The 57671-nt window shown below is 71.5% G+C and carries 42 protein-coding genes and 1 pseudogene (2 of these 43 cut by a window edge); 27 read left to right on the top strand and 16 right to left on the bottom strand.

Annotated features, from left to right (window positions below; genetic code table 11):
* The 4 genes in view from ACZ7CH_RS11795 to ACZ7CH_RS11780 are tightly spaced (at most 16 nt apart) and all read left to right on the top strand, a layout consistent with a single transcriptional unit that may run on beyond the window.
* Positions 1–437 carry the 3' portion of an NAD(P)-binding domain-containing protein gene (locus ACZ7CH_RS11795; RefSeq protein ID WP_360388721.1) on the top strand. It extends 1108 nt beyond the left edge of the window, so 437 of the gene's 1545 nt are visible here — the last part of the coding sequence; the start codon falls outside the window, past its left edge; its stop codon occupies positions 435–437.
* Positions 434–1429: an alpha-hydroxy acid oxidase gene (locus tag ACZ7CH_RS11790; protein ID WP_360388724.1), complete on the top strand. Its 996-nt coding sequence runs from the start codon at positions 434–436 to the stop codon at positions 1427–1429. Before ACZ7CH_RS11795 ends, ACZ7CH_RS11790 begins: the two co-directional genes overlap by 4 nt.
* The gene (locus ACZ7CH_RS11785; protein ID WP_360388727.1) at positions 1423–2718 is read left to right on the top strand and encodes a cytochrome P450; all 1296 of its coding nucleotides are present in this window, start codon (positions 1423–1425) and stop codon (positions 2716–2718) included. Before ACZ7CH_RS11790 ends, ACZ7CH_RS11785 begins: the two co-directional genes overlap by 7 nt.
* Before the next feature lie 16 nt (positions 2719–2734).
* Complete coding sequence (locus ACZ7CH_RS11780; protein ID WP_458432001.1) at positions 2735–4024, top strand: cation:proton antiporter; 1290 nt, start codon at positions 2735–2737, stop codon at positions 4022–4024.
* Positions 4025–4320: 296 nt separating this feature from the next.
* On the opposite strand, the gene ACZ7CH_RS11775 is transcribed toward ACZ7CH_RS11780, so the two are convergent.
* Positions 4321–6816: an FtsX-like permease family protein gene (locus ACZ7CH_RS11775; protein ID WP_470373805.1), complete on the bottom strand. Its 2496-nt coding sequence runs from the start codon at positions 6814–6816 to the stop codon at positions 4321–4323.
* 3 nt (positions 6817–6819) lie between these two features.
* A complete protein-coding gene (locus ACZ7CH_RS11770; RefSeq protein WP_360388736.1) occupies positions 6820–7551 on the bottom strand; it encodes an ABC transporter ATP-binding protein in 732 nt (243 codons plus the stop codon).
* A gap of 235 nt (positions 7552–7786) precedes the next feature.
* Between ACZ7CH_RS11770 and ACZ7CH_RS11765 the strand changes: the two genes are divergently transcribed.
* The 12 genes and pseudogenes from ACZ7CH_RS11765 to ACZ7CH_RS11710 all read left to right on the top strand — a co-directional run bounded on the left by ACZ7CH_RS11765 (position 7787) and on the right by ACZ7CH_RS11710 (position 24041).
* Positions 7787–9178 (top strand): serine hydrolase domain-containing protein, encoded by a 1392-nt coding sequence (locus ACZ7CH_RS11765; protein WP_360388739.1) that lies wholly within the window; start codon positions 7787–7789, stop codon positions 9176–9178.
* Positions 9175–10101 carry a serine hydrolase gene (locus tag ACZ7CH_RS11760; protein ID WP_458431998.1) on the top strand — a complete coding sequence of 309 codons (927 nt, stop codon included), beginning with the start codon at positions 9175–9177 and terminating at the stop codon, positions 10099–10101. The genes ACZ7CH_RS11765 and ACZ7CH_RS11760 overlap by 4 nt, the downstream gene beginning before the upstream one ends.
* On the top strand, positions 10098–11642 hold the full coding sequence (locus ACZ7CH_RS11755) for an ABC transporter substrate-binding protein (protein ID WP_470373804.1): 1545 nt from the start codon (positions 10098–10100) through the stop codon (positions 11640–11642). The genes ACZ7CH_RS11760 and ACZ7CH_RS11755 overlap by 4 nt, the downstream gene beginning before the upstream one ends.
* Entirely contained in the window at positions 11639–12619 is a 981-nt protein-coding gene (locus ACZ7CH_RS11750; RefSeq protein WP_360388747.1) for an ABC transporter permease, read from the top strand. The genes ACZ7CH_RS11755 and ACZ7CH_RS11750 overlap by 4 nt, the downstream gene beginning before the upstream one ends.
* On the top strand, positions 12619–14496 hold the full coding sequence (locus ACZ7CH_RS11745; protein ID WP_470373803.1) for a dipeptide/oligopeptide/nickel ABC transporter permease/ATP-binding protein: 1878 nt from the start codon (positions 12619–12621) through the stop codon (positions 14494–14496). Before ACZ7CH_RS11750 ends, ACZ7CH_RS11745 begins: the two co-directional genes overlap by 1 nt.
* Positions 14493–15209, top strand: a pseudogene (locus ACZ7CH_RS11740) (ABC transporter ATP-binding protein); the annotation flags it as partial. The gene ACZ7CH_RS11745 and the pseudogene ACZ7CH_RS11740, both read left to right, overlap by 4 nt.
* A 5-nt stretch (positions 15210–15214) precedes the next feature.
* Positions 15215–16243 (top strand): dipeptidase, encoded by a 1029-nt coding sequence (locus ACZ7CH_RS11735; protein ID WP_458431994.1) that lies wholly within the window; start codon positions 15215–15217, stop codon positions 16241–16243.
* 16 nt (positions 16244–16259) lie between these two features.
* Positions 16260–19478, top strand: a complete 3219-nt coding sequence (locus tag ACZ7CH_RS11730) for a serine hydrolase (protein ID WP_470373802.1) — start codon at positions 16260–16262, stop codon at positions 19476–19478.
* 1 nt (position 19479) lies between these two features.
* On the top strand, positions 19480–20541 hold the full coding sequence (locus ACZ7CH_RS11725; RefSeq protein ID WP_360388759.1) for a M20 family metallopeptidase: 1062 nt from the start codon (positions 19480–19482) through the stop codon (positions 20539–20541).
* Complete coding sequence (locus tag ACZ7CH_RS11720; RefSeq protein ID WP_360388762.1) at positions 20538–21347, top strand: GNAT family N-acetyltransferase; 810 nt, start codon at positions 20538–20540, stop codon at positions 21345–21347. The genes ACZ7CH_RS11725 and ACZ7CH_RS11720 overlap by 4 nt, the downstream gene beginning before the upstream one ends.
* The gene (gene menC / locus ACZ7CH_RS11715) at positions 21344–22444 is read left to right on the top strand and encodes an o-succinylbenzoate synthase (protein WP_360388764.1); all 1101 of its coding nucleotides are present in this window, start codon (positions 21344–21346) and stop codon (positions 22442–22444) included. The genes ACZ7CH_RS11720 and menC overlap by 4 nt, the downstream gene beginning before the upstream one ends.
* 127 nt (positions 22445–22571) lie before the next feature.
* On the top strand, positions 22572–24041 hold the full coding sequence (locus ACZ7CH_RS11710; protein ID WP_458431989.1) for a DUF4185 domain-containing protein: 1470 nt from the start codon (positions 22572–22574) through the stop codon (positions 24039–24041).
* A gap of 88 nt (positions 24042–24129) precedes the next feature.
* Here ACZ7CH_RS11710 and ACZ7CH_RS11705 read toward each other — a convergent pair whose 3' ends face one another.
* Both ACZ7CH_RS11705 and ACZ7CH_RS11700 read right to left on the bottom strand, forming a co-directional pair.
* Entirely contained in the window at positions 24130–25806 is a 1677-nt protein-coding gene (locus tag ACZ7CH_RS11705) for a tetratricopeptide repeat protein (protein ID WP_470373801.1), read from the bottom strand.
* Positions 25807–26162: 356 nt separating this feature from the next.
* Entirely contained in the window at positions 26163–26435 is a 273-nt protein-coding gene (locus ACZ7CH_RS11700; protein WP_470373800.1) for a hypothetical protein, read from the bottom strand.
* Between the two features lie 430 nt (positions 26436–26865).
* Here ACZ7CH_RS11700 and ACZ7CH_RS11695 point away from each other — a divergent pair, with 430 nt between their 5' ends.
* Both ACZ7CH_RS11695 and ACZ7CH_RS11690 read left to right on the top strand, forming a co-directional pair.
* A complete protein-coding gene (locus ACZ7CH_RS11695; protein WP_458431985.1) occupies positions 26866–27873 on the top strand; it encodes a sensor histidine kinase in 1008 nt (335 codons plus the stop codon).
* Positions 27866–29008: a hypothetical protein gene (locus ACZ7CH_RS11690; RefSeq protein WP_470370578.1), complete on the top strand. Its 1143-nt coding sequence runs from the start codon at positions 27866–27868 to the stop codon at positions 29006–29008. Before ACZ7CH_RS11695 ends, ACZ7CH_RS11690 begins: the two co-directional genes overlap by 8 nt.
* On the opposite strand, the gene ACZ7CH_RS11685 is transcribed toward ACZ7CH_RS11690, so the two are convergent.
* Positions 28986–29639 carry a response regulator gene (locus ACZ7CH_RS11685; protein ID WP_470370577.1) on the bottom strand — a complete coding sequence of 218 codons (654 nt, stop codon included), beginning with the start codon at positions 29637–29639 and terminating at the stop codon, positions 28986–28988. The two genes, ACZ7CH_RS11690 and ACZ7CH_RS11685, sit on opposite strands and share 23 nt — an antisense overlap.
* 127 nt (positions 29640–29766) lie before the next feature.
* On the opposite strand from ACZ7CH_RS11685, the gene ACZ7CH_RS11680 reads away from it, so the two are divergent.
* Positions 29767–30054 carry a DUF732 domain-containing protein gene (locus tag ACZ7CH_RS11680; RefSeq protein ID WP_360388783.1) on the top strand — a complete coding sequence of 96 codons (288 nt, stop codon included), beginning with the start codon at positions 29767–29769 and terminating at the stop codon, positions 30052–30054.
* Positions 30055–30127: 73 nt separating this feature from the next.
* On the top strand, positions 30128–30451 hold the full coding sequence (locus ACZ7CH_RS11675; RefSeq protein ID WP_470373799.1) for a hypothetical protein: 324 nt from the start codon (positions 30128–30130) through the stop codon (positions 30449–30451).
* Positions 30452–30543: 92 nt separating this feature from the next.
* On the opposite strand, the gene ACZ7CH_RS11670 is transcribed toward ACZ7CH_RS11675, so the two are convergent.
* From ACZ7CH_RS11670 to ACZ7CH_RS11660, 3 genes are read right to left on the bottom strand one after another with little or no spacing between them, the layout of a single operon-like run.
* A complete protein-coding gene (locus ACZ7CH_RS11670) occupies positions 30544–34947 on the bottom strand; it encodes a ricin-type beta-trefoil lectin domain protein (RefSeq protein WP_470373798.1) in 4404 nt (1467 codons plus the stop codon).
* Positions 34944–35486, bottom strand: a complete 543-nt coding sequence (locus tag ACZ7CH_RS11665; RefSeq protein ID WP_360388792.1) for an SMI1/KNR4 family protein — start codon at positions 35484–35486, stop codon at positions 34944–34946. Before ACZ7CH_RS11665 ends, ACZ7CH_RS11670 begins: the two co-directional genes overlap by 4 nt.
* Positions 35464–44145, bottom strand: a complete 8682-nt coding sequence (locus ACZ7CH_RS11660) for a LamG-like jellyroll fold domain-containing protein (protein WP_470373797.1) — start codon at positions 44143–44145, stop codon at positions 35464–35466. The genes ACZ7CH_RS11665 and ACZ7CH_RS11660 overlap by 23 nt, the downstream gene beginning before the upstream one ends.
* Positions 44146–44371: 226 nt before the next feature.
* On the opposite strand from ACZ7CH_RS11660, the gene ACZ7CH_RS11655 reads away from it, so the two are divergent.
* The 5 genes from ACZ7CH_RS11655 (at position 44372) to ACZ7CH_RS11635 (ending at position 49959) form a co-directional block, all read left to right on the top strand.
* A complete protein-coding gene (locus ACZ7CH_RS11655) occupies positions 44372–47050 on the top strand; it encodes an AfsR/SARP family transcriptional regulator (protein ID WP_470373796.1) in 2679 nt (892 codons plus the stop codon).
* 285 nt (positions 47051–47335) lie between these two features.
* On the top strand, positions 47336–48217 hold the full coding sequence (locus tag ACZ7CH_RS11650; protein ID WP_470373795.1) for a phosphotransferase family protein: 882 nt from the start codon (positions 47336–47338) through the stop codon (positions 48215–48217).
* A gap of 2 nt (positions 48218–48219) precedes the next feature.
* Positions 48220–48759: an HAD family hydrolase gene (locus tag ACZ7CH_RS11645; RefSeq protein ID WP_470373794.1), complete on the top strand. Its 540-nt coding sequence runs from the start codon at positions 48220–48222 to the stop codon at positions 48757–48759.
* Positions 48747–49445 carry an NTP transferase domain-containing protein gene (locus ACZ7CH_RS11640; protein ID WP_470373793.1) on the top strand — a complete coding sequence of 233 codons (699 nt, stop codon included), beginning with the start codon at positions 48747–48749 and terminating at the stop codon, positions 49443–49445. Before ACZ7CH_RS11645 ends, ACZ7CH_RS11640 begins: the two co-directional genes overlap by 13 nt.
* Positions 49446–49449: 4 nt before the next feature.
* Positions 49450–49959 carry a DUF4916 domain-containing protein gene (locus ACZ7CH_RS11635; protein ID WP_470373792.1) on the top strand — a complete coding sequence of 170 codons (510 nt, stop codon included), beginning with the start codon at positions 49450–49452 and terminating at the stop codon, positions 49957–49959.
* Between the two features lie 15 nt (positions 49960–49974).
* Here ACZ7CH_RS11635 and ACZ7CH_RS11630 read toward each other — a convergent pair whose 3' ends face one another.
* The 8 genes from ACZ7CH_RS11630 to ACZ7CH_RS11595 are packed head-to-tail and all read right to left on the bottom strand — an operon-like array spanning position 49975 to position 56351.
* The gene (locus tag ACZ7CH_RS11630; protein ID WP_470373791.1) at positions 49975–50787 is read right to left on the bottom strand and encodes an LLM class flavin-dependent oxidoreductase; all 813 of its coding nucleotides are present in this window, start codon (positions 50785–50787) and stop codon (positions 49975–49977) included.
* Positions 50784–52130, bottom strand: a complete 1347-nt coding sequence (locus ACZ7CH_RS11625; RefSeq protein ID WP_470373790.1) for a class I adenylate-forming enzyme family protein — start codon at positions 52128–52130, stop codon at positions 50784–50786. Before ACZ7CH_RS11625 ends, ACZ7CH_RS11630 begins: the two co-directional genes overlap by 4 nt.
* Positions 52118–52636, bottom strand: coding sequence for a beta-ketoacyl synthase N-terminal-like domain-containing protein (locus tag ACZ7CH_RS11620; protein ID WP_470373789.1), 519 nt, complete (start codon positions 52634–52636; stop codon positions 52118–52120). The genes ACZ7CH_RS11625 and ACZ7CH_RS11620 overlap by 13 nt, the downstream gene beginning before the upstream one ends.
* On the bottom strand, positions 52633–53739 hold the full coding sequence (locus tag ACZ7CH_RS11615) for a beta-ketoacyl synthase N-terminal-like domain-containing protein (protein ID WP_360388819.1): 1107 nt from the start codon (positions 53737–53739) through the stop codon (positions 52633–52635). Before ACZ7CH_RS11615 ends, ACZ7CH_RS11620 begins: the two co-directional genes overlap by 4 nt.
* A complete protein-coding gene (locus ACZ7CH_RS11610) occupies positions 53736–54176 on the bottom strand; it encodes a 3-hydroxyacyl-ACP dehydratase FabZ family protein (protein ID WP_360388822.1) in 441 nt (146 codons plus the stop codon). Before ACZ7CH_RS11610 ends, ACZ7CH_RS11615 begins: the two co-directional genes overlap by 4 nt.
* On the bottom strand, positions 54118–54669 hold the full coding sequence (locus ACZ7CH_RS11605) for an acyl-CoA thioesterase (RefSeq protein ID WP_360388824.1): 552 nt from the start codon (positions 54667–54669) through the stop codon (positions 54118–54120). Before ACZ7CH_RS11605 ends, ACZ7CH_RS11610 begins: the two co-directional genes overlap by 59 nt.
* Positions 54663–56054 carry an aminotransferase class III-fold pyridoxal phosphate-dependent enzyme gene (locus ACZ7CH_RS11600; RefSeq protein ID WP_360388827.1) on the bottom strand — a complete coding sequence of 464 codons (1392 nt, stop codon included), beginning with the start codon at positions 56052–56054 and terminating at the stop codon, positions 54663–54665. Before ACZ7CH_RS11600 ends, ACZ7CH_RS11605 begins: the two co-directional genes overlap by 7 nt.
* Before the next feature lie 33 nt (positions 56055–56087).
* Entirely contained in the window at positions 56088–56351 is a 264-nt protein-coding gene (locus tag ACZ7CH_RS11595) for an acyl carrier protein (RefSeq protein WP_360388830.1), read from the bottom strand.
* 564 nt (positions 56352–56915) lie between these two features.
* Here ACZ7CH_RS11595 and ACZ7CH_RS11590 point away from each other — a divergent pair.
* Both ACZ7CH_RS11590 and ACZ7CH_RS11585 read left to right on the top strand, forming a co-directional pair.
* Positions 56916–57434, top strand: a complete 519-nt coding sequence (locus ACZ7CH_RS11590; protein ID WP_360388833.1) for a hypothetical protein — start codon at positions 56916–56918, stop codon at positions 57432–57434.
* Between the two features lies 1 nt (position 57435).
* On the top strand, positions 57436–57671 hold the start of the coding sequence (locus ACZ7CH_RS11585) for a beta/alpha barrel domain-containing protein (RefSeq protein ID WP_470373788.1). It continues 619 nt past the right edge of the window; only the first 236 of its 855 coding nucleotides appear in the window; its start codon is at positions 57436–57438; its stop codon lies off the right edge, out of view.

The raw sequence follows: 57671 nt of genomic DNA, 5'->3' as shown, positions 1-57671 counted from the left end.
GGGAGATCGCGGCCGACGGCGTGACCGACGCGATCATCGAGCGGGTCAACCGGACCTCGGCGCTGTGGCAGCTGTTCGCGTTCATGTCCGACGTCGTGCTGTTCGGCGCCGACGGCACGGTGCGCTACGTCGAGGAGGTGCCGGTCGCGCACCTGCACGAGGCGGTGGCCCGCGGCGAGTTCGGCGACGTGGAGTCGTACCTGGTGGTGACGCTGGAGTACGGCGCAGACCACGACAAGGTCAACCCGTTCGACATCTCCGCAGGCCGCACCTCGCAGGACGACACCAGCGGGCTCGACGGCCGCTACCTGCACCCGGTCGTGCGCCGATTCCGCGCCGGCGAGCTGGTCGACGAGCACCACCTCACCGAGAACCTCGAGAACGAGTGGGACAGCGAGACGGTGCACAGGGCGCCGCTGCGGGAGTACCTGCGGTGAACCCGGTGCTCGCGGAGCTGCACGACAAGGCACGCGCGGTGCTCGACCCCGTCCACTACGACTTCTTCGCGGGCGGGGTCGGGGACGAGGTCGTGCTCGCGGAGAACGAGGCCGCGTTCGCCCGGCGCGCCCTGCTGCCCAGGGTGCTGCGGGGCGGCGCGGTGCGCACCGGTTTCCCGGTGGTGGTAGCGCCGACGGCGTTCCACCGGCTCGCCCACCCCGACGGCGAGCTGGCGACGGCGCGTGCCGCCGGGGAGGCGGTGCTGGTGTCCAGCATGGCCTCGACGGTGCCGATCGCCGAGGTCGTGGCGGCGGCGAGCGGGCCGGTGTGGTTCCAGCTCTACCTCCAGCCCACCCCCGGTGTGACCGAGGCGCTGGTGGAACGGGCGGAACGGGCCGGCTGCGCCGCGCTGGTCGTCACCGTCGACTCGCCGGTGTTCGGCCGGCACCGCAGGGACATCGCGCACGGGTTCCACGACCTGCCACCGGGGCTGGCGGCGGAGAACATGCGCGACCTCGCCGGTGCCACCGGTCTGCGCGACATCGAGATGGCGGCGTTCACGTGGGAGGACGTCGACCGGCTGCGTGCGCGGACCTCGCTCCCGGTGTGGTTGAAGGGGGTTCTGCACCCGGCGGACGCGGTGCTCGCGGTGGAGCACGGGGTGGCGGGGATCTTCGTGTCCAACCACGGCGGCCGTCAGCTCGACGTCGTGCCGGCGGCGCTGGACGCGTTGCCCGCGGTGGTCGAGGCGGTCGCCGGGCGGGTGCCCGTGGTGCTCGACGGTGGAGTGCGCGGCGGCGGGGACATCGCGGTGGCGCTGGCGCTCGGAGCGTCCGCGGTCGGCATCGGCCGGCCGGTGCTGTGGGGGCTCGCCGCCGACGGCGAAGCAGGGGTGCGGCGGGTGCTCGACGTGCTGCGCGACGAGTACCTGCACGTGCTGGCGCTGTGCGGGGGCGAGCTGAGCGGCGACATGGTGGTGACCCGGTGCTGAGGTGGTTGCCGGGGCGGGTGGTCGCGTTGCGCGCCAAGGTGTTCGAGAAGGTCAACGGCGACAACGCCATCACGTTCCCGAACGACGTGGTGGGCCCCGACCGGTTCCAGGAGCTCTACGGCCACCCCGCCGTGAACGGCCGCAGCAGGGGCGCCGGGTTGTCGGACCTGTTCTGGTACTGGCTCTCCCCCGGTCCCGAGGTGCACCAGGAACACCTGGAGGACGGGCCGCGCTACGACGACGTGGCCCGCGTGACGCGGACGTTCCTCGCCGGGCCGAGCGCCGATCTCGCGGACCTCGCCACCCGCTGCACGGCGAAGGTCCTCGGCGAGGTGCTGACCGGACCGGTCACGCACGTGCGGTTGCGCGACCTGATGATGCCGGTGTGGGCCGAGTACTTCTACGAGCTGGTGTTCGGCGAACCCTGCCCTCGGTACGCGCGTGACCTGGTCGTCGAGCACGCCGACGACGTCGTGAGCGCGTTGAAGTGCACGGGGCTGCGCCACCCCGCCCGCCGGGAGCGGCTGAGCCGGTACCTGCGGGTGCGGCTCGCGGACGTCCGCCACCCGCTGCCGGAGACGTTGTCGGAGACCGAGCAGGTGCACTACCTGCAGGGCACCTACTTCAACACCGCGGTCGTGCAGATGTCCGAGGCGATGGCGCACCTCCTGCTCGCACTGGCCCAGCACCCCGAGGCGGCCCGGCGGGCGGACGACGACCGGTACTTCGGCCACGTGCTGGACGAGACGTTCCGGCTCTACCCGCTGTTCGGCATCGCCCACCGCATCACGACCGCCGACGTCGTGCTCGACGAGCACACGTCGTTCCCCGCCGGTTCGGTGCTGTGCTTCGACTACCCCGCCTACCACGCCACCGGCTACGACGACCCGCACGCGTTCGACCCGTCCCGCTGGGAGCGCACCAACGCCCGCCGCGAGCACCACATCCCGTTCGGCGTCGCCGCCAACCGGCCGTGCCCGGCGTGGCGGCTCTCCCCCATCGCGATGCGCGCGGCCGCCAGGGAGGTCCTGCGGCAGGTCACCCCGCATTCGCCGGTGGCGCACACCCGCTCGTTGCCCAGCCGCGGCCCGTGCCTGCTCGTCCGCACCGGCCCGGTGCCACGGCGGCGGCTCGCCCTGATGCGCGTGCGCGACCGCTGGGGTGACGTCTGGCGCAGCGTCGTCCAGCTCGTGCTCGGCACCGTGATGGTGGTGCACGCCCGCCGGCTGCGGCTGGCGGGGCGCTACTTCGAGACGAACGACCCGCAGGGTTGCCCGGTCCGCCACTGACCCCAGGAGATCCCCGGTGAACCAGATCCACTTCGCGTTGCAGGTCTTCGCAGCGCTCGCCGTCGTGCTGGTCGCGACCACGGTGTGCGGGCGGCTGGCCATGCTGGTCAAGCAACCCAGGGTCGTCGGCGAGATGGTCGCGGGCGTGCTGCTCGGACCGGCGCTGCTCGGTGCCGTCGCCCCCGGTCTGCAGGCCCAGCTGTTCCCGGCCGACGTGAAGAGCACGCTGTACGTGCTGAGCACGATCGGGCTGACGTTCTACATGTTCCTGGTCGGGTCCTCTTTGGACCACGGCCTGACCACGGGTGCCAACGCGCGCAGGGCGTCGGTGCTCGCGGTGTCGGGCATCGTGCCGACGTTCCTGCTCGGCGCGGGCGCGGCGATGCTGTTCTTCGACTCCCTCAGCCCGCAGGGGTCGAGCCTGTGGGTGTTCATGCTGTTCGTCGGTGGCGCGCTGTCGATCACCGCGTTCCCGATGCTGGCGCGCATCCTGCAGGAGCGCGGCATCGCGAACACCCCGATCGGCGGCCTGACCCTGGTGGCCGCGGCGATCGACGACGCGGTGGCGTGGGCGTTCCTCGCGCTGATCATCGCGGTCGGCGCGTCGGGCAGCCCCGGCGGTGCGCTGCGCACGATCATCGGCGCGGCGGTGTTCGCGGTCGTCATGCTCACGATCGGCCGCAGGTGGCTCGCGAAGCTGGGCGAGCAGACCGAGCGCACCGGCGAGCTCAGCCGCGACGCCATGGCGGTCATCCTGCTGGTCGTGCTGGTGGCCGGCTGGTTCACCGACTTCATCGGGGTGTTCTCGGTGTTCGGCGGGTTCATCACCGGGCTCGCGATGCCCAAGTCGCCGGTGTTGCGCCGGGAGCTGGAGACGAAGCTGACCGACCTGAACTCGATCCTGCTGCTGCCGGTGTTCTTCGCGTTCAGCGGTCTCAACACCCAGGTGTCCGGGTTCGGGTCGGGTGGGGCGCTGTGGTGGCAGCTCGCCGTGGTCATGCTGGCCGCTTTTGTCGGCAAGTACCTCGGCTGCGGGCTGGTCGTGCGGGCGCAGGGCTACTCGTGGCGCTACGCCTCCGCGGTGGGCGGCCTGATGAACGCGCGCGGGCTGATGATCCTGATCTTCATCAACATCGGCCTGGCCTACAACCTGGTGACGCCGGAGATGTTCGCGATCCTGGTGGCGGTCGCCATCCTGACGACCGCCGCCGCGATGCCGATCTACCGCGCCTCGCTGCCCGCGGGCATGGACCTGCAACCGGAGGTGGAGCCCGCCCCCAGGACGCCGGCGCGGCCGGCTGCCTGACCACCGCCGCCGGATCGGGCATCGCCGCGCTCTTCCGCGCCACCTCCCCGGCGACCTCCCGCGTGGCGGGGTCGTCGAGGAGGTGGCGCGCCCGTTCGGTGATCACGGCCGCGGACAGCGCGTCGCCGTTGACGAACTGGTCGGCGCCCTGCGGCAGCACCAGCTGGGGCAGGCCCGCCGCGAGCGCGCCGAGCACGGTGCTGGTGCCGCCCTGGCGAGCGGCACCAGCGGGTGGAGGTGGCCGTGGGCCGGGCGGCACGAGAAGAGGATGCGCACCCGGCCGAGGCCACTGATCATCACTCGCGCATGCCGATGGTGTCGATCGGCTTGGCGCGCAACGACAACCGGGTCGCGACCGCGATGGACGCGGTGCCCAGCAGCACCGCACCGGCGAGCACGGCCGGGAACACCCACCCCGGCCCGGCCGGCAGCGGTGTGCCGGTGGCGCCGAGCGCGAGCAACGCCAGCGGCAACGCCGCCACCAGCGTGCCGAGCACCACGGCGATCCCGACGGTGAGCAGCGCCTCCGCCCGCATCATCCGCACGACCTGCCGGCGACCGGTGCCGACCAGGCGCAGCAACGCGAACTCGCGGCGGCGCTGGGCGGTCGACATCACCAGGGTGTTGGACACCGAGATGGCGACGTAGCCGAGGATCACGCCGACGGCGACCAGGTTGAGCAGGAACTGCGCCCGCTGGTCGCTGCGGTCCGGTCCGTCGAGCGCACCGGTGAGCGCGAGGCCGGGGTAGCGGCCGACCAGGTCGGTCAGCTGTGCGGCGTCGTCGGTGCGCACCAGCAGAGCGCTGTCCATGCCCGCGTTGGTGTGCGCGCGAGCGTCGGCGGCGGACATGACGTGGTCGCCGAACGCGAGGTCGTGCTTGAACGTCGCCACGACCTTGAGCCGCGCGGGCTGGCCGTCGGCGTACCAGAACTCGGCGGTGTCACCGATCTTCTTGTCGTTCCAGTACGCGTAGGAGTCGCTCAGCGCGACCGTGCCGGTGGTGAGGTCCCCGATGGTCCCGCTCGTGACACCGAGGTCGACGGCGGCGTCGGAGTCGATGCCGTGGGCGGGACCGCGGTTGACCTCCGTGCTGTCACCGGTCCTGCGCGCGGTGATGACCTCGGTGCGCACGAGCGGCGTCACCCCGGTCACGCCGGGCAGGTCCCGGACGGCACCGGCGAGCTCCGCGGGCACCCCGGCGACGCCGGTGACGACGTGGTCGGCGGTGATGGAGCTGGTCGTCTCCTGCTGCACCGCGGCGGTGAACGTCGTCTGGCTGTAGAAGTTCACGACGGCGAACCCGATCGCGAGCATCAGCGGCGTGACGGCGGCGGCCATGCGGCGGGAGTTCTTGAGCGCGTTGGCGGCGGCCAGGTGCCCGCTGACCCGGGAGAGCCGGCCGAGCCCCGGTGCAACGAGCCGCACCAGCCCGCCCACGACGCGCGGCCCGACCAGGGACAGACCGATGATGATCACCAGGGCGGCCATCACCGACATCGCGGCGCCGAGCTGGCCGCGGACGAACAGCGGCACCGCGGTGGCGCCGACGCCGACGGCCAGGGTGACCCAGCCGACGACCAGCCGCACCCGGCCGAGGTCGCGCTTCTGCAGGGAGGCCTCGCCGAGCGCCTCGACCGGGTTGATCGAGGACGGCCGTCGCGCCGCGCTCCAGGCGGCGACGCGGGCCGCGCCCAGTCCGATCAGGAGTGCGGCGGCGAGCGGGATCGGGCTGATCGTCAGCTCGAAGTCCGCCGGCACCACACCGATCTGCGCGAACGCGCTGCGCAGCCCCTGGCTGACCGCGATGCCGAGCACGCTGCCCAGCACACCGGCGACCGCCGCGACCACCAGCGTCTCGACGCCGATGAGCTTGCGGACCTGGCGCGGGGTCGCACCGACGGCGCGCAGCAGGGCGAACTCGCGGCGGCGCTGCTCGACGGCCAGCGCGAGCGTGCTGGCGACGACGAAGATCGCGACGAGGACGGCGTAGCCGCCGAAGGAACCGGCGATGATGGCGAGGATCGACTTGGTCTGGCTGACGTCGTCGAACTCGGCTGCGCTGCGGTCGGCACCGGAGGCCACGGAGACGTGGTCAGCGGCGAGGGCGTCCTCGATCCGGTCGGCGAGCCCGGTGGCGTCCCCGCCGCTGCCGAGCACGCCGATGGCGCTGACCTTGCCGGGATGGGCGGCGAGCTCGTCGGCCTCGGCGTCGGTGAAGAACACCGACGCCTGCCGCGACCCGGCGCCCTCCGCGACACCGACGACCCGGTAGGTCACCGGCACGGACCGGGTCGCGATCCGCACCTCGTCCCCGACCCGTGCCGCGAGCCCGGCGTCGAGCACCACCTCGTCGCCCGCCGCCGGGGCCCGCCCGGACTTCAACGTGAACGGCGAGAGCACCGCCGAACCCCAGTTGTGGCCGAACGACGGCTTGTCCGCGAGCACCTGCCCGTCCGCGGTGACCACCGTGGCCGGGAAGGTCTGCTCGGCGACCGCGGCGCGCACACCCGGCACCGCGCGGACCTTGTCGACCAGCCCCGCCGCGACCGGCGGCTGTTCGCTGACGTGCTCGAACGCGAGGACGTCCCCGCCCTCCGGTCGCACGATCCGGTCACCGCTGACGACGACGTCCGCCGCCGCGTACCGCTGGGTCGGCACGCCACCGCGCAACCCGGACTCCATGAGCACGCCGCACGCCGCGACGAGCGCCGTGCCGCACAGGATCGCCACGAAGGCGCCGATGAACCCGCCGGTGCGGGCCTTGACGGTCTGCCAGGCCAGGATCAGCACGGCTCACCACTCCCCGAGGTGCGTCATGCGCTCGGCGACCTTCTCCGGCGTCGGCGCGACGAGCTCGCCGGCCAGCCGTCCGTCGGCCAGGAACAGCACGCTGTGGGCGGCCGAGGCGGCCACCGGGTCGTGCGTGACCATCAGCACCGTCTGCCCCATCGAGTCCACAATGGACCTCAGCAGGGTCAGCACCTGGTGCGCGGTGCGCGAGTCCAGCGCACCGGTCGGCTCGTCGGCCAGCACGACCTCGGGCCGGGCGATCAGCGCCCGCGCTATCGCGACCCGCTGCTGCTGCCCGCCGGACAGCTCCGCGGGGTGGTGCCCCAGCCGGTCGCCCAGCCCGACCCGCTCGACGACCTCGTGCAGCCACCTGCGGTCCGTGGACCGGCCGGCCAGCCGCAGCGGCAGGGTGATGTTCTGCTCGACGGTCAGCGACGGCAGCAGGTTGTAGGCCTGGAAGACGAACCCGATCCGGTCGCGGCGCACCTTCGTGAGCGCGGCCTCCTTCAGCGCGCCCAGGTCGGTGTCGCCGAGCAGCACCCGTCCCGAGGTCGGCTTGTCCATACCGGACGCGCAGTGCAGGAACGTGCTCTTGCCCGATCCCGACGGCCCCATCACGGCGGTGAAGGTGCCCCGGCCGATGCCGACCGTCACCTCGTGCAGCGCGGTGACCGCACCACCCCCGGTGCCGTACACCTTGCGCACCGCCTGCAGCGACAGCGCGTCTGCCCTCATCACGTTCTCCTCGGTAGGTCCTGCTTGCAGGAGAAACGTAGGTTCGGCGACCCCTTCGAAACGATCACGCAGACTGCCCGGCCGGAGGTGGAGCCTGCTCCACCACGTCAGGGCGTTCGTCGGAGCGGACGAACCCGGGGTGTCAGATTCGTCGGCCCGCACGAGGTGTCCGCGGGGCCGCCGAACCTAGCGTTGCCCGCGACCGGAGTCACGTCGAGGTGAACGGGGCACGTGCATGTCGAGGCTGAACGAGATCAACGACTGGTTGCAGCAGAACCTGCCCGAGCTGGTCGCACGGCACGGCGTGCCGGGAGCCACCGCCGCCGTGCTCGCCGGCGACGAGCTGGTCGAGGCCGCGGCCGGGGTGCTCAACAAGAAGACCGGTGTGGAGACCACCACCGACTCGCTGTTCCAGATCGGGTCGATCACCAAGGTCTGGACGACGACGCTCGTGATGCAGCTGGTCGACGAGGGCCTGGTCGACCTCGACGCCCCGCTGCGCACCTACCTGCCCGAGTTCCGCATCGCCGACGAGGACGCCGCGCAGCGGATCACCGTGCGGCAGCTGCTGAACCACACGGCGGGCTTCGAGGGCGATCTGTTCACCGACACCGGCCGCGGCGACGACTCCGTGGAGAAGTACATCGCGACGTTGCACGACACGCCCCAGCTCTTCGCACCCGGCGGGATGTTCAGCTACAACAACGCCGGCTACACCGTGCTCGGCCGGGTCGTGGAGGTGGTGCGCGGCAAGCACTACGACCGCTGCCTGCACGAGCACCTGTTCGCACCGCTCGGCCTGACCCACGCGGCCACCGACGCCTACGAGGCGATCCTGTTCCGCGCCGCGGCCGGGCACCTCACGCACGACCCCGGGCAGGGTCCGCAGCTCGCACCGGTCTGGGCGCTCGTGCGCTCGAACGCCCCCGCCGGGTCGATGCTCGCGATGAGCGCCCGCGACCTGCTCGCGTTCGCGCGGATGCACCTCGACGGCGGCCTCGCGCAGGACGGCACGAGGGTGCTGTCGCCGGAGAGCGTCGCCGCCATGCAGCAGGTGCAGGTCGAGGTGCCGAAGCTCGCGGTCATGGGCGACACCTGGGGCCTGGGCTGGGAGCTGTTCCACCTGCCCGGTGCGACGGTCGTCGGCCACGACGGCGGCACCATCGGGCAGAACGCCTTCCTGCGCCTGGTCCCCGAGCAGGGCGTCGCCGTCAGCCTGCTGACCAACGGCGGCAACACGCTGGAGCTGTACCGCGAGGTCGTCGGGCACGTCCTGCGCGAGCTCGCCGGCGTCGACCTGCCCGCCATGCCCGAACCGGCGCAGGCCGCCGAACGCCCCGACGGCGCGCGGTTCGTCGGCACCTACACGTCCTCGGTCGGCGAACGGGTCGTGACGCAGGACGACGACGGCCGAATCTGGATGGAGCTCGTGCCCAAGGGGATCATGGCCGAGCTCAGCCCGGAACGCGCCGGCCGCACCGAGCTGTTCCCGTGGGAGGGCGACACGCTCGTGGCCGCGGAGCCGACGCTCGGCATCTACCTGCCGCACGCGTTCGTCGGTGACGACGGCCAGGGCCGGGCCCTGTACCTGCACACCGGCCGCGCGGACCGCCGGGTGGCCCCGTGACGGACAGCGCGGTGGCGGACGGCGCGGTGACCGGCAGCGCGATCTCCGACCGCATCCGGGCCGCGTTCGCCGAGGCCGGTGCCGAGGGGTTCGTCCACGCCCGCGAGGTCGGCGTGACCGGCGGGCCCGAGGTGTGCGTCGGCGCGGACGACCAGGTCGTGCTCGCGTCGGTGTTCAAGATCCCGGTGGCGGTCGCCTACGCCGCGGAGGTGGCCGCCGGGCGCCTCGACGAGACCGAGCGCACGCGGGTCACGTCCCGCTACCGGATCGGCGGCATCGGCACCGCGGGGTGTGCCGACGACGTCGAGATGAGCTGGCGGGACCTGGCGCTGTTCATGATGACCATGAGCGACAACGCCGCCACCGACGTGCTGTTCCACCGGATCGGACAGGCCGCGGTCGACGGGGTGCTCGACCGCCTCGGCCTGCACCGCACGCGGATCATCGGCTGCTGCGAGGACCTGTTCGCCTCGATGACCGCGGACCTCGCCATGGGCGTGGAGCAGGCGGAGGAGGTGCTGGGGGCACCGACGTGGGAGGTCGTGCGGAACCTGTCCATAGTGGACCCGCAGCGGACCACCTCCTCGACGCCGCGGGAGGTCACCGCGCTGCTGGACGCCATCTGGACCGACCGCGCCGCCGTCGCGCAGGCGTGCGAACGGGTTCGGTCGATCATGGCCAGGCAGGTCTGGCCGCACCGGCTCAGCTCCGGCTTCCCCTCCGACGTCCGGGTCGCGGCCAAGACCGGCACGCTGCCCGGTGTCCGCAACGAGGCCGGCGTCGTCACGTACCCCGACGGCCGCGACTACGCGGTCGCCGTGTTCACCCGCGCGGACTCCGCGGTCCTGCGCCAGCCCGCCGTCGACGCGGTCATCGGCCGCGCCGGACGCCTCGCCGTCGACCACCTCCGGAGCACCTCATGAAGCGCACGATCGCTCTGCTAGCGGGAATCACCCTGGTGGCCGGCTGCGGCTCCGGCGGCACCTCGTCCGGCGCGCTGGCGCAGGGCGGGACGTTCACCCTGTCCGTCGGCGCCGATCCGGGCACGCTCGACCCGGCGCTCACGGTGCTGTCCGTCGCGCGCCAGGTCGGCCGGTTCCTCTACGGCCGCCTCGTCGAACCCACGCGCTCGGGTGAGGTCGTTTCCGGGCTGGCGGAGAAGTGGGACGCCGACGTCAGCAAGGCGACCTTCACGCTGCGCTCCGGTGTCACGTGCGCCGACGGCGCCCCGCTCACCGCTGCCGACGTCGCCGCGAACATCAACTTCGTCGGCGACCCGCAGAACAAGTCACCGCTGGCCGGCCTCCAGGTCGCCCCCGGCACCACGGCCACCGCCGACGAGGCCACCCGCACGGTCACCGTCACCAGCGGCGCGCCGGACGCGTTCCTGCTGACCAACGTCGGCACGCTGCCGATCGTCTGCGCGAAGGGCATGGCCGACCGGTCGCTGCTCGCGAAGGGCGAGCAGGGCACCGGGATGTTCACGATCTCCGAGGTCGTGCCGAACGACCACTACACGCTGACCCGCCGCAAGGACTACGCGTGGGGTCCCGGCGACTGGCAGCAGGAGCAGCAGGGCCTGCCGGACAAGGTGGTCCTGCGGGTCATCCCGAACGAGACGACGGCGGTCAACCTGCTGCTGTCCGGTCAGCTCACCGCGGCCACGGTCGCCGGTCCCGACCAGGAACGCCTGCTGGCGCAGAAGGTCGACCACGTCGACTACGCGACCCCGCTGGGCATGTTCGCGTTCAACCACGCGCAGGGGCTGCCCGGCAGCGACCCGGCCGTGCGCAGGGCGTTGCTGCAGGCGCTCGACCTGGGGCAGGTCGGCAAGGTGCTCACGAGCGGCAAGGGCAAGCCGTCGCAGAGCTTCGTGACCGTCGAACCCCGGCCGTGCACCGGCGACAACGTGAGCGCGCACCTGCCGAAGTTCGACAAGGCCGCCGCCGAGAACGCGCTGAAGGCCGCCGGGTGGACGAAGGACACCAAGCCGCTGACGATCCGGCTGATGCAGCCGACCATCCTCGGGCCGACGCTGACCGCGACTGCCGAGCTCATCCAGAAGGCCTGGCAGGAGATCGGGGTGCGGGTGACCATCCAGCCGGTCGACTCCGCCGGGCTCAACCAGGCGTTGTTCAGCACCGGCGCGTGGGACGTCTCGATGGCGCCGATCACGCTCGGGCTGCCCAGCCAGCTGGTGCCGTTCGCGGCCGGCCCGGTGCCGCCGCAGGGCGTGAACTTCGGTGCCATCACCAACCCCGAGTACGCCGAGCAGACGAAGCTCGCCGCGACGAAGGCGGGCAGCGCCGGCTGCGAGAACTGGAACAGGGCCGAGTCCGCGCTGGTGAAGAACGCCGACCTCCTGCCGTACTTCGACGCCGTGGTGCCGACGTTCGTCAAGGGCGCCAAGTTCACCATGAGCGACGGCCTCGACCCGGCCTCGATCCGGATGCTCGCCTCGTGACCACCGCCACGACCTCGACGGCTTCGAGCGGCACCTCGTGGCTGCCGTTCGCGCGGCGGCGGGCGGTGCGGTTCGCGACCTCGCTGTGGGCGCTGGTGACGGCCGCGTTCCTGATGATCCACCTGATCCCCGGTGACCCGGTGCGGGAGGCGCTCGGCCTGACCGCGCAGCCCGACGTGGTCGCCGCGCGGCGGGAGGCGCTGGGGCTGGACGACCCGCTGCTCGTGCAGTACTGGAACTACCTGGGTGACCTGGTCCGCGGCGACTTCGGCGTGTCGCTGGTCAGCGGCACGCCGGTCGCGGACCTGATCGGCGACCGGCTGCCCGCCACCGTGCAGCTCGCGGTGCTGGCGTTCCTGGTCGTGGTCGTGGTGGCGGTTCCGGTGGGCGTCGGCATGGCGGTGCTCACGAAGGGCGGTCGCCGGCGCGGCGGCGAGCTCGGGTTCACCTCGGTGAGCGTGGTGGTCGCGGCCATCCCCGAGTTCCTGCTCGCGGTCGCGCTGGTCAGCCTGTTCGCCGTCACGCTCGGCTGGTTCCCGGTGGCGGGCAACGACGCCGCCGGCTCGTGGGTGCTGCCGGTGCTGGCGCTCGCGCTGGGCCCGGCGGCGGTGCTCGCGCGGATGGTGCGGGTGGAGCTGCTGTCCGTGCTGGGCAACGACTTCGTGCGCACGGCCAGGGCGAAGCGGCTGCCCGCGCGGCTGGTCTACCTGCGGCACGCGCTGCCCAACGCGCTGACCGCGACGCTCACGCTCGGCGCGATGATGCTCGCCGCGCTGGTGGCGGGGACCGTGCTGGTGGAGAACGTGTTCGCCTGGCCGGGTCTGGGTTCCACGATCGTCGGGTCGATCCAGCAGAAGGACTACCCGGCGGTGCAGGGCATCGTCCTCGTCTACGGCACCGGTGTGCTGCTGGTGAACCTGGCCGTGGACGTGGTCCTCGCCCTGCTCGACCCCCGTTCGACGATCCGGGAGGCGTGATGCGCCGTTGGCTCGCAGTCGCCCGCACACCGGTCGGTGCCGCGTCCGCCGTCTTGCTGCTCCTGCTCGCGGGACTGGCCCTGTTCGCCCCGCTGCTCTGGGGTGAGCAGGCCGGCGCGATCGACACGGACGCGCTGCAGCAGGGTTCGTCCGCGGCGCACCCGCTCGGCACGGACGCGTTGGGGCGCGACATCCTCCACCGGGTGCTGGTGGCGACCCGGCTGACCATCGGCCTGGCGCTGCTGGCGACCGTGGTCGGCGTGGGCACGGGTGTGGTGCTCGGCGCGCTGCCCGCGGTGCTGCCGCGCTGGGCCGGGCGCGTGGTGACGGCGGCGGTCAACATCGCGGTGGCGTTCCCCGGTCTGCTGCTGGCGCTGTTCTTCGCGGTCGTCTTCGGCACCGGGACGACGGGTGCGGTGCTCGCCATCGCGTTCGCCCTCGCGCCGTCGTTCGCCCGCCTCACCCAGACGCTGACGGCGTCGGTGAGCGGCCGGTCCTACATCGCGGCGGCACGGGTGAGCGGCGTCGGCCGGTTCCGCGTCCTGGTGCGGCACGTGCTGCCGAACGTCGCAGAGCCGCTGGTGATCAACGCGACGCTGGCGGCGGGGTCGGCGCTGACCGCGTTCGCGGGACTGTCGTTCCTGGGCATCGGCGTGCAGGCACCGTCCTACGACTGGGGCCGGCTGCTCGGCGAGGGCCTGAACCGGATCTACGTCTCCCCCGCGCCCGCGCTGGGACCGGCGGTCGCCGTGGTCGTCGCCGGGCTGGCGTTCAACCTGTTCGGCGAGGCGGCCGCGGCCGTGCTGGGCCACCGGCCACCGCCGGTGCGGCGCGGCCGGCCGGCGCCTGCTCCGTCCACTGTGGACGACGTGGCGGACGAGGGCGTGCTGACCGTGCGGAACCTGCGGGTGTCGTTCCCCGGCCCGGACGGCTGGGTCACGCCGGTGCGCGGGGTGTCGTTCGCCGTGCGCGAGGCCGAGGTGGTCGGGGTGGTCGGCGAGTCGGGGTCGGGCAAGAGCTTGACCGCGCTCGCGGTGTCCCGGCTGGTCGAGCACCCCGGTGTGGTGACCGCGGACCGCCTGGAGTTCCTGGGGAAACCGGTGGCGGACACGCCGGACCGCGAGCTGGGCACGTCGCTCGCCATGGTGTTCCAGGACCCGATGACGTCGTTCAACCCGACCCGGCGCATCGGCAGCCAGCTCGCCGAGGTTTCCCAGCAGCACCAGGGGATGTCGCGCAAGGACGCGTGGCAGCGGGCGGCGGACCGGCTGGAGTCGGTGCGGGTGCCGGGGCAACGCGCCAAGCAGTACCCGCACGAGTTCTCCGGCGGCATGCGGCAACGCGCCATGATCGCGATGGGCCTGATGGGCGATCCCCGGCTGGTGATCGCCGACGAACCGACGACCGCGCTGGACGTCACGGTGCAGCGCGAGGTGCTGCGGCTGCTCGGCCGCATCCGCGACGAGCGCTCGACGGCGGTCCTGCTGATCAGCCACGACATCAGCGTCGTGCAGCGGACCTGCGACCGGGTGCTCGTGATGTACGCGGGGCGGATCGTCGAGGAGCTGCCCACGGCGGAGCTGTTCACCGCGGCACGGCACCCGTACACGACGGCGTTGCTGGCGGCGGTGCCGACGCTGGAGACCGACCGCGACCAGCCGCTCGCGGTCATCCCCGGACGGCCGCCGGAGCCGGCCGAGGTGGTGGCGGGCTGCCCGTTCGCTCCGCGCTGCCCGCTGGCGGACGACCGCTGCCGCGCGGAGGAGCCGGTGCTGACCGCGGTCGAGGCGGGACACCGGGTGTCGTGCTGGCGGGTGGAGGAGCAGCAGCGGTCGGCACTGGCCGAGTCTGCCGGGAGCCGAGGGGGAACCACGTGAGCGAGCTGCGCTTCGAGTCCGTGTCCGTCCACTACGGACACCGCAGGACCGGGCACCTGGCCGTGGACGACGTCAGCCTGACCGTGCCGTCCGGGAAGGTCGTCGGCCTCGTCGGCGAGTCGGGCTCCGGCAAGTCCACCCTGGCGAGCACCGCCGTCGGCCTCGTCGACGCCACCTCCGGCACGATCTCGCTCGACGGCGTGGACGTCCGCAGGCTCCGCCGGCGTGACCGCGGGTTGCAGATGGTGTTCCAGGACCCGTACTCCAGTCTCGACCCGCGGATGAGCATCGGCGAGTCGATCGCGGAGGCGATGCCGAGGGGCACCGACCGCCGCGCCGAGGTCGCCCGGTTGCTGGAGCTCGTGCACCTCGACCCCGACCGCGCGACCGCGCTGCCCGCCCGGCTCTCCGGCGGGCAACGGCAACGGGTCGCGCTCGCCAGGGCGCTCGCCGGGCGGCCGGAGGTGGTCATCGCCGACGAGATCACCTCCGCGCTCGACGTGTCCGTCCAGGGCGCCGTGCTCAACCTGGTGCGCGACCTGCAACGACGGCTCGGCCTGTCGATGCTGTTCATCTCCCACGACCTGGCCGTCGTGCGGTACGTGAGCGACCGGATCGCGGTGATGCGCGGCGGCCGGATCGTCGAGGAGGGCGAGGCGGACCAGGTCCTCGCGCGGCCCCGGCACGACTACACCCGTGAACTGCTGGAGGCGTACTGATGGACCTGCACGACCGCTGCGTCGTCGCCGACACGCACAACGACCTGCTCGACGCGATCGCGCACCGGCCCGTCGAGCGCTGGGTGCCGCACTTCCGCGAGCGCTGGCTGCCGCAACTGCGGGCGGGCGGGGTGAACCTGCAGGTGCTGCCGGTGTTCGTGGACGACGTGTTCCGGCCGGAGGGGGCGCTGCGGCAGACGTTGCGGATGATCGAGGCCGCACACCGCATCGCCGAGGCGAACCCGGACGCCGTCGCGCTCTGCCACGACGGCACCACCGTCGACGCCGCTCTCGCGGACGACCGCATCGCGCTCGTGCTCGCACTCGAGAGCGCACCGGGTGTCGGTGAGGACGTCGAGCTGCTGGAGACGTTGTTCCGGCTCGGCGTGCGGATCGCGTCGCTCGCGCACTTCGGCCGCACCGCGCTGGCCGACGGCAGCGGTGAGGACGCCACCGGCGGCAGGCTGACCAGGGCGGGCGTCGCGGCGGTGGCCGAGATGGAACGGCTCGGGATGATGTTCGACGTCAGCCACCTGGGCGTGGCCGGTGTCGAGCACGTGCTGGAGCTCGCCACCCGGCCGGTGATCGCCACGCACTCGTCGGCACGGGCGTTGCGCGACCACCACCGCAACCTGAGCGACGACCAGCTCAGGGCCATCGCGGCGAACGGCGGCGTGGTGTGCGTGAACTTCTTCGCGCCGTTCCTGCACGAGACCGACTTCCGCATCGAGCGGCTGGTCGACCACATCGAGCACATCGCGGGCGTGATGGGCATCCGGCACGTGGGCCTGGGACCGGACTTCGTGAAGGAGGTCCTGGAGGACGTCACTCCCCCGTGCTGCGAGGCGCAGTTCATCGAGGGCGTGCCGACCGACCGGTTCCTCCCCGGGCTCGAAGGGCCGGCGGGGCTGCCGCTGGTCACCGAGGCGCTGCAGGAGCGCGGGTGGCCCGACGACGACATCGCGCTGGTGCTCGGCGCGAACGTGCTCGACCTGTTCCGCGCCGAGCTCGGCAAGCCGAACCACTGACGAGGGGATCTGCACCGTGACCACCATCGAGGACCTGTACGGTTTCGCGCTGCCCGAGCAGCCCGCGATCTCCCCCGACGGCAGCGAGGTCGTGTACGTCCTGCGCACCACCGACCGCGAGCGGGACCGCGACCTGCGGTCGCTGTGGCGCGTAGCGGACGGCGAGCCGAGCCGGCTCACCAGGGGCGAGGCCGACGTCGCACCGGCGTTCTCACCCGACGGCGCGCGCATCGCGTTCCTGCGCGCCCAGGACGGTCCCGCCCAGCTGTGGCTGCTGCCCGCGAACGGCGGCGAGCCCGAGCAGCTCACGACCCTGCCGCTCGGTGCGGGGGCACCGGTGTGGAGCCCGGACGGCACGGCGGTCGCGTTCAGCGCACCGGTCGACGAGGGCGACGCGAAGGCACCCGTCGTGGCCGACCGGCTCGACTACAAGGCCGACGGGGCCGGGTTCCTGCGCACGGTCCGCAGCCACCTGCACGTGCTCACGCTCGCCGGCCGCGAGGTCAGGCAGCTCACCAGCGGCGACTGGCACGCAGGCCCGCCCGCGTGGTCACCGGACGGCACGCGGCTCGCCTTCGCGGCGGCCACGGACCGCGACGCCGACCTGACCTTCCGCGCGCCGGTGCACGTCGTGAGCGCCGCCGGTGGTGAGCCGAGGCTCGTCGGGCTCGCCGACGGCCAGGCCGCGACGATCACGTGGTCGCGCGACGGGTCGGCGTTGCTCGTCACCGGCCGCACCACCACCGACACCGGCCACCTCGGCCTGCTGGAGCTGCCGCTGGACGGCGGCGAGCCGCGCGACCTCGCCGCGCCGCTGGACCGCAACGTCATGCCGGGCATGGCCGGCTACCCCGGCGGTCAGCCCGCGCTCACGCCGACCGGTGTGGTGTTCTGCGCCCGCGACCGCGGCTGCACGCAGCTGTACGCGGTCGACGGTGACGACGCGCCCAGACTGCTCGTCGGCGGTGACTCCCGGGTCGTGTCCGGGCTGTCGGTCAGCGGCACCACCGCGGCGGTCGTGCTGAGCAGCGGCACCTCCTACGGCGAGATCGCCACGGTCGACCTGACCACCGGCGAGGTGACCGTCCGCACCGGGCACGACAGCGGCGCCGACCGGTTCGTGCCGCGGGAGCGCGAGTTCACGATCTCCGACGGCACCGTCGTGCACGGCTGGCTCGTCCGCGACCCGGAGCGCACCGGCCCCTCCCCGCTGCTGCTGGACATCCACGGCGGCCCGCACAACGCGTGGAACGGCTCCGCGGACCCGGTGCACCTGTACCACCAGGTGCTGGCCCGGCGCGGGTGGACGGTGCTGCTGCTCAACCCGCGCGGCAGCGACGGCTACGGCGAGGCGTTCTACCAGGCTGCGCTCGGCGCGTGGGGCAAGGCCGACGCGCGCGACTTCCTGGAGCCGCTCGACCAGCTGGTCGCCGACGGCACCGCCGACCCGGCCCGGCTCGCCGTCACCGGCTACAGCTACGGCGGCTACATGACCTGCTACCTGACCAGCCGCGACCACCGCTTCGCCGCCGCGGTCGCCGGTGGCGTGGTCAGCGACCTGACGAGCATGGCGGGCACGTCCGACGCCGGTCACGCGCTCACCGCGCTGGAGCTGGGCGGTGCGGGCGACCACCTCGCCGAGCTGTCCCCGCTGACCCGCGTCGACGACGTCCGCACGCCGACGTTGATCTACCAGGGCGCGAGCGACGACCGGTGCCCGGCCGGGCAGGCCGAGCAGTGGTTCACCGCGTTGCGCCAGAACGACGTCCCGGCCCGGCTGGTGCTCTACCCCGGTGCCTCGCACCTATTCATCCTCAACGGCACGCCGTCGCACCGCGAGGACTTCAACCGGCGCGTGGTCGATTGGGTGTGCGAGCACACCGGTGAGGGCCGGGCCCTGGACGCGGCGCACTGGCAGCGCAGGCTGTCCGTGCTCGCGAAGAAGCACGGTGTGCCCGGTGCGGCGCTCGGCATCCTGCGCGGCGACGACGTCGCCGAGGCCTGCCACGGCGTGCTGAACACGGCCACCGGGGTCGAGGTCACCCAGGACTCGGTGTTCCAGATCGGCTCGATCGGCAAGGTGTGGACGGCGACCGTGGTGATGCGGCTGGTCGACGAGGGCCTGCTCGACCTCGACACGCCGATCGCCAACGTGCTGCCCGAGCTGAAGCTGGCCGACCCGGTGGTCGCGCAGAAGGTGACCATGCGGCACCTGCTCACGCACACCAGCGGCATCGACGGCGACGTGTTCACCGACACCGGCCGCGGCGACGACTGCCTGCGGCGCTATGTCGAGCAGCTGGTGGAGGCGGGCCAGAACCACCCGCTCGGCGCCACGTTCTCCTACTGCAACAGCGGGTTCTCCCTCGCCGGCCGGGTGGTCGAGAAGCTCACCGGGCAGACGTGGGACGCGGCCATGCGGGAGAAGCTCTTCGGCCCGCTCGGCCTGGACCGCACCGGCACGCTGCCGGAGGAGGCGCTGATGCACCGCGCCGCCGTCGGCCACATCGACGCCGACGGCGAGGCGAAGCCGGCCCCGGTGTGGCAGCTGCCGCGCTCGCTCGGCCCCGCCGGGACGATCTTCTCGACGACCGCGGACGTGCTGGAGTTCGCGAAGATGCACCTCACCGGCGGCGGGTCCGTGCTGGCGGAGGCCACCGCGGCGGCGATGACCGAGAAGCAGACCGACGTGCCCGACCCGAACGCGCTCGGCGACTCGTGGGGCCTGGGCTGGATCCGGTTCGGCTGGGACGGTCACCGGCTCATCGGCCACGACGGCAACACCATCGGCCAGTCGGCGTTCCTGCGCCTGCTGCCCGAGCAGGGCCTCGCCGTCACGCTGCTCACCAACGGCGGCAAGGCCCGCGAGCTCTACCTGGAGCTGTACCGGGAGATCTTCGCCGAGCTGGCCGGTGTCGCGATGCCGCGCCCGCTGGAGCCCGGCGACCCGGTCGAGGTGGACACCGCGCGGTACGTCGGCCGGTACGAACGGGCCTCGGCGCGCCTGGAGGTGTCCGAGGGCGAGAAGGGCCTGCGGCTGGCGATGACGGTCACCGGATCGCTGGCGGGGCTCGTGCCGGACCCGCCGGAGGTCGACCTCGTGCCGATCACCGACGAGCTGTTCGTGTGCCGGGACTCCGAGCAGGACAGCTGGACCTCGGTCGTGTTCTACACGCTGCCCACCGGCGAGCAGTACCTGCACATGGGCGTCCGCGCCACGCCTAAGGTGTCCTGACGTGCTCAAAGACATCGAACGCCTCATCAACTGCGAGTCCCCGTCCACCGACCTCGCCGCCGTCGCCCGCAGCGCGGACGTCACCGCCGAGGTGGGCACGGCCCTGCTCGGCAGCGCCCCCGACCGGATCGTGCTCGACGGCCGCACCCACCTGCGGTGGCGGCTGGGCGGTGGTCCGCGCAAGGTGCTGCTGCTGGGCCACCACGACACGGTGTGGCCCATCGGCACGCTCGACCGCATCCCGTTCTCGGTGCGGGACGGCGTGCTGCGCGGTCCCGGCTGCTTCGACATGAAGACCGGCGTGGTGATGATCTTCCACGCCGTGGCCGCGCTCGACTCCCCCGACGGCGTCACGGTGCTCATCACCGGCGACGAGGAGATCGGCTCGCCGTCCTCCCGCGGCCTCATCGAGACCGAGGCGCGCGAGCACCGGGCCGTGCTCGTCACCGAGGGGTCGGCGGACGGCGGCGCGCTCAAGACCGAGCGCAAGGGCACGTCGATGTACGAGGTGGTGCTGCACGGCCGCGCCGCGCACGCCGGGCTCGAACCCGAGCGCGGTGTCAGCGCGACGATCGAGGCGGCCCACCAGATCCTCGCCGTGGCCGCACTGTCCGATGTAGACTCGGGTACGACCGTGACGCCGACCGTGCTGTCGGCGGGGACGACCACGAACACCGTTGCCGCGCACGGCAGCTTCATGGTGGACGTGCGCGTGCGCGACCTCGACGAGCAGCTGCGCGTGGACGAGGCGATGCGGGCGCTGGAACCGGTGCTCGACGGGGCGGAGGTCGAGGTGACCGGCGGCCCGAACCGCGCGCCGCTGGAGGCCGCGATGTCCGCCGAGCTGTTCGCGCTCGCGTCCCGGTTGGGCGGACCGCTGACCCGGGCCGCGGTCGGCGGTGCCTCCGACGGCAACTTCACCGCGGGCGCAGGCGTGCCGACGCTCGACGGGCTCGGCGCCGTCGGCGGTGGCGCACACGCCGAGAACGAGCACGTGCTGGTGTCCGAGCTGGCGCCGCGCACCGCGTTGCTCTCGGCACTGGTGAGGGAGCTGACCACATGACCGAACCGCTGCTGGCCCAGGACGTCGTGGTCCGCCAGCTCACCGAGCAGTCCGAGCTCGTCGCCACCGAACGGCTCTACGCCGAGATCTGGCGGTCGAGCGGGAACACTCCCCCGGTCACCGCCGAGCTGCTGCGGGCGATGGCCAAGGCGGGCAGCTACGTGGCGGGCGCGTTCGACGGTGACGAGCTCGTCGGCGCGTGCATCGGGTTCTGCTCGCCACCGGCGGCCGGCACGCTGCACAGCCACATCGCCGGTGTCTCGGCCCGGATGCGCGGCCGCAACGTCGGCTACGCGCTCAAGCTCGACCAGCGGGCGTGGGCGCTGGCCCGCGGGCTGACCGCCGTCACCTGGACGTTCGACCCGCTGGTGCGCCGCAACGCCTACTTCAACCTGGGCAAGCTCGGTGCCGACGCGGCCGAGTACCTGCCGGACTTCTACGGCGACATGCGCGACAGCATCAACGGCGGCGTGGAGAGCGACCGGCTGCTGGTGCACTGGCGGGTGACGTCACCGGAGGTCGCCGCGGTGTGCGCGGGCACGCCGCGGGTCGTGGAGGCCAGGGGCGTGGTCGGGCTGGGCATCTCCGCCGACGGCCTGCCGGTGCCCGGCACCACCGGCGGTTCCACCGTGCTGGTCGCGGTGCCGCCGGACGTCGAGGCGCTGCGGGTGGCGAACCCGGCCGCGGCGCGGCAGTGGCGGCACGCCGTGCGGGAGGTCCTCGGCGGGCTGCTCGCGGGAGGTGCCCGCGTCACCGGGTTCGACCGGGCCGGGTGGTACGTCGTCGAGAGGAACGAGTCGTCATGAGGCTGTCCGGGGTCGAGCTCCGCTGGGTCGAGATGCCGTTGAAGAGCCCGTTCCGCACGTCGTTCGGCACGCAGACCGTGCGCACGCTGATGCTGCTGCGCGCCGTCACCGACGTGGGCGAGGGCTGGGGCGAGTGCGTGGCGATGGTGGACCCGGTCTACTCGCCCGAGTACACCGAGGGCTGCGCGGACGTGCTGCGGCGGTTCCTGGTGCCGGCGCTGACCGGTGAGGTCGACGCCGTGTCCGTCGGGCCGCGGCTCGCGAAGTTCCGCGGCCACCGGATGGCCAAGGGCGCGCTGGAGATGGCCGTGCTGGACGCCGAGCTGCGCGCGGCCGGCCGGTCGTTCGCCCGCGAGCTGGGGGCGACGCGCGAGTCCGTGCCGTGCGGCGTGTCGGTGGGGATCATGAACTCGATCCCCGAGCTGCTCGACGCCGTCACCGGGTACGTCGAACAGGGGTACGTCCGGATCAAGCTGAAGATCGAGCCGGGCTGGGACGTCGAGCCGGTGCGCGCGGTGCGGGAGCGGTTCGGCGACGTGCTGCTGCAGGTCGACGCGAACACCGCCTACACCCTGGCCGACGCCCGCCACCTCGCGAAGCTCGACCCGTTCGAGCTGCTGCTGATCGAGCAACCGCTGGACGAGGAGGAGATCCTCGCCCACGCCGAGCTCGCGAAGGTGGTGCGGACCCCGATCTGCCTGGACGAGTCGATCACCTCCGCCCGGTCGGCCGCCGACGCGATCACGCTGGGCGCGTGCCAGGTCGTGAACATCAAGCCGGGCCGGGTCGGCGGGTACCTGGAGGCGCGGCGCATCCACGACGTGTGCGCGGCGCACGGCATCGCGGTGTGGTGCGGCGGGATGCTGGAGACCGGCATCGGGCGGGCGGCGAACGTGGCGCTCGCGGCGTTGCCGGGGTGCACGCTGCCCGGTGACACCTCGGCGTCGGACCGGTACTACGCGCTGGACGTCACCGAGCCGTTCGTGCTGCGGGACGGGCACCTGCGGGTGCCCACCGGGCCAGGGCTCGGGGTCGAGCCGCTCCAGGAGGTGCTCGACGAGGTGACGGTGAAGACCGAGTGGGTTCCTCTGGCGTGAGCGCCGCGCTGACCTGCTCTCCGGTTCCGGGACCGACGTTCCGGAACCGGTGAGCTCTGGTCATTCCGGTTTTCCGGAACAGTAGGTAGCGTCGTGGTCACACAGCGCGAACTCCTGAAGGAGCGGAATGCGACGCGACGACCACACCAGCGGCGATGGCACCGATCCGACAACACGGACGGGCCGCGGCTTCAGCCGTGCGACGTTCCTGAAGGGGGCCGCCGGCGCACTGCTCGGCGGCGGGCTCGGCGGGCTCGGCGCCGGGACGGCCGGCGCAGCCGGCACCCCGCGTGCCGGCTACCTCAAGGACCTCACGGGCAACGAGACGGCCCGGTTCGGCTTCCGGGGCACCGACCTCGGGTTCACGGCACGGACCAACCACGGTTACTGCATCTCGATCTTCGGCGACACCTTCGACCAGCCGGTGCCGGTCAACGTCACCGGCTGGCGTTCGCCCGTCGGGCTGCGCCAGTCGAACACCGACCTGCAGAACGGCATCCGCTGGGACAACGCCATCGGCGGCTCACGGGCCAAGGAGTTGATCCCCTATCGGCACAACGACCCCAACTACGCCAGGAACACGCCGGGGCAGGTCGTCACCGAGATCCCCAACGACCTGATCCACCTGCCCGACGGCCGCTACATCATGAGCACGTTCGGCGTGCGGGACTGGGCGATCCCCGAGCAGGGCGGCATCCCGAGCGCCGGTGGCAGCTGGCGCACCTGGTACTCCCGGCTGTGGACGTCCACCGACACCCACGCGGAGAACTGGACCACCACGTGGAACCTGGAGACCAACCGGGAGAACATGGACTACTGGAACAGCGGCGACATGAGCCTGTTCCAGAACAACACCATGATCATGTGGCCGGGTGAGAACTTCGTCTACATCTACGGGACCAACGAGGGCCGCTGGAACGGCGGTGGCATCCACCTCATGCGGGTGCCGTGGGACAAGATGTGGAACTACAGCCAGTACCGGTTCTGGGGCGTCGACGGCTCCGGTCGCTGGGACTGGCGCCAGTACGGGCCGATCACGCCGATCATCAACGCACCGAGTCGCACCGAGGCCATCGGCGAGTTGTCGGCACAGGTCATCGAGGGGCGGGTCGTGTTGTCGTTCCTCAACGGCGGCCGCGGCGCGGTCACCCAGACGGCGACGTACCCGACAGGCCTGTGGACCGCCCCGAAGACCCAGGTGACCTACGCGCAGGCCCAGAACATCTACGCGCCGATCGTGCATCCGTACTCGACGCTGGCGAACTCCCACATCCTGTTGTCGCAATGGGTCGGATCGGAGTACTACGGCGTCCGCCAGTGGACCGGCAACATGTACGGCACCGTCGCGGCGCGTGGCTCGGTCGGTGACACGCTGGCGGTGACGAAGGACGAGCCCGCCCTTCCCGGGCACGTCGGGCCGGTGTCGCCGCAGTGGCAGGAGCTGCCGCTGGCCGAGCAGATCGCGGTACTCGGTGACAACACCGACGACCGCGTGAGCAGGGCCGACATCGCGGCGGTGACCAGGTCTGCGGCGAGCGCCAACACCGGGGTGTCGGCGGCACGCCACCGAGCGGGGGCGATGGCGCCGACCGACTAGAACACCGGGCCGGCCACGGGCGACACCCGGTTCAACCCTGTCCGGTGCCGGTGCTGGCCGTCATGTCGAGCGTGGCGGCAGGTCGCCTTCACAGGCCGGCCTTGGCCAAGGCAGCCAGCAGCGCCGGCTGGTGGTGCGCGGCGGTGAACTGGTCCAGGCAGTCAGCGAAGTCCAACCCGGCCCGGTGGTGCAGCACCTCGATCTCGGCCAGCACCTCACCGGCCCGCGCGTACCTGGCCTTGTCCGTGCGACGGTCGATCGTGAGCTCGGCCGCCCGCACCAGGACCGGGATCGCGGCGGCCGGATGCCGGTGTGCGAGCGCACGTGCGATGTGCGCGAGCTGACGGTCGTCGAGGTCGTGTTCCCGCGCCACTCGCCACGCCTGCTCTTCGTCGCCGGCGACGAAGAGCAGGTGGGCCAGTGACGTGGCGGCGTCAGCTCCGGACCGCGCCACCTGTTCGCGCAGATGCGCGAAGGCGCGGTTCTTGGCGTACTCCACCGCGTTCAGCGGTTCGGCGGCAGCCAGCAGCGACCGGTACGCTCGTTCCCGGTTCCGGTCGAAGTGGCCGTGGGGCACGCGTTCGAAGATGTTCCAGCGAATCCTGGCCGCGTCCCGGTGCCGGCCGCGCGTCCCGTACAGCTCGGCGAGCAGGTCGTCGGCGTTCTCGTCCCTTTGCCGCAGGCCTTCCAGGCAGGAGATGGCGCGGTCCGTCGCGTACTCCACGGCGTCCAGCGGTTCGGCGACGGCCAGCAGCGCGCGGTAGTGACCCGAATGGGGCAAGCGCTCGAAGATGTCCCAGCGGACCCTGGCCGCGTCCCGGTACCGGCCGCGCAGCTCGTACAGCCGCGCGAGTTCGTCGTCGCCTTCGTGGCTCCTCCGTGGCACGTCTTCGAGCCAGGCGAGGGCTGCGTCGACCCGGCCGGCGGAACGCAACGCCTTGGCGATCGACACGGCACTGCCGGGGCGTGGGTTCTCGGCGTAGAAAGCGTTCAGGACCTCGACATCCGGTTCGAACGCCAGCAGGAACTGTTCGCGGATGTAGGCGATCACACCGTGCTGGTGCACCGAGTGGTGGTCGTAGGGGTCCTCAGGGGCCAGGTTCCGGTGCGCCTGGTCCAACCGCCGCCGGTAGGTGGCCAGCCCGCGCGGACCGAGCGCCTCCACCAGATCGGCGACGTCGAGGAAGTGCGCAGGTTCCTCCGCCTGCAGGTCGAAAGCCCAGACGGCCAGCTCGTCGGGGTCCGCCGGTTCGCGCACGCACGCCTGGACGAGACCCGTGGTCGCCTGCTCCACCGCGTCCGACCACAGGTGGTGGGCCTCGTGGGAGCCGAGGTTCGACCCGTTGCGCGCCAAGCGCCGCACCAGCCGTTGGTACAGCGGCCTGGTGACCGCCGGGTGGCCGATGGTGGCCTCCTCCAAGGTGAGCAGGAGCTTCTCGGCGTCATCGGCCCAGCGGTCCGGGTGCGTGGCGTCCGGACGTGTCCTGCTGACCGAGTCCACCGCGGTGAGCAGCGCCTTGGCATCCAGTGGACGTACGACGTCGACAGCCAGCACCGCGACGGCCACGCAGTGCTCGCAGAAGACACCGCCGAGCCCCGCCGGGCAGGAACACTCGCCGGTCAACCGGCCATCGGCGCCGGTCAACCGCACCTGACGGTCACGCACGACAGCGACAACCTGACCCGCCAGCACCTGGAACGGGCCGACCTGCTCGCAGAGCTCCTGACCCAACTCGTAGCGGCCGGTGTCCGCATGTGCGAACACGTCATCTTCGGTGAACCAGACCGTGCCGATGGTGCACCAGATCGCGTCTACGGGAAGCCAGACCACTCGCACATCCAACCAGCACGGAGAGCGGCGGGACGTGGATCGGCGGCATCTCCTCACGAGGTTCGGACCGCCTCGCGGGTGGACTTCACCGAGGACTTCTCCCTGGCAGAGCGTGACAGGGGCAAGGTCCGGCACCACGTCCACCTCGGTCACTCGACCGCGGCACTTGCTCGTCGGTGGACACCGCCCGCTCAACGGGCCCCAACTGTTACCAGACCAGAATTCGCAAAGCGTTCATGCAGTCGATCATCACGAGCACGCGAAGATCCTGAATGCTTTCCCCACCTGTTTCAGTATCGCCGCGCGCCTGTTCCACGCTTGCGCTTGACGACCTCATAAATCGTGCAGCCCACAGCGACGAACGGGATGAAGAAAATGCGCCTCGGGAAGTAGTAGGTTCCGCTCGTTTGAGCCGCTACGTAGAATCCGAGGACGATGCAGAAGAGGCCGCTGAACACAGCCAGAGCCCGACTCCTGCCATTCATTCCACGAGCCACCAGCGCGAGGATCAGCACCGTGACCCCGCTCAGAACCGAGAAGACCTCGTACGCGCTCCAGTGCATGACGCCCTCCACGACATCCGTGCAGAAGCCGGCCGACGGAGATGGCTGGCCCCTGTGTGAACCGAGACGATCTCGGGAGCCCGGCGATCACCTGGTGGTGGCCGATGTGACCTCCGCTTCCACCACCTCAGTCTGGGCAGGGCGCCTTGGGCAACGCGTCGGTCGTTCACCCGACAGCCACGACTGCGGGAACTTGTTGCACGGGCGACGGCGACGCCTGACATCGCCCTGCTCGAATGTCACCCGTTCAGGGGGTAGTGCTGTTCCAGGAGTAACACGCCCGCCTCGTTGTCGAAATCAACAATGACGTTGATGGGCGGTCGGGATGCTTGACGGCGAGTTCCAGCGAAGACTTTCGCGTCTCGGGGCCCGGTACGCCGTGCTCGGGAAAGCGGCCTTCATCCTCGTCGTCGCCGGGTTCGGGATGCCTGTGGCGCCTGTCCCCCTGGTGCTGCTGGTCGCCGTCGCGGGCGTCGTGCTGCTGAACGCGGTCCTGCTCCGATGGCCGTGGGCGTGGTGGCCACCGGCCCTCGAAGTCCTGCTGGCGGCACTGGCCTGCCTGACACAGCGGTGGACGGTGCCGGTGGAGGCGTTGACGAACGGTCACAGCTGGGCGCTGGTGTTCGCCTCGTTCGTCGCGGTCGCGATCCAGTGGACCTCACGTCCCGTCGCCGGAATGGTGGTCGCAGCGGGTTTGTCGGCGACGCACGTCATCGGAGCCGCAGTCCTCGGCCCCGCGGCCGTCACCGCCACGCTTCCCCTCGCCGGCTGGATCTGTGTCGAGGCCGCGTTGTCACGACTGCTCTGGTCGCTCGTGAACCGCAGCGCCGCCCAGGCTGACAACGCCGCAGCCCTGGCAGAGCGGGAGCGAACGGAGTCGGCGATCGCCCAGGCCGTCCGTGCCGACGAGCGCCGGGCAGCCGCACTGCTCCACGACACGGCCGCCACCACCTTGCTGATGGTCGCACTCGGCCAGGTCGGCCGGCACGACGAGTGGTTGAGACCCCAACTGCGCGTCGACATCGACGCCATCGATGAACACCCTCCGCACGCGGGCGGCGTCGTGGAACTGGACGACGTCCTGTGCCGCGCCGGATCGGCGTCCAGGCTGCACGTCGAGTTCCACATCGCCCCGGGCCTGGCAGTGCCCGCGGCGTTGGGAGCGACGTTCGCCCACTGCGTCCGCGAGGCGTTGACGAACGTGTCCCGGCACTCCGGAGCTGCTTCCGCCACGGTGCTGGCGCACAAGCGCGGAACAGCGGTGACCGTGGAGGTGATCGATCACGGGCGTGGTTTCGACCCGGCGACGGTCCCGGCGTCGCGCCGGGGCATCACGAGCTCGATCATCGGCCGGATGCGGGAGGCGGGCGGCCAGGCATCGGTCATCTCACACCCCGGCCACGGGTCGATCGTGCGGTTGGTTCACGGCCATGGTTGACCTGCCCTCGCCCGCCTTCGCGGCACACGAGGTCCAAGACGAGTTCCTCCGCAAGCTGCGGCTGTCGACCGCGGTGATCGCCAGCGCCGTCCTGCTGCTGCTCAACGCGCCGTCGCTGTTCCCCGCCCTGCGGGACTTCGCCGTCCCCGCTGTCCAGATCGCCGCCTACCTGTACGTGTTCCTCCTCCTCGTCGTCGAATGGCTGCTCGTGCGACGGGGGCGCTCGTGGGCCGAGGCCGGCTGGCCGGTCGCCGCCACCCTCGTCCTCACACACATCGCCGCCACCGCCACCCTCGCCCCGAGCCAGGTGCTCGAACAGGCCGACTGGAGCACCGGAGTGGTCGGGTGGGTCACGCTGTGCGTGCTGTTCGGCCACCCCCTGTCCACACTGCTCCCGGTCCTGCTGGTGGAGCTGGGCATCAGCGCCGCGAGCCTGGTCACCGTGGCTCACGCCGACGAGGACAGGCTTTTCGGCGGCCTGGTGGCGCTCACGGCAATCCTGGCGTTCCAGCTCTGCGTCGGCGCGACGGCCGCAGCCCTGGTCCGCCTCGCCGCAGCCGCCGGCGCTGCCCGCAGGGCACTCGAGGAGACGACAACCGCTCATCGCGTGGCCGTCGGCCTCCACGAGGCGAGGAAGGTCAGGTGCGCGGAGCTGTCCACGTCGGCGCTGCCCCTGCTCGAAGGGCTGCTGAGCCGCGCCCTCGATCCCGCCGATCCCGACGTGCGACGACGATGCGGGATCGAGGCGGCCCGGATGCGGCGGCTGTTCGCGGAGGCCGACGACGCCGAAAACCCGTTGTTGCACGAACTGGACGCGTGCATCGACCTGGCGCAACGACGGGGCATCGAGGTCCACCTGGAGGTCAACGGACCGATTCCCCCGTTGCCACGTTCGGTGCGCCACCTGTTGACCGAGGCACCACTCGTCGTCGTCACCACGGCACGCTCCACCCTCCGCCTGGTGGTGCTCGGGACTCCGGACGCCGTGTCGGTCAGCGCCGTGGGCGACTGCCCTCCCGTCACACCACAGGAGACCAGCGACGACTCACAGGTCGTCGTGACGCACCTGGCGACTGCGGAACTGTGCTGGGTGCGCGCGGAGCACAGGATCGTCACGGCAGGTCGTCGAAGCTGACCAGCCCGTCCTCCAGCGCCCGCTTCACCAGCGTCTGCTTGGTCGTCGCGGGACGCCCCAACTCGGCGTACTTGGCCCGGACCCGTTCGATGTAGGTCTCCACCGTCTTGCGCGTGATGTGCAGCCTGGCCGCGACGAGGTCCTTGGAGGCGCATTCGAACCAGGCGGTGAGCACTTCGACCTCCCTCGGCGTGAGCCGCGCGCGACCGTCCGGCACCGCGCACACAGCGCCGCTCAGCGACGGCGAGAGGTAAAGGACGCCCTCCGCCGCGGCTCGGAGAGCGGGAACGAGGTGCTCCGGCCCCTCGGCCTTCGTCACGTAGGCCAAGGCGCCGAGGTCCAGGCAACGCATCACCGTGGCCGACGCCAAGTGCTGCGAGTAGACGACCACGCGGCGTCCAGCCTTCACCAGCGCCTCCAGCTCGGCGAACGCGGGCGGCTTGCCACCCAGCTGCAGGTCGAACACCACCACATCGGCTTCGGCGCCGCGCCCGGTCCACACCAGCGACAGGTGGTCACCCGCATCCACGACGTCGATCGGCGGATCAGCGGCTTCGCACCACACCGTCACACCCGCCACCACCGCGGGGTGGTCGTCCAGCACGACCACCCGCATGCGCCTGCCGTCCACAACGCCCTCCTCCCGCGAGCCACCACCCACTGTGTCGGACCAGCCGAGCCGAACGTGTCGGGTGAACGACCCACGCGTCACCCACAACGCCTTCCACACCATGGGGGAACGACAAAGGAGGCGCACGATGAAGACGACATTGGCCGTCGTGACGCTTGTGCTCACCGCGGCCTGCAGTCCTACGAACAACGCGACGTCGAAGTTCCACGACTTGCTCGCGCACAAGGGCATCGCACCCCACGACATGACCGAGGCCGAAACGCTGGCCAAGTCCCTCTGCGCCAAGCTCGACCAGGGATACGGGGCCGGCGACCTCATGGCCATGTACGGCGACTTCGGCAACAACATCAACGCAAAACGAGCATTCCTGAACGTCTCGGTGGCCGCGTTCTGCCCGGAGTACGGCAGCCGGTGAAGCTCACGCACCGGACAAGTTCACGCACGAAATCGCGAGTCGATTCCGGCTCCATTCCAAGGAGGAATTCACCATGCAAGCACGACGAGTGGCAGCAATAGCGGCAGGCGCGTTGATCAGCATCACGGGCGCCGTCGTGTCGACATCACCGGCGTCTGCGGCGACCGGCTCGGTGAGCATGCAGGCGGCGTGCGACAACCAGTACCCCGGGCAGGGCCGGGTGGCGAAGATCAGGACCTGGAACGTGCTCGGCTGGAGGTGCGTGACAGGCGTCGTCCCGGTCGCGGACGGGCAGATCGACGTGACGCGACAGTGCCGCACGCAGTACCGCAACCCATACGCCTACAGCGACTTCCGCAACTACAGCGACCCTTACAGCTGGTACTGCGTCTACTGACGCGCTGCTGCTCGCGCCACCTGAACAAGGCCCGACGAGATGTGGCAGTGGGCGGCGGTCATGAATCCCGCCGCCCACTGCCGCCTGTTCTGCTAGCTCGCCCTGAGCGGCACCGACCACCGCTGCTGCGGCGTGCCGACGCAGTCGTAGATCTGGATCTTCGTGCCGTTGTCGACGAGTCCCGCGTACACGTCCAGGCAGCGCGAGGCCTCGACGTTGACGAACGTGGCGTCCGGGCGGGTGGTCCACTGCTGGCTCAAGCCGTTGTGACAGGTGGCCACCACGGTCGGGGTGCCGTTGGGCAGTGCGCCGATGTCGAGGCACGCGCCCATGGACCGGATGGCGCCGTCGCCGATCGCCGCCCAGGTCTCGCCCTGCGGGCCGAAGCACTGCCACAGCCACACCGTGCCGTTGGCCGGGTTCTCCCCCTTGATGTCGGCGCACTTGCCCATGCCGACGAGGTTGCCGACCCACTGCGTCTGCGCGCTGAGCCGCCAGACCTGCGCCGGTGCCCCGGTGCAGTCCTGGATGGACTGTCCGGCGCCGTTGGCGGTGCCGGCCGCGGTCAGGCAGCGGCCGGACGCCGGGTTGACGATGGTGCCGTCCGGCCGTGACTGCCACTGCTGGTTGGGCTGGCCGTTGCAGTCGAACGGGTTCACCGCGCTGCCGGCGGTCGTGGCGGCGTTGACGATGTCGAGGCACTTGCCGCTGCTGGTGATCCGGCCGTCACCGGTGATCGCCCACTGCTGCGCGGCGTTGCCGTAGCAGTCCCACGACTGGGCCTTGTTGGTGCGCGGGTCGCCGCTCGCGATGTCCAGGCACCGACCGGACGCGGCGTTGACGAGTGCACCCTGCTGGCCGTGCTGGTCGGGCAGCCGCCAGACCTGGTCCGACCGCGCCGCGCAGTCCTGCAGCCGCAACGCAGCCGAACGGTCGGTGGTCGCCGGCGTCAGGCACCGTCCGGATCGGACGTTGACCAGTGCGCCGTCCGGGCGCACCACCCACTGCTGGGAGTACTCGCCCGGTGCGCACGCCACCAGCACGACGGCGGTTCCGGCGGCGGTGCCGTTGTTCTGCGCGCCGAGGCACTTGCCGACGTTGGTGACCAGGCCGTCGACGGTGGTGGTCCAGCGCTGGTTGGGGAAGTTGTTGCAGTCCCACATCTGCAGCTCGGCGACGTTGGGGTCGTAGCCGGGCACGTCGAGGCAGCGGTCGTTGACGCCCCTGATCTCGCCGTTGCGCACCGCGGTGTTGTTCTTGACGCGGAGGTTGCGCAGGTACGTGGTGCGGTACTCACCGTCGTTCTTGAAGCCGATGAAGCTGTTGACGTACGCCCGTCCGGCGTCGGTGACGGTGTGGCGGTTGACCTCCGCGCCGTCGATCTTGACGATGACCGTGTTCCAGGCGACCGTCACCTCGGCGGTGTGCCAGTTGCCCGGTGACGGGGCCTCGCCGCTGCGCGCCTTGCCCGGTGTGATCGAGCCGGCGCTGCCGTCGGTGCCGATCTCGACCTCCACGCCGTTGCCGCGCGGCACGGACGGGTTGGTACCGGGGTCGGGGAACATCACGAACAGGCCGGTCCGCGCCAGCGACTGGTTGCCGCGGAAGTCGAACTTCACCGTGTAGTCGTTGCCGAACGAGTGCGCGGCGTACCAGGACACGTCGTTGCCCTCGGTGGTCTGCAGCTCACACCCGTTGACGGACAACGGGGTCGTGCCCGCGACCCGCCACGCCGACAGGTTCGTCTCCGCCCTGCCGTCGAACATGCTGGTGTACCCGGCCTCACCGACCGGCAGCGCGCACGCGCCGTCGTCGGTGAACTGCGTGCCGCCGAGGAAGTAGCCCTGGGCGTCCAGCGCGAACTGGGCGTTGCCGCGTTCGTTGCGCACGGCCACCTTGCCGCTCGCGCCCAGCGGCGTCAGCACGGTCGAGGACGACCGGCCGCGCTGCTTCACGGCCAGGTTCGTCACCGGCGACCAGCCGATCTCGGCCGGTGCCACCGACACCTCGGTGCCGAGCAGGTTCTCGGCGGCCGACGGCATCAGCACAGCGGCGGTGGCGGTGGCCGGGACTCCGGCGAGGCCGGTGACCTGGAACCGCGCGGTCTCGCCCTCGCCGAGCGGGCCGGTGCGCTGGCTGCCCGTCGCGGTGTCGGCGATGCGGGCCGGCTCGTCGAGCGGGACGTACTTGCCACCGGCACCGGCGGCGAACCAGCCGACGACGTCGAGCACGGCATGCGCGCGGCCGGTGCTGTTGCGCAGCCGGATGTTGCCGTCCTCGCCGATGGCGACGATGGAGGCGTTGGAGCGGCGTTCGGTGCGGTTGGCGCTCAGCGCCGTGCCGCCGTTCTCCGTGCCGAACAGGCCCATCGCGGTGCCCAGGGTCGACTCGACGGCGGTGAGGTTGACCGCGACCGCCGTGGCGTTGTCCGGGACACCGTTGGCGCCACGGGCTTTCACGGTCACGACCTCGCCGGGACCGAGCGGGGTGGTGCGCGGGCCGCCGTTCAGGCCGCGGGTGTCGAGCACCCGGACCGGGCTGTGCTGCGGGAAGTAGGTCGAGGCGCTGTTCGGGCTGAAGTAGCCGAGCAGGTCGACGTTGTCGAACACCGGTCCCGCACCGGCACGCAGCCGCACGGCGCGGTCGGCGCCGAGCTTGGCGATCACCAGGGCGTTGACCCAGCCGTCACCGGGCTGCACGCGCAGCGTCGTGGCCTTGCTGGTCGAGGAGTTCTCCGGGAACACGTCAAGCCCGCTGGGCACGTCGACCGCACCCGACGCCGGGTTGGTGCGCAGTGAGATGTTGAGCGCCACCGCGGTGGTGTCGGTGGGGATGTCCGGGATCGGCAGGGTGAAGACCTCGCCGGCCGCGAACGCCCTGCCCTGGATCACCGAGACCTTCGGGAACGGCGTGTACCCGGACCCGGTCACGACCGGAACGGTGTCCGGTGTGCCCATCGCGAGAACTCCGGTGCCCCACTGGTTGTCGGACTTGCGCGGGTTGGTGCGCGTCTGCAGCGCCGTCTGGATCTGCGCGGCGTCGAGCTGAGGGTTGGCGGACTTCAGCAACGCCGCCGCACCCGCGACGTGCGCCGCTGCCGCGGAGGTGCCGCTGAGGTTCTGGCCGCCGTAGGTGGAGGTGCTGACGCCGGCGAACCCGGTGAGGTCGGGCTTGAGCCGGCCGTCGATCGTCGGGCCCTGGCCGCTGTAGTTCTCCAGGGTGCCGCTGCCGGGCCGGGTCGCGCCGACCGCCATGACGTACGGCGAGGTGGCGGGCTCGGTGACGCTGCCGGCCGGGGTGTTGTACTGCAACGGGTCGCTCGGCCCCGACACGAACAGGTCGAGCCGGGTGGTGAACTTCGCGTTGTGGTTGCGCACGTACAGGTAGTAGAACTGCGCCGCCCCGGAGGAGTTGGTGAACGTCACCTCCTCGGTCGGCCGTGCACCACCCGAGACGTCGCGCTGGTTGGTCGTCGACGCCGCCACGACCGCGGAGTCGGTGGGACCGGTCGGCGCCTTGGGCTGCGACATGACGTAGAGGTCGAGGTCCTCGTTCGTCCTGGGCCAGCCGTCCCACCGCAACGCCACGGTGGTCGTGACACCGGCCGCGACGTTGAACCCGTTGTTCTGCGCGGTGCCGTCGAACTCGACGAACCCGTTGCCGTTGGCGTCCACCGCGTTGCCGGCGAAGTGGTCGCGCGCCAGGTTGCCGGCCGCCACGGACCACGTGACACCCGCCTCGCGGGCCTTGCGGACCACGTCGGCGGGACTGCCGGCCTCGCCGGTGCCGTCACCGCGCCCGGAGCTGAGGAACCCGATGGCGGCGGTGATCACCTGCACACCCTGCTGCCGCAACCAGTTCGTGGCGTTCTCGAAGTCGAGCGGCCCGTCGACGCACGCCCCGAACAGCTGCGCGTCGGGTGCCATGTCGTGCACCACCTCGGCCACGGCGGTGCCGTGGCTCGACGACCTGGTGGCGTCGTGGCAGCCGGAGTTGTCGACGGCGACGTTCGCCGGCAGCTCACCCTCCTGCTGCGCGTCGCCGAGTCCGGCGAAGCCGACGTCGATGACGCCGACCTTGACGCCCTGCCCCTTCTTGCCCGCGTTGATCCAGCCGTCGACCCCCGACGCCTGCACGCCTTCGGAGGTGACGGCCATCGGGATCGCCCGCTCCGGCCGCTTCACCTCCACGATGGACTGCTCCTTGCCCAGCGCCGCCACCTTGTCCTGCGGGACGGCGACCTGCGCGCGTGAACCCTGGGTGGCGGTGACCTCGCCGCCGAGCTTGGTGACCGCCGTGCGGACGGCCTTCTGGTCGCGGCCGTCGACGTAGAGCAGGACCTTGCCGTCGCGGTCCTTCGGGACCGCCTCACCGGGCCGTGGAGCGCTGATCGACTGCGGGACGTCGGCTGTGGCGGCCGTCGGAACCGTTGCCACGCCCGCCGTCCCCAGCAGCAGCGCGACACCTCCCACGACCACGCGTCTCATGCGGTTCATGCGTTTCCTTCTCGTTGTTCGGGCTCGAAGTCGGGTTCGACGCCCTGCAGGCAGGGGTCGAAGAACTCGTGGGTGAACCGGCCGGTGAGCACATCGCGCAGGAACTCCGACGCCGTACCGGGGTACTCGCCCCAGCCGGTGAGCTCGTCGTCGCAGAACACCGTCGGCCAGCGCGCCGGGTCCTCGTCCCCGGTGCGCCAGAAGAAGACGTGCCCCTCGGTGCTGCTGGCCCACGGCAGCAGGCCGCCGGGCGCCGGGTACGCCGGATGCGCGGTGTCCGCCGCCTCGCGCAGGACGGCCAGTGCGTCCTGCGCCTCCCACAGGAACGGCGAGTTCCCGTTGGCCAGCCGCACCGGCGAGGGCACCGTGACGAACGAGCTGAAGTACCCGGTCGGGAACCGGTTCACCAGCGCGTGGAAGTCCGGCGGCAGGCCGATGCCGAGCGTGCGTTCCACGTCCCGCACCGCCTCGTCCGCGTCGACGGTGCCCTGCCAACCGACCAGTGCGGCCAGTTCGTCAACACGTGGGTCGTGTGCCATTGAGCTTTCCCCTTGGGTAGCCGGACGCCGGGTGCGGGTTGAAGATCCTTTGGCCACAGGCGAAGCCCTTGTCCCCGACGGCGTAGATGTCGATGGCGGAGGGCACCGCGTCCTCCGGCCGGGCGTAGATCGCCTCGACGCGGTAGAAGACCCGCTGGCCGCTCCTGACCGCGTCCGCGATCTCGTTCTCCACGCCGAGCATGTCCGTCTGGTTCACGTCGGCGTCCAGCGGCACGATGTTCTCGCGTCCGCCCTTGCCGAAGAACTGGTAGCCGATCAGGTGGCTCTTGTTGTGCTGCCCGTGCACGTAGCCGACCGGCTTCTGCTCGTAGCGCGGCCCCTTGGGCTTGAGGTCGGTCAGGCACACCGTGCCCGCGGTCGCGCGCTGAGCGGGCCAGCCGCGGCTCTTGCCCGCGTAGGGTCCGGTCCAGTTCTTGATGTCCTCCATCTCGTCGTTGAACACCTCGTTGACCGCGACTCCCGGATCGCCTTCGAGACAGCCCTCCTCGTCGGGCTTGCGCTTCTCGTCGGCGCCGATCACCGCGTCGTACGGCTGGCCGATCAGGTCACCGACGATGTCGACCACGGTCGGCGTCACCTTGGTCGCGATGTCGATCAGGGTGTTCGCCAGGTCGGTGATGACGGTCAGCGGGCTGGTCGGGTCGTACGAGGTCGGCGGCCGCACGACGGTGCCGCCGGGTGGTGGCCGGAACGCGGGCTTGTGCAGGTCGGTCCACCAGCGCGGCGGGGGCGGCGGTGCGGGCCTGGAGATCGGCTTCGGCTTGCGCGCGCCGGGTCCCTTGTACCCACCGGGACCGGCCACGCACGTCTTCTTCTGCCGGCAGTTGGGTGGCGGAGGCGGCGCGACCTTCTGCCCACCCCGGTTGCACCCGCCGATGTAGTACCTGCAGTTGCGGCCCACCGGGATCGGGTCCTCGTCACCACCGGCCTTGGCGTTGTAGCAGCCGTACCGGGGGCATTCCCCGTTTGCCAGCCGCCCGGCGCAGTCGGAGTCGAAGAGCGTGTGCTTGATCGGTTCCCAGAACGCGTCCCACGGGGTCTTCACGTCCTTGCCCACGTTGTACAGGCACTGCGCCATGTCGTGGCCCGATTCGTCCACTCCGGACAGCGGGCTGCTGTTGCCGTAGGCGTACCGGTTGGCAGCCGAGGACGGCGTCGGGTCGAGCGTCCAGTCGTCCCTGCTGGCGAACCGGCCGGTCTCCGGCAGGTACCAGCGCGCCGACATGTTCACCGCGCCGGTGCCGGAGTCGGTCCAGTCGCCCTGGAAGCCGACGGAGGCCGTGTCACCCGACGACGAGGTCACCGCACCGAACGGGTCGAAGGACCGCCTGCCGTCCACGGTGTTGCTCAGGTACCGGCCCACCACGTCGCCGTGGCTGTCGGCGTAGAGCATCCGCGCGGTACCGGTGCCCTTGTCGGAGAACGCCGACCCGTCCGGCAACCGGCTGATCGTCCGCGCACCGTCGGACACCACCTCGTTGGTCTGTCCGAGGTAGCGGAACCCGGTGCCGTTGCGCGCGGCCACCCGGTCCAGCGAGTCGTAGGTGTAGCGGGCCGCACCCATCGCGGTGAGCCGGTCGAAGGCGTCGAACGACGAGCTGTTCACCACGCCGTCACGGGTCTGCGAGGACAGCGTGCCGCGCGCCGTGTAGTCGTAGGTGACCCCGTCGCCGGAGGTCAGCCGGTTCTGGGCGTCGAAGGCGAACGTCCGGTCGCCCGCGGACGTCCGGTTGCCGGCGTCGTCCCAGCCGTAGGCGGTGGCCTTGCCGGCCTGGTCGGTCCACGACGTCAGGCGGCCGGCGCCGTCGTAGCCGTAGGTGTCGGCGTTCTTGGCCGTCACCTGGTTGTCGCGGTCGTAGCCGTACGTGGTGCCGAGCAGCACCCGCGGCGGCACCCCGACGTCGATGGTCTGCTGCACCTGGTCGGAGACGAGCCGGCCGAGCTCGTCGTAGGCCATGCGCCGCACGGTGTAGCCGCCGAGCGCGCGGTCCGCGACCGAGGCGGTGCGGCCTGCCTTGTCGTAGCCGTAGTCGGCGGTGCGGCCGGTCAGGGCATCGGCCGCCGACGTCAGCCGGCCGGCCTTGTCGTAACCGAACGCGGCCGTGCCGGAGGCGTCGGTGCGGCTCGCGACCGTGCCGTCGCCGTTGTAGGTGTAGGTGGTGTCACCGCCGGGGCCGCGCGCGGTCAGCAGGTTGCCGCGGTCGTCGTAGCGGTAGAGGTCTGATCCGGCCGAGGCGAGCCTGCCCGCGGCGTCGTAGCCGAAGGTGCGGTCGGCGGTCTCGGACTCGGCACCGGAGCCCTTCTCCAGCGTCACCCTGCCCTGCGCGTCGAACGTGCGGGTCACCTCGACGCCACCGGGTTTCGCCAGCCGGACCGCCTGTCCCCCGGCGTCGTAGGACGACGTCCAGGTGGCACCACCGGGTTCGACGACCGACTCGGGCAGGCCCCACGGCGTGAAGGTGTAGGTGGTGGCGTTGCCGCGGCCGTCGACGAACCGGCTGCGGTTGCCCAGCGCGTCGTACCCGGTGGTCGTGACGACCTGCTTGGTCGCGGAGACGTGTTCGGTCTGCCGGACGACGCGGTCGAGCGCGTCGTAGCCGTAGGTGACGAGCCGGTCCTCGGCACTGCGGGTCGCGGTCACGTTGCCGTTGGGGTCGTAGTCGGTGACCGAGGCGCGCTTCTCCTGCCCGGCGACGGACTGCGCGGTCCGCACCGCCCGGCCCAGCAGGTCGAACGACGTCGTGGTGGTGAGCCCGGTCGCGTCGGTGACGGAGCTCCGCCGGCCGGCGATGTCGTAGCCGTAGCTGATCGCACGGGACGTGGCGTCGGTGCTGGAGGTCACCTCGCCCGCCGCGTTGTGGGCCGCCGTGGAGACGTTGCCCTGCGGCGTCTCCACGGACACCGCGTTGCCGGCGTCGTCGTAGCCCGTGCGGGTCGTGTAGTAGAGGGTTCCCGACTGCGTGCGGTCCGCCTGCGTCACGGTGACCCGGCGGCCGAGCTCGTCGTAGGTGAACGACGTCTGCGCACCGCCGGCGTCCGTGCTGAGCAGCAGCTCGCCGTTCTTGGAGTACCGCGACGACAGCACGCTCGGCGAGGAGCCGACCTGCGGCAGCGTCACGGTCGACACGCGGCCGTACGGGTCGAACGTCCGCGAGGTGGTGCGCTGCAACGCATCGGTCGTCTTGACCGGGTTGCCGGCGTGGTCGTACTCGGTGCGCGTGCCGGCACCCTTGATCGGCTGCTCGCCCGCCGGTGTGTAGTCCGGCAGCGCACCGGACACCGCACGCCCCATCAGGTCGCGCACGGTCGTGGTCACGTTCCCGGAGCCGTCCCGCGTTTGCGTGACCTCACCGAAGGCGTTGTGGCCCAGCACCTCCGCACGGCTGAAGCCGGTCGTGCGGACACCCGCGACCCACGCGTCGGCCGCGGGGTGCGTCGTGCGCACCAGCTGACCGGCGAGGTCGTAGTCGTAGAACGTGGTGATGCCGCGCCGGTCCGTCGAGCTGCGGACCAGACCGCGCTCGTCGCGGTCCACCGACGCCGAGACGGTGGTGGAACCGTCGAGGAACGCGTCCTCGCGCACCTGCAGACCCGCGGCGTCGTAACCGAAGACCGTCGTCTCGACCCGCGTGGGGTCTGCCGCGCCCCGCAGCTCGGTGCGCGTGACGTTGCCGCCGAGGTCGTACTGGTTGGTGGTGACGCGGTTCAGCCCGGCCGGGTCGAACGCGGCCGTCACGACGTTGCCCGCCGCGTCGTGGGTGAACGTCGTCCTGCGCCCGCCCGCCGTGGTCTGCTCGGTCAGCTGGCCGGCCGGGTCGTAGGCCCGTTCGTCGAGGGTGACGCTGCGGCCCTGGACGGTGCGGCGCACGTTCGCGAGGAGGTCGTCGTCGTAGTAGCTGTAGGAGGTCAGCCGGCCCATGGCGTCCGTGACCGAGGCCAGCCGGCCGGCCGGGTCGTAGGCCCGCGCCTCCAGTGTCATCGAGGTGGCGGCCGGGTCCTCCGGGTTCACACCGGGACCGGAGGCGGCGCGGGACAGCAGCCGGCCGCGTTCGTCGTAGCGGTCGGACCACGACGTTCCGCGCACGTCCTTCACGACCTGGGTCAGGCCGTTGTCGGGGTACGACCGCTCCTCGACCCCACCGTCGGCGAACTCGATGCGGGACAGGCGGTCCGCCGCATCGTAGCCGTACTTCGTCGACCGCGCCGGATCACCGCCGGTGCTGTCGGACAGGGTGGTCTCGACCAGATTCCCGTTGCCGTCGAAGCGGTGCGCCGTCACCGCGGTGTGCGTGACGCCGGTGACCTCGTTGCGAACGCCCGGTGCGGTCACCTTCACGACCTCGGAGCGCGGCGAGTACTCGTAGGTGGTCGTGCCCAGGGCACCGTCGCCGCTGTTGACCAGCGACTCGGTGGTCTGGCGGCCGAACTGGTCGTAGCCGTAGCGCGTGCGCAGCCCGGTCGGTCCGGTCAGCTCGTCGAGGTCGCCGTTGGCGCGGTAGACCCGCCTGGTCAGCTCGCCGCGCGGCCCGGTGCTGGTCAGCAGCAGGCCGGCGGGCACCTTGCCGCCGCCCGCGGCGTCCTCCGCGCCGGTCGTGTACGTCGTCGACTCGGTCGGCGCGGTCGTGTGCCCGGCCGGGAGCGGGCGGGTGACCCGCAGTGGCCGACCGGCGGTGTCATAGGTGTAGGAGGTCCGGTACCGGATGTCGGCCGGTCCGGACGAGCGGGCGTCCGAAGAGGACTCCAGCTTGTCGCGGCGCGGGTCCAGCACCACGTCGGACTTGACGTAGGTGAAGTACTCCGTGTTGCACGAACCGGCGGTGCGGCAGGTCTTGCGGCTCAGCACGTTGCCGCGTTCGTCGGTGGTCTGCTCGGTGCGGAACCCGTTCTCGTCGACGGACGCGGACGGGAACCCGGCGGTGTTGTACTCGTAGCGCGAGACTTCCCCGTCGTGGGTCCGCGAGGTGAGCCGGCCGCCGTTGTCGACGTCGAACGCGTAGGTCCAGTCGCCGTAGCCGGACGGGCCGCGCGTCGTGACGGTCCGGACGGCGTCGAGCACCACCGGGGTGTCGAGCGTCCACAGGCGGCCGCCGTGGTCGGTGAGCGTGCGCACCCGGTCGAAGACGTCGTCGTAGGTCAGGGCCGCGAACCGGCGTTGGTCCTGCGGCAGCTCGACCTTGCTCAGCTGCTCGGCCGGCCCGCCCGCGCGGAAGTGCGTGGCGGCCGCGAGCGAGCCGATGGTGTGCTGGTAGAGCGCCACCTCGTCGATGGCACCGGAGAAGTAGAAGTCGCCGCCGTTGGTGGCGGGCCAGCCCTTGGCGTTACCCGCGCCGAGCGTCAACCGGCCCTGTCCGCGGTGGTCGACGAACCCGAGCAGCTCCTGGCCCACCGCGACGCCGTCGACGTACATGACCTGCCGGTCGATCGCCGCGGACAGCACCACGTGGTGCCACCTGTCGTCGTCGACCTGCCGCGTGCTCACGATCTGACGCGGCCCGCCGGTGTCGCGCAACGAGAAACCGCCGTACAGCAGGCCGTCCGTGCCCACGTACAGGATGGGCGTCGACTTGCCGCCGGCGGGGAACGCCTGGTCGGAGTAGCTCAGCAGGGTGCCCTGGCCGCCGGTCTTGAACCACAGCTCGACCGCGAGCGACATGGTCGAGGTGGTGAGCTGCTCGGGCAGCGTGACGTAGCTGCTGTTGCCGTCGAACGTGCCGGCCTTGTCCGCCGTGCCGCCGAGCGCTCCGGTACCGCCGAACAGCACACCGTGCTGCTTGCCCGCGTCCGCGCCGTCGCGGCGGGCCACGGCGTTGCCGACGGTGTCACCGCCGGTCTCGCCCAGCCGCCAGTACGCGCGGGGCTTGTTGTCGAGCACGGTGCTGCGGTAGTGCGAACCCTGCTGGTAGCCGTAGGTGGTGCAGTTCGGCGCCGCTCCCGGCGCGCACGCCTTGGTCAGCTTGTCGCCGTCGTAGGTGTAGGTCCAGGTCTGGTCGCCGCCCGCGGTGACGGCCGTGACGTGCGTGCCCTGCCAGGTCATGCGCAGAGCGCGTTTGCTGACGTCGTTGGTGATCACCGAGACCCGGTCGGAGGTGTCGTAGGACAGCGTCTCGGTGAGCCCGGCCGGGTCGGTGATGGTGATCAGCCGGCCGAGCTGGTCGAACGTCCAGCGGCTGCCGGAGACGTCGCGCATCGTGTAGGTGCCGGTGTCCGTGCGGTGCACCAGATCCACGTTCTGGCCGAGCGGGGAGGCGTAGCCGCCGTCGGGGTTGCGGCCGAAGCGCACCTGCCGCCCGGTCGGGAACGTCAGCACCTCGTTGCCGGACCGGTCGTCGTCGTGGCGCAGCCGCATGTCGAGCCGTGACGCCCACCCGGCGCCGAACGCGGTGTCACGGCGCGGGTCGAGGCTGTTGTAGGTGCGGGTGATCGTCAGGTCGGGGCCGACCGTGGCCACGGACGCGTCGGTGACGACGGTCGAGTAGTTGCCGATCTGCGGGTCCAGGCCCGGTCCCTCGTTGCCGTCCGGACTGCCCGCGAGGTGCGAGGTGATCTCCGGCTGGTGCACGCGGGTGGTGAACGACAGCCGCACGCCGTCCTTGACGCTCACCCAGAACGGCGTCTCGTTGACGGTGTCGAAGACCTTGACGCCCCAGAAGTAGGTGCGGCCCCAGAACAGGTTCGGCGGCGCCCACGACTGGGCGGTCCAGCCCGACTCCTGGCAGTCGCGCGTGAGATCGGGATCGGAGCAGACGCGGTACCGGTAGGTGAGCCCCTTGCCCGGCCAGCCGTCCGGGTCGGTGCCTTCCGCGTACAGCGTCGGGGTGAGCGTCTCCACGACGGCGCCGGCGCCGGGCTGCTGCAGGTTCGACGTGGGCGCGACGTTGTTCACCTTCAGCGCGAACTCGCCGTACGGGACCTCGTGGGCGACGAAGAAGTCGTTGCCCTGCGGGGTGAACATCGTGAGGAAGACCCGGTAGTCACCGGGGGTCAGCGGGTCGATCGGCACCTCGAAGGTGTTCGTCTGCCCCGGCGCGACGGTGGCCTTCCAGCCGCGCGCGGTCCGGATCTTCGCGCCGTTCTGCTGGATGATGTAGCCGAACTCGAAACCGTTGGTGGGCGTCCACGTCGTGGTGCCCAGGTTCGTGACCTTCGCGGTGAGCTTGCCCGCGGTCGCGGCGGTGGGCAGCGTGATCGCGGGAACCTCGAACCCGGCGCCCTCCGGTGAGTAGCGCACGTCCAGGAACGGTTTCTTCGGCGAGTTGGCCGAGCCGAAGCGCATGCCGTTGGGGTCCGCCTCGTCGGACGCCCGCAGCCCGAACCCGTGCGGCACCGCCGTGCCGTGGGTCCACCTCGTCATCAGCTCGTAGTTGAGGGGGAACGCCTCCCAGGCCGACCCGCCGCACGCGGCACCGTGGGCGAACGACCTGGTGGACAGCACCTCACCGACGTCGGCGCCCGGCCAGGTCGTGCTCGCGTCCCACGGCCTCGTCACCTCGAACACCGAGACCGACCGCGGCGCACAGGTGGTGGACTCGACGGCGAAGACGTTCAGCGAGGCGCCGAGGACGAACTGGTTGCGCAGCGTGCCCAGGGCGTCGGAAAAACGCAGGTAGGACCGTGCCGGACCACCGGAAAGGCGGCCCGTGCGCAGCTCCTCCGCCCCGGCACCGGGGTTCAGGCCCTTCTGGACGTACAGGTCGTCCGCGTTGGCGTTGAACTGCGCGGCCGACGGGTCGACGACGACCGGGTAGGCGCGGGCCGGGTCGTGCAGCCAGGCCTGGTCCAGGCCGACCTCCAGCCGCCAGCCCTTGTCCACTGTGGACAGGCGGTAGCGGACGCCGGTCGAGCGCGCGCCCGCGGCGTCGTCCATGAAGCCGGCCGGGATGACACCGATGACCTGGTCACCGTCGCGCAGCTCGATGGCGCCGCTGCCGGTCAGGCGGGGTTCGAGGTTGGTGAGGCGCAACGTGAACGTGTAGGTGGTGGCGGCGTCGGCGCGGTCGAGGACCAGTTCTTCCTTCAGGCCGGTGTGCTGGGCGGTCAGGCGCAGGCCGACGCCGGGGCGGACCTGCGGGTAGGTGATCGACGCGCCGGTGACCTGGCCGGGTGAGGCCGCGGCGTCGTCGAGGGTGAACTCCATGCGGTGGCGCTCGTCGAACGCGATGGCCGTGGCGCCGGTGGCGGTGCGGGCGAAGGCGGTGCCGACCGCGCTGGCCTTGGGCTCCCACCGGTCGCCGCGCGGGGTGAGCGTGAGGTCGACGGGCTGCCAGGTGCCGTCGGGCTGCCGGACGTTGGCCGGTGTGCCGTGCAGGCGCAGCGTGCGGGTGCCGTCGGGGTTGTCGAACGTCTCGGTGGTGGCGGTGCGGTCACCGGGGCGTTCCTTCGCGGCGGGGTCGATGCCCGGTAGGGCTGGACCACGGGTCAGCTGTGGTGTGACCTGCTGCGGCGCGGCCACGTCGGGGTGAGCGTCGCCTTTGGACAGTTCTGTCCGGTCCGCCACGGCGCCCGGCGGTCGTGGTTGTTCGCGTCGGGGGCCGGTCAGCGCGGCCGCGGCGCTGGGGGCCTCGTGCGCCACGCCGTCCGCTGTCCCGCTGACCTGCTGCGGCGCCTCGGTCGACGCGCCCGCGGGCAATGCTCCGGACAAAATGGACACTGGAATCGAACCGGTCGAACCGGATGCGATGAGCAACAACACGACCACAACAGCGAGAAAACGGCGCGCGACAACGACACGTCTGTGCATGACAAAGCCCCCAGTGCCACCGGATGCCTCCCTCTGACACCCGAGCCGGGGCGAACATTGCTCGGTCGACCTTGCACGGACCTGTCACGGGTCTGATAGACACGAACTCACTGGGGGGAGGGCATCGGTGGGAGCACGGTTTCAACTGCTGGGGGAAGTCGGCGTCACGGTGGCCGGTGAGCCGGTACCGATCAAGCACGCACGTGTGCGGTGCGTCCTCGCGGCGCTGCTCGTGGACGCGAACCGGACGGTGTCGGCCGACGCGCTGGTCGAACGGGTGTGGAGCGAGCGGTTGCCGCGGCAGCCCCGCGACGCCGTCTACAGCTACCTGTCACGGCTGCGCGTCGTGCTGGCCGGGGCGCGGGACGTGGAGCTCGCGCGGCGTTCGGGCGGGTACGTGCTGCGGACCGATCCGGCGTGCATCGACCTGCACCGGTTCCGCGCGCTGGTGGCGGACTCGGCCGGGCAGCCGGACCAGGTGCGGGCCGATCTGCTGGCGCAGGCACTCGGGCTGTGGAGCGGTGAGGCGCTGACCGGCGTGGACTCGGCGTGGGCGGCGGCGGTGCGCGAGGCGCTGGAGGGGGAACGGCTGGCGGTGCGGCTGGACGACCACGACGTCCGGTTGCGGCTCGGGCGGCACGCCGAGCTGGTGGCGCCGTTGAGCACGCTCGCCGCGGCCAGGCCGCTGGACGAACGGGTCGCACACCAGCTGATCGAGGCGCTCGCCAGCGGCGGACGGCAGGCACAGGCGCTGGCTCATTACGAGACCCTGCGCCGGCACCTGGTCGACGAGCTCGGCGTGGACCCGAGCCAGGAGCTGCGGGAGCTGCACCGGCGGCTGCTGTCACCGGCGGAGGCACCGTCGCGGGACGTGCCGCGGCAGCTCCCGCTGGCACCGGCGCACTTCCAGGGCCGGGTGCACGAGCTGGACGCGTTGTCGGCCGGGCACACCGTGCTGATCACGGCGATCCGGGGCGCTGGCGGGATCGGCAAGACGTGGCTGGCGCTGCACTGGGCGCACGGGCACGCCGGCGAGTTCCCCGACGGGCAGCTCTACGTGAACCTGCGCGGTTTCGACCCGACGGCGGCGCCGACCGCGCCCGCCGTGGTGCTGCGCGGGTTCCTCACGTCGCTGGGCACCGCGCCGGACAGCCTGCCCGACGACGTGGACACACTCGCCGCGATGTACCGCAGCGCGGTCGCGGACCGCAGGATGCTGGTGGTGCTGGACAACGCGGCCGACACCGCCCAGGTCGAGCCGCTGCTGCCGGGCACGACGTCGTGCCGCACGCTGGTCACGAGCCGGCAGCCGTTGACCGGGCTGGTGGCCACGCACGGCGCGGTGCCGATGCCGCTGGACGTGCTGACCGACGACGAGGCGTTCGAGCTGCTCATGGCCCGGCTGGGCGCGCGTGAGCCGGAGGCGATGGCCGACATCGTGCGGCACTGCGGTGGTCTGCCGCTGGCGCTGGGCATCGTGGCCGCGCGTGCCGCCGTGCGCACGAACCTCCGCTTGGCCGAGATCGCCGCCGAGCTGCGGTCGGCCCGGCTGGACGCGCTGGACACCGGTGACCTGAGCCTGCGGGCCACGATCTCCTGGTCGCACCGGGAGTTGAGCACGCAGGCGTCCGTCCTCTTCGGACTGGTGGGGCTGGCGCCCGCCGTGGACCTGAGCGTCGCCGCGCTGGACGCGCTGGCCGCGGCGGACTCCTCGGCCGCGGTGGCGGAGCTGGAGGCCGCGCACCTGGTCGTGCGCACCGGTCCCGGCCACTACCGCATGCACGACCTGATCCACCTCTACGCCAGCGAACAGCCCGTGTCCGGCGGGGAGGCCGCGCTGACCCGGTTGGTCGACCTCTACCTGCACACCGCGCACATCGGCGAACGGCTGCTGGAACCCGACCGGCCGCCCTACGACCTGCCCGACCCGGCACCCGGTGTGGTGCCGGTCCCGCTGGCGGACAAGCAGTCCGCGCTCGCGTGGTTCGACGCCGAGCACGCCATGGTCCTCGCGGTGCAGCGCATCGCCGCCGACCACGGCTGGCACCGCCGGGTGTGGGCGCTGGCCTCCACCACCACGTCCTACCACTGGCAGCAGGGCCACCGCGCCGAGCCGCTGCAGGTGCTGCGCCTCGCCGTCGCCGCCGCGAAGAGCGCCGGGGAGCAGTCGATCACGGCCCGCCTGCTGCACACCCTCGGTCACATGTGCGCCCGCGCCGGCCTGAACACCGAGGCCCTCGCCCACCTGGAGGAGTCGGCGGCGACCAGCGCCGCCCTCGGCGACCCCCTCTCCGAGGGCCACGCCCAGCTGGTGCTCGCCCGCGTCTGGGGCCAGCAGGGCGACTACCGGCGGGCCAAGCAGCACGCGCGCACCGGCCTGGAGCTCTACCGGGCCTCCGGCGAGCCGGGCGTGGAGGCCTTGGCGTTGAACAACCTCGGCTGGATCTGCGCCAACCTCGGCGAGTACGGGGAGGCGCTCGCCCACTGCGCGGCTGCCGTGCCGATCCACCGCGCGGCCGGCCGCTGGGCGGGCGTCGGCGAGACCCTCGACAGCATCGGCTACATCCACGAGCAGCGCGGCGCACCCGCCGAGGCCGCCGTCGCCTACCGGGAGTCCGCGGACATGTTCTGGAAGGTCGGCCACCACTTCGAGGCGGCGGTCACGCTGGAACGCCTCGGCGGCGTGCTCGCCGCCGAGGGCGACCGGACGGGGGCGCGGCAGGCGTGGACGCAGGCGCTGGAGGTGTTCCGCGGGCGCGGGCTCGCGGAGGCCGACGCGCTGGAGCAGCGGCTCGCGTCGCTGTGACCGCACCGGGCACGTGCAGCGGCTTGCCCTGGTGCGCAGCGGGTTCGAGCAGTTCCCGGCGGCGGACCGTGTCGGCGTCGGTGCCGGTTGCGGGACCTCGACAACGAAAAGGACGAAACCGCGGATCGCGGTCCGGCCCCATCGGCGATCCGAGCAAGAAGGGCAACGGAACGAGCACAGAGGGGTAGCAAGACAAGACTTCGCTGGCGACCGCCCGGAACTTTGAAATAGTCGAAAGACGGACACCGGGCAGCAGCCTGGACTCCCGCAAGCACGGAGTCATGATTGAACACCGCAGCACGCGAGCCGGCAGCAGTACGCAGGATCATGGAGACTTACGGGTCATCAAGTTCACCGGGACCGGAGCCGCATTGCCGTGTGCCGGACCAGCGGGGCCGATCGGGCGCGGACATCGCACCGGAACTCCAAGACCAGGTGATCAAGTACGGTCCGCCGAACACCGCGCTCGGCAGCCGTGTTGTCGCTCAAGGCGAGTGGATTTTACGACACAGCAATCAAGCCCTGCCGAAGGTTCACGGTGTTTTCCGGAACAACGCGCGGTGGGGGTACACCATGGAGCGGCTCGACACGGTCCCCCTTGAGCTGCTCGACGGCCGGAAGCTTGCGACGTCCATCGTCCAGCTGCTGCAAACCAGTCTTTGGCACCGGACACCAGAGGCTGAGTTCGACGAGGCGGCACATGCCGATCGCCTGTCCCCTATCACGGCACCGCTGACCGGGCGCAGGAGAGACGTGTTCGACCAGCTTCGCGACCGAATAGAATGGGATCGACTTTCCCGGGGTCTCACCCATGGTGATCCGATCTTCGACAACGTTCTTTTCGCTCGCGACGGTTCGATGGTCTTGACCGATCCGATCCCGTCGACCCCGGGCCTTCCCGACGTGGTCGCCCTGGACGTCGGCCGGATTTTCCAGTCCTGCGTGGGATACGAGCGGGTGACCTACGAACTGCCGGCGCCCGACGACGTCCCGCTCGACGTGGTCATTTCGATGGCGGAACTGTCGCACGACGACCTGACCGCCGCTCTGTACTTCGGAATCGTGCACCTCCTCCGTTCGATGGTGTACGTCTCGGCCCGGAAGGCGAAGCACCTCCTGGAGGAATGCGTGGACAGCTTGATCGGAGCGGCGACATGTCGGCTGTAGCGGTGTTCGACATCGACGGGGTGCTGGTCGACACCCGGGAGATCGTGCGGCGAGCCTATGCCGAGGTCGGCATCGAGCTGCCCGACCGGCTCTGGGGCAGTTCATGGCGCATTTGGCTTCCCGAGCTCTGCGGAGGAGACCTCCTGCGCGCCCAGGCTGTCCACGACCAGAAAACCCAGGCCCACCTCGATCTGCTCAGCAAGAGCAGGGTCGCCACACTCGCGGGCGCTGAAGCCGCCCGCGCGTTGCACTCCCGCGGATGGACCGTCAAGTTCATCACCTCCGGCACCCGCGAAGTCGTGCGGAGGACGCTCGACTCCGCCGATCCGTCGTTGAGCGGGTTCCTGGCCGGAACCGATCTGGACAGCACGGGCAAACGAAGAGCGCTCGACGGGATTTCCCCTGCGGGTGGCGTGTACGTCGACGACAACCACGACCTGGGCGTCAAGGTCACCGGAGGAAGCACGTGGAAACTGGTGCACTTCCGCGACCAGACCGAGGCAGAGTTGATCAAGGAGATCAGCACGGCATGGATGTCGTGATCCTCGCCGCCGGACGCGGCAGCAGACTCAAGGACATCACACCGCCTTATTTCAAGCCGTTGGTCATCGTTGATGGCGAACCCCTCATCCGCCGGCTCGTCCGGACGGCGTTGCGCATCTCGAGTGGGCGGATCGTGATCGTCGCCGCCCCGGAGAACGCGCTGCTCCTCTGCCAGGTGCTGGGCGACCTCCCGGCGGAGATCGTCCTCCAGCGTCAGCCGAACGGACCAGGAGACGCGCTCCTCACGGGTCTTCGACTTGTCACCTCGCCCGAGGTCCAGGTCCTCCTCGGCGACAACGTGGTGTCCGTCCGGGACACGGAGAAGATCGCGCAGGCCGCCGCTCCGGCAGTCGGTGTCGTGCTGATGCGTCCTGCCGAAGCCGAGCGGTTCACGTACCTGACCCCGAGCGGCAGCTGGGTCGAAAAACTCCCTTGCGACGAAGCCGAGCCCGAGCAGCTCCTGCCCTGCTGGGTCGGCCCGTTGAAGCTGAGGACCGACGAGATCAAGGCCGCCATCGAGCGCCGGATCCGGAGCACGCGAACCGAGGCGGACGCGGCGGAGCAGGAAGTCCCCATCGGGCCACTGCTCAACGAGCAGGGTCCGGCCACTCTCGTTCCAGTGTCCTCTGTGGACATCGGCGTTCCCGCCGCATGGCTTCCGGCAAGCACACCCATCGAGGAATGACGTCATGAGCAGCAGTTCTTCCGCCAAGGGAAAGTGGATTCCCGAGGCCGAGTACGACGAGATCACCAAGAAGATCCCGATCCTGTGCGTCGACGTGCTGCCGATCCACCCCGGGCCGGAGCGCTTGGTGGGGTTGATGCTCCGCGACACCTTCTGGGGCCGCCGTCGGTGGTGCCTCGTGGGCGGCGGGGTCCAGCACGGCGAACCACTGCCGAACGCCGTCGAGAGGGTCTTCGACTGGGCGCTGGGTGACCGGGTCTCACTCGACCTCGACACCCTGGAGCTGAAGGAAGTGGTGGAGTACTTCCCCGATCCGGACACCGGCGAGTTCTTCGACCCCCGCAAGCACGCCGTCGCCCTCACCTACACCTGTGTCATGTCGGGTGACCCGCGTCCTCGCGGGAAGGCCATCGACTTCCGCTGGTTCTCGCCCGACGCGATCCCCGATCGTGACTCCCTCGGTTTCGGGCAAGAACTCCTCGTACCGCGCCTCCTGGCTGCTCACCCGTCGTAACGACGCGTGGAGCGATCACCTCATCGCAGCGATGACCTGGGCGAGCAGGTCCGAGTCGTCCGTGGTGACGGTGAGGTGGGTGGCTCCTGCCTCTTTCCAGGAACGTGCCTGCGTTCTCCAGTCCGGGGTCCGTTCGGGGAGGAGGCGGGCTTCCACGCCGAAGGCCGACGGATCGCGACCCACCGCGCTGAGTGCTGCGCGGAGGGCTTCGACCACTCGTGAGCCGCATTCGACCCTGTTGGCCAGGAGCCGCGACATCGTGAAGCCGTCAGCGTGCCTTGCTGTTCGGAGGAGCACCTCCTGGCCGGGTCGTCCTGCCGTGCGAAGAGAGCCTCCGCCCAGCCACAGCGGGATGTGGTGGGTCGGGCGAGGGGTGAGGGTGACCGGACCGAAGGTCACGTGGGCACCTTCGGCACTCACCTCGTCACCGGTCCACAAACGGCGCAGGGCCGCCAGTTGTTCGCCGAACAGGGCAGCGCGGGTGGCGGGGGCGAGACCCAGCGCGGCTGACTCCGCGGGGTCGCCGCCCGCGGCCACGCCCAGGCGGAGCCGGCCCTCGGCCAGGTCCGAGAGCTGGGCGGCCTGTTTGGCCGCCAGGACCACCGGCCGGTGGGGCAGGATCAGCATGCACGTGCACAGTTCGATCCTGGTGGTCACCGCGGCGAGGTGGGCCACGAGGGTCGCCGACTCGTACGCCGGTGTGTGCGACGACAGGTGTTCCGCCACCGACAGGTGGTCGTACCCCAACGACTCCGCTCTCCGCGCGAACTCGCGCAGCTCCCTGCCGGAAAGCCCTTCCGGGACGGTGACGCCCAGGCGGAGGCTCATTTTCGGAGAGCGGAGGGGTCGGCGGGCCGCACGTGGACCGAACGGGGACGTTCGGCCGGCAGGAGGAGTGAGTTGAGGGTTCGGAGGGCTGTGCGTTCCGCACCGGGCGCGGGGTCGGTCATCCCCAGGTGCACGTCGAGGACCGGGGTGCCGTCGTCGCCCTGGATCACCGACGGGGTGCAGCTGACCACGCCGGGGATGGCGAAGGCCGCTTGGCGAACCGTCGCCAGGGAGACCTTCTCGCCCTTGAGCACCACGAAGTCCGACAGCCTGCCCTTGAACCTGAGGTAGCCGTCGACGACGGAGAAGGCGTCCCCGGTGGCTATCACACCCGGCGCCACCAGGCCCCTGGCCGCTCGCGGGCCGACTCGGCGGATCAGCGCGGTGTCCGAGGTGACCAGCAGTTCGCCCACCCCGTCCCGCACGTCGCGCAACGACACCTGGACGCCCGGCAGCGGCAGGCCGACCGAGTCGTGGCGGTGCGCCGGTTCCGCGTGTGCGGCGAGCGTGGACACCCTGGGGCCTGCCTCGGTCAGACCGTAGGTCAGGTACAGCTCCCCGTGAGGTCTGGCGGCCAGCAGGGAGGCCACCTCCGCCGGGGCCAGCCGATCCCCGCCGACGGCCAGTGCCCTGACCGGCGGCAGACCCGCTCCGTCCGCGAGGAGCTGCCGGACCACGGTCGGGGTGAGCGCCGAGTGGGTGACCCCGTGCTTCGACACCGCGTCGCGGTAGCCGGCGGGAGAGAAGGGCGGACCCGAGATCACCAGCCGTGCTCCCGCGCAGTACGCCGCGAGGACTTGGGCGACCATCGCGTAGGAGTAGTAGAGCGGCAAGTTCGCCAGCACCGCGTCCGATGAGGTGAGTCCCGTCGCCCCGGCGTGACGGACGGCGTTGCGCAACAGGGAGGGGACGCGGTGGACGCACGCGCTGAACATGCCCGAGGTGCCGGAGGTCGAGAGCAGCACCTCGCCCGGCTCGTACCGGATGCCCGCCGCCCCGGTGGACAGCGCGGTGGCTCCGCCGACCGGCCTGCCCTCGCCGGAGCCCACCAGCCGGGTCGTCACGGCGACCCGCGCGCCCACGTGTCCGGCCAGCGCTTGCACGCGTTCCCACGGGGTTCCCGGCGACACCGCCAGCGGAACCAGGCCCAGCAGCAGTGTCGCCAGGTGGACCCGCACCAGGTCGACACCGTTGGTCATCGCCAGCAGGACGGCGTCACCCGGCGCCAGGCCGAGGCCGTCGAGGTCCCCGAGCACCTCGGCCAGTCCCGGGCCGGAGCGACCGCCGACGTCCCGGGTGCGGTCGATGAACTCCGCGACGCCCTCGAACGTCAACTCGGGCACGGTGGCACCTCCTCGGTGCTGAGCACCAGGCACCGGCAGAGGTGGCCGCCCGGTTCGGTTTGCAGTCCTATCAGCAGCACGTGCCGCGCCTGGCCGGTGCGCAGCCAGCTGTCGGCCACGGTGAACGCCACGCCCGCTGCCGCGTCCGGGTGTGCGGCCAGCAGCAGCGACGGGCCGCGCAGGCCCCAGCGCAGGCACGACAGGCCCGCCAGCACACCGGGGTTGGCACCCGCGAAGCGCAGCGGTGAGACCCTCGGCAGCGAACGGGCGATGGCGCGCAGCGTGTCGCGGCTGCCGTTCGCGCTCATGACCAGCACACCGGTGTCCTCGGCTCCGGCCAGGACGTCGGCGGGCGAGTCCGTCAGCGCCCGGTGCGCCGTGGCGGCGACCAGCCAGGCCGCGGGGTCGGCGTAGAACGAGGGCTTGTTGGCGGTGTGCTCGGCGAGGTCACCGGTGGTGATGGTGGCCGAGCCGACCACCGTCGTCCCGGCGGGAAGCGTGGTCACACCGCCTCCCCGGTGAAGAGCAGGCACGTGTCGAAGCCCCCGAAGCCGAGGGTGGTGCTCACCGCCGCGCCCGCGGTGACGGGTGCCGCCGACCCCACCGGGAAGGTCAGCGAGGAGGCGGGCTCGCGGAGGCCGAAGATCGGGGGAACCACCCGCTCGCGCAGGGCCAGGATCGTCGCCACCGCCTCGATCGCCCCGCTGGCGCCGAGGCTGTGGCCCAGTGCTCCCTTGGTGGCGAAGATCGTCGGGCTGCGCTCGCCGAAGACCTCGCGCAGACCGGTCACCTCCACCTCGTCGTTGAGGGCGGTGCCGGTGCCGTGCGCGTTCACCACCGCCACCTCGGCGGGGCCGAGGCCGGCCGAGGCCAGGCAGCGACGCAGGGCCAGGACCACGCTGCGGCCCGTCGGGTCCGGAGCGGTGAGGCCGGTGGCGTCGTTCGCCGCTCCCACGCCGGCCAGGGTCGCGCGCACCCGCACGCCGCGTTCCCGTGCGGAGTCCGGGTGTTCCAGGACGAGGAACGCGGCGCCCTCGCCGAGGACCATGCCGTCACGGGTCTTGTCGAAGGCGCGGGAACCGGTGGGGCTCATCGTGCCCAACGCGCTGTGGCCCAGGCGTTTCGCCTCCGTCACCACGTCCACCCCGCCCGCGACGCAGATCCGCCGCGCACCTGACGACACCAGCGCGTGCGCCACGGCGATCGCGTCCGATCCCGCCGAGCACGCCGTGGCCACGCACACCGGGGCGACCGGGTGCCCGATCGCCGCGACGGCGTCGTCGGCCCAGGCGTGCAGCGACTCCTCCTCCTCGTCGAGGGCCGCGCCGAAGCTCGTGCCCAGCACGAGGCCCACCCCGGAGTCCGCCGGGGACAGGCCGGCGTCGGCGAACGCGGCCAGGAGCACTCGTGCGGCCAATGCGCGCTGCCGTTCGCCGGGTGTGCCGTCGTAGGGCAGGTCGTCGACCAGAGCCGCCTCGGCGTTGCGCAGCGGGTGCGCGGAGGGCACCGGTGCCACTCCCGACTCCCCCGCGCACAGACGCGTCCACACCCCGTCCAGCGAGTCGCCCAGCGGTGTGTCCCAGGCCATGCCGGTGACGACCGGGTTCACCACAGGTGCCCGCCGGACGAGTCGACCTTCGCCCTGCTCATCGCACCGCGGAAGCCCGCCACCGACCGCCCCTGCACCTTCGCGGTGGCGGAGAAGGTGAACGTGGACCCGGACAGGCGGTCGGCGCGCACGTCCAGCACCACCTGGTCACCCGGCACCACCGGGGCGAGGAAGCGGGACTTGACCGTGCCGACCAGGGTGACCTCGTCCTCCTGCAGGGGTGAGCTGCTGAGCTGGTAGAGCAGCACCCCCGACTGTGCGAACGCCTGCATCGTGTGGCTGCCCGGCAGGATCACCCCCGGGACCAGGCCGCGCTCGGGCAGATGTCCTGAGAGGGCACCCATCTCCGCCGACACGGCGAACATGCTGTGCAGGAACTCACCCGGTTCGTGGTCGAGGACCCGGTCGATGAACAGCCTCGGGTGCCGTCCGCGCACCAGGCGGCTGATCTCGGAGATGCCCAGCGGTCGCGCCGTGCGCGCCAGTGCCGGGAGCTGCGTGGAGTTGCGCATCCGCGTGCAGTCCTTTCAGGATGGCTCGGATCGGGGGTGGAAGCGGGACGGGGTGGCGGGTCGCGGGATCGACCGCGCCGAAGGTCAGCTCGCCGGACACCAGCGGGGTGCGGGCGCCGCCGGGCTCCTCGCGCGACAGGGTCACCGCCAGGCGCAGCCGGGCCGCGCCGGCCTGCGCCACCCTGGCCTCACCGACGATCCGGTCCCGGTGGACGGCACTGGCGAGGTAGCGCACCCGCAGGTCGGTGAGGACCACGTCGATCCCCGTCGCGGTGAACGCGGTCAGCCCGGCGCCGTGCTCCTCCAGGTACTCGGTGCCCGCGGTCTCCATGAGCGAGGTGTAGCGGGAGAAGTGCACGATCCCGGTCGCGTCGGTGTCGACGTGCTCGATGCGGGTCCGCAGCGACGGGTTCACCACGCCGCCAGCAGCGCCTCGGTGCCCGCGGCCAGCCGGGCGGCGATCTCGTCGGCGTCGGCGCGACCGGTGATCAGCGGTGGCGCGACCCGCATCGTCGGGTGCACGTACCGCAGTCCGCCGGACCGCCTGCCCGCTCCCGCCATGAACTCCACGTAGACGCCGGCGTCCAGCAGCGCCCGGCGCAGCGCGCCGATCCGGGTGCCCGCTTCCGCGGTGAGCTCCACGCCCAGCATCACGCCCGTGCCGCGCACCTCGGTGAACACGCGGGGGAACCGTTCGACCAGGTCCCGGTGCAGCCGTTCCGCCAGGTGCGCGCCCACCTCCGCCGAAGCCGGCAGCAGGCCCTCCGCCACCACGTGCTCGACCCCGTCGCGGATCACCGCGCAGGTCAGCGGGCGCAGGTCGGACGTGGCCACCGCACCGGACGCGCGCACGGTCAGGTCGCGCCGGGCGATCACCATCGAGGTCGAGACCGCCCCCATGCCCAGGTACTTGCCGATCACCGTCACGTCGGTGGGCACCGGGCCCGCGTCGTCGCGCATGGCGAACCAGTCGCCGGTCTTGGCGAAGGTGAGCACCTCGTCGGCGACCAGCAGCACGCCCTCCGCCCGGCACAGCTCGGACAGCCCGCGCAGGTAGCCCGGCGGCGGCCGGAGCACGCCCGCGTCACCCTGCACCGGCTCGACCACCACGGCCAGCAACCGGTCGGCGTGGGCGGCGAAGTACCCGGTCAGTGCCTCGGTGGAGCCGAAGGGGAGGTGCTCGACGCGCACCCCGCCGTGCTCGGGCGGCACCTGTCCCGGCAGACCGGCCTGGTAGTGGCGGCGGTTGAGCAGTGGCACGAGCCCGTCGGTCCACCCGTGCCAGGCGCCTTCGAAGGCGAGGACGGTGTCCCGGTGCTCCTTGCCGGGGCGGCGGCGCAGCCGGCGTGGGTCGTACCGCGACTCCAGCACCAGCCGCAGCGCCAGCTCGTTGCCCTCCGACCCGGAGTTGCGCCCGCTGACGTGGTACTCGCCGGTGGGGAAGTGGCCGGTCCACAGCCCGCCAGGGCCGAACAGCCGGTCGAGCAGCTCCGCGCGTTCCAGCGAACCGAGCTCGTCGGTCGCACTGCCTGCTCCGGTCACCCCGCGCGCCAGCGCCCGGAGCACCACCTCGTGGCCGACGCCCAGCGCGGCGCTGGCGTACCCGCCGCTGGCGTCGAGCAACCGCATCCGCCTGCCCCGGTGTTCCGGGGTGAGGTCGATGACGTCGAGCTCGAGACCACGTCCGCCGGTGCAGGCGAACGGCAACCGGGGCGCACCGTAGTGGTTCAGGTGCAGCTCGGTGCCGCGCAGCAGACGCGCCGTGACCTCGTCGGTCCGGGGATGATCAACAGGTGCGGCCACTGGTCGCCCTTTCGTGTCGTGGTCCAGGGCGGGTCAGGCGCCCGCGGTCGAGTGCTGCGCCCTGGTCAGCCGCTCGACCAGGGCGAGGACGTCACCGAGCGTCATCAGCCCGGCGAGTGCCCCGTCCTCGATCTCCACGCCGAAGACCTCTTCGCAGCGCACGCGCAGCTCCACGAACCCGAGCGAGTCCATGCCGTAGCCCTCGCGGAGCTGGTCGTCGAGACCCATCCGGTCCTCGGGGATCTCGACCAGCACGTCGGCGGACAGGATGCGCTTGATCGTCTGCAACGAATTCATGAGCAGTTTCCCTACTTCTTCCGGGGGTTTCACCCAATTCCGGGAGGGGTTGTGTCGTCGTGCGTGCGAGTTGTCAGACCCCAGGCTCGATGAGGTGGAACAAGCCGGTAATGGTCGCGCGCAGCTCGATGTCCTGAAGCTACGCATCGACTTCGCCGACGGTCAACGCCCAGTGGGGTGTACTAGGAGTTTTCATAGTTCAATCGGTCTCATATATGATCCGAACGGGTGTTTTTCGGGTTTCGTACCTCCTTTGTGGACTCGATATTTGCGCACGTAGAAGCCCTGATTGCTGCTGAGCAGTGGATTCTGTTGCCGTTAAAAGTGTTCGTGGTTGATGTTGCGGCTATCGGCGACTCGTGCCAGCCTGATCGAGGCCGAGGCCTTGTGGACAACGAAGGCCGTGACAGGCGATCCGCAATTGCGGTCCCTGCGGCCACGCTCTCGCGCCTCACCCACCAATGCCCGAACGGGCAATTCAGTGCCCACATCTTCTGTCAACCGGATCGCGATACCCGCCGACTCCCGCGGCCCGGCATCGCGAAACCCGAAGGAGCTGCCGGAATGGTTCCCCCTTCGCGCCCGCTGACGGGCGCCACCGTGTTCGTCGGCGGTCCGATCCAGCACGCGCTGGTGCCGGGCGGCATGCTCGGCGCGGTCAGCGACCGGCTGCACGCGGCCATCGACCAGGTGGAGCGGGCGGGCGGCGCGGTGTTGTCCGCGCACGTCGCCGAGCGCTTCGGCGTCACCACCGCGGACTTCACCCCGGACCAGGTGTCCGAACGCGACTTCGGCTGGATGCGCGCGTGCGACGTGTTCGTACCGGTGCTGCCGGTGCTCGCCGACGGCACCCTGCTGCGCACCGACGGCACGCACATCGAGCTGGGCTGGGCCAGCGCTCTGGGCCGCCCGATCGTCGGGATCACCGAGCAGCCCTTCGCCGACTCGGCCAGCCACCTGCTCAAAGGCCTGGCACGGGTCGCCGACGCCGTCTTCCTGTCCGCGGCCGAGTTCGCGGAGGCGCCCGGCCTGCTGGTGGACGGCGTGCTCGCCGCCCTCGGCCGGGCCAGGACGGCGGCCTGAGGTGGGCACCACCGTGCTCGGCATCGACGTGACGTCGCCGGTGCTGGTCGGCTCGGGACTGCTCACCGACCAGGAACGCACCCTGCGCAGGATGCTGGACGCGGGCGCGGGCGCGGTGGTCACCAAGACCATCCACCCCAGCCCGCCGGCGGGCCTCGACGAGCGCATCATCCGGCTGCCCACCGGCATGATGAACAGCACCACCTACTCCAAGCGCCCTGTCGGGCACTGGCTTTC

Source organism: Lentzea sp. NPDC037011, assembly GCF_055607425.1.
This window is presented reverse-complemented; position numbering and strand designations above follow the sequence as displayed.

What these genes read in the sequence shown, in the direction of transcription:
- ACZ7CH_RS11770 (WP_360388736.1), bottom strand. Translation starts at nt 7,551, where the DNA reads ATGAGGGCAGACGCGCTGTCGCTGCAGGCGGTGCGCAAGGTGTACGGC.
- ACZ7CH_RS11765 (WP_360388739.1), top strand. Translation starts at nt 7,787, where the DNA reads ATGTCGAGGCTGAACGAGATCAACGACTGGTTGCAGCAGAACCTGCCC.
- ACZ7CH_RS11755 (WP_470373804.1), top strand. Translation starts at nt 10,098, where the DNA reads ATGAAGCGCACGATCGCTCTGCTAGCGGGAATCACCCTGGTGGCCGGC.
- ACZ7CH_RS11745 (WP_470373803.1), top strand. Translation starts at nt 12,619, where the DNA reads ATGCGCCGTTGGCTCGCAGTCGCCCGCACACCGGTCGGTGCCGCGTCC.
- ACZ7CH_RS11735 (WP_458431994.1), top strand. Translation starts at nt 15,215, where the DNA reads ATGGACCTGCACGACCGCTGCGTCGTCGCCGACACGCACAACGACCTG.
- ACZ7CH_RS11720 (WP_360388762.1), top strand. Translation starts at nt 20,538, where the DNA reads ATGACCGAACCGCTGCTGGCCCAGGACGTCGTGGTCCGCCAGCTCACC.
- menC (WP_360388764.1), top strand. Translation starts at nt 21,344, where the DNA reads ATGAGGCTGTCCGGGGTCGAGCTCCGCTGGGTCGAGATGCCGTTGAAG.
- ACZ7CH_RS11710 (WP_458431989.1), top strand. Translation starts at nt 22,572, where the DNA reads ATGCGACGCGACGACCACACCAGCGGCGATGGCACCGATCCGACAACA.
- ACZ7CH_RS11700 (WP_470373800.1), bottom strand. Translation starts at nt 26,435, where the DNA reads ATGCACTGGAGCGCGTACGAGGTCTTCTCGGTTCTGAGCGGGGTCACG.
- ACZ7CH_RS11690 (WP_470370578.1), top strand. Translation starts at nt 27,866, where the DNA reads ATGGTTGACCTGCCCTCGCCCGCCTTCGCGGCACACGAGGTCCAAGAC.
- ACZ7CH_RS11680 (WP_360388783.1), top strand. Translation starts at nt 29,767, where the DNA reads ATGAAGACGACATTGGCCGTCGTGACGCTTGTGCTCACCGCGGCCTGC.
- ACZ7CH_RS11675 (WP_470373799.1), top strand. Translation starts at nt 30,128, where the DNA reads ATGCAAGCACGACGAGTGGCAGCAATAGCGGCAGGCGCGTTGATCAGC.
- ACZ7CH_RS11670 (WP_470373798.1), bottom strand. Translation starts at nt 34,947, where the DNA reads ATGAACCGCATGAGACGCGTGGTCGTGGGAGGTGTCGCGCTGCTGCTG.
- ACZ7CH_RS11665 (WP_360388792.1), bottom strand. Translation starts at nt 35,486, where the DNA reads ATGGCACACGACCCACGTGTTGACGAACTGGCCGCACTGGTCGGTTGG.
- ACZ7CH_RS11640 (WP_470373793.1), top strand. Translation starts at nt 48,747, where the DNA reads ATGGATGTCGTGATCCTCGCCGCCGGACGCGGCAGCAGACTCAAGGAC.
- ACZ7CH_RS11635 (WP_470373792.1), top strand. Translation starts at nt 49,450, where the DNA reads ATGAGCAGCAGTTCTTCCGCCAAGGGAAAGTGGATTCCCGAGGCCGAG.
- ACZ7CH_RS11630 (WP_470373791.1), bottom strand. Translation starts at nt 50,787, where the DNA reads ATGAGCCTCCGCCTGGGCGTCACCGTCCCGGAAGGGCTTTCCGGCAGG.
- ACZ7CH_RS11595 (WP_360388830.1), bottom strand. Translation starts at nt 56,351, where the DNA reads ATGAATTCGTTGCAGACGATCAAGCGCATCCTGTCCGCCGACGTGCTG.
- ACZ7CH_RS11590 (WP_360388833.1), top strand. Translation starts at nt 56,916, where the DNA reads ATGGTTCCCCCTTCGCGCCCGCTGACGGGCGCCACCGTGTTCGTCGGC.